General features: G+C 70.9%; 50 protein-coding genes and 2 pseudogenes (2 of these 52 only partly in view). 22 read left to right on the forward strand and 30 right to left on the reverse strand.

Annotation, left to right across the window (positions count from 1 at the left end):
• The 3 genes from ACIPSA_RS07440 to ACIPSA_RS07450 all read right to left on the reverse strand — a co-directional run.
• On the reverse strand, positions 1-888 hold the beginning of the coding sequence (locus tag ACIPSA_RS07440; RefSeq protein WP_402629925.1) for a hypothetical protein. 1,179 nt of this gene lie to the left of the window's left edge; the window shows 888 of its 2,067 coding nt (coding positions 1-888); it begins with the start codon at positions 886-888; its stop codon lies off the left edge, out of view.
• 252 nt (positions 889-1,140) lie between these two features.
• Complete coding sequence (gene lon / locus ACIPSA_RS07445) at positions 1,141-3,579, reverse strand: endopeptidase La (RefSeq protein WP_402629928.1); 2,439 nt, start codon at positions 3,577-3,579, stop codon at positions 1,141-1,143.
• A gap of 535 nt (positions 3,580-4,114) precedes the next feature.
• Positions 4,115-4,981 (reverse strand): rhomboid-like protein, encoded by an 867-nt coding sequence (locus ACIPSA_RS07450; RefSeq protein ID WP_402629930.1) that lies wholly within the window; start codon positions 4,979-4,981, stop codon positions 4,115-4,117.
• A gap of 222 nt (positions 4,982-5,203) precedes the next feature.
• Between ACIPSA_RS07450 and ACIPSA_RS07455 the strand changes: the two genes are divergently transcribed.
• The 4 genes from ACIPSA_RS07455 (at position 5,204) to ACIPSA_RS07470 (ending at position 11,958) form a co-directional block, all read left to right on the forward strand.
• A complete protein-coding gene (locus ACIPSA_RS07455) occupies positions 5,204-5,881 on the forward strand; it encodes a spermidine synthase (protein ID WP_402629933.1) in 678 nt (225 codons plus the stop codon).
• 124 nt (positions 5,882-6,005) lie between these two features.
• Positions 6,006-6,746 carry a response regulator transcription factor gene (locus ACIPSA_RS07460; protein WP_402629936.1) on the forward strand — a complete coding sequence of 247 codons (741 nt, stop codon included), beginning with the start codon at positions 6,006-6,008 and terminating at the stop codon, positions 6,744-6,746.
• Positions 6,743-7,855 (forward strand): sensor histidine kinase, encoded by a 1,113-nt coding sequence (locus ACIPSA_RS07465; protein ID WP_402629939.1) that lies wholly within the window; start codon positions 6,743-6,745, stop codon positions 7,853-7,855. The genes ACIPSA_RS07460 and ACIPSA_RS07465 overlap by 4 nt, the downstream gene beginning before the upstream one ends.
• 281 nt (positions 7,856-8,136) lie before the next feature.
• Entirely contained in the window at positions 8,137-11,958 is a 3,822-nt protein-coding gene (locus ACIPSA_RS07470; RefSeq protein ID WP_402629942.1) for a multifunctional oxoglutarate decarboxylase/oxoglutarate dehydrogenase thiamine pyrophosphate-binding subunit/dihydrolipoyllysine-residue succinyltransferase subunit, read from the forward strand.
• 92 nt (positions 11,959-12,050) lie between these two features.
• Here the strand turns inward: ACIPSA_RS07470 and fxsT are convergent, their stop codons facing one another.
• The 8 genes from fxsT to ACIPSA_RS07510 all read right to left on the reverse strand — a co-directional run bounded on the left by fxsT (position 12,051) and on the right by ACIPSA_RS07510 (position 25,470).
• The gene (gene fxsT / locus ACIPSA_RS07475; protein ID WP_402629946.1) at positions 12,051-15,065 is read right to left on the reverse strand and encodes an FxSxx-COOH system tetratricopeptide repeat protein; all 3,015 of its coding nucleotides are present in this window, start codon (positions 15,063-15,065) and stop codon (positions 12,051-12,053) included.
• A gap of 128 nt (positions 15,066-15,193) precedes the next feature.
• On the reverse strand, positions 15,194-16,621 hold the full coding sequence (locus ACIPSA_RS07480; protein ID WP_402631672.1) for an aKG-HExxH-type peptide beta-hydroxylase: 1,428 nt from the start codon (positions 16,619-16,621) through the stop codon (positions 15,194-15,196).
• Positions 16,621-17,817 (reverse strand): FxsB family cyclophane-forming radical SAM/SPASM peptide maturase, encoded by a 1,197-nt coding sequence (locus ACIPSA_RS07485; RefSeq protein ID WP_402629949.1) that lies wholly within the window; start codon positions 17,815-17,817, stop codon positions 16,621-16,623. The genes ACIPSA_RS07480 and ACIPSA_RS07485 overlap by 1 nt, the downstream gene beginning before the upstream one ends.
• A 180-nt stretch (positions 17,818-17,997) precedes the next feature.
• On the reverse strand, positions 17,998-18,177 hold the full coding sequence (gene fxsA, locus ACIPSA_RS07490; protein ID WP_402629952.1) for an FxSxx-COOH cyclophane-containing RiPP peptide: 180 nt from the start codon (positions 18,175-18,177) through the stop codon (positions 17,998-18,000).
• Between the two features lie 45 nt (positions 18,178-18,222).
• Positions 18,223-21,588 carry an SAV_2336 N-terminal domain-related protein gene (locus tag ACIPSA_RS07495; protein ID WP_402629955.1) on the reverse strand — a complete coding sequence of 1,122 codons (3,366 nt, stop codon included), beginning with the start codon at positions 21,586-21,588 and terminating at the stop codon, positions 18,223-18,225.
• A gap of 7 nt (positions 21,589-21,595) precedes the next feature.
• Positions 21,596-22,618, reverse strand: a complete 1,023-nt coding sequence (locus ACIPSA_RS07500) for an AAA family ATPase (RefSeq protein ID WP_402629958.1) — start codon at positions 22,616-22,618, stop codon at positions 21,596-21,598.
• 111 nt (positions 22,619-22,729) lie between these two features.
• Positions 22,730-24,910 carry a trypsin-like peptidase domain-containing protein gene (locus ACIPSA_RS07505; protein WP_402629961.1) on the reverse strand — a complete coding sequence of 727 codons (2,181 nt, stop codon included), beginning with the start codon at positions 24,908-24,910 and terminating at the stop codon, positions 22,730-22,732.
• Entirely contained in the window at positions 24,907-25,470 is a 564-nt protein-coding gene (locus ACIPSA_RS07510; RefSeq protein ID WP_402629963.1) for a CU044_2847 family protein, read from the reverse strand. The genes ACIPSA_RS07505 and ACIPSA_RS07510 overlap by 4 nt, the downstream gene beginning before the upstream one ends.
• A gap of 180 nt (positions 25,471-25,650) precedes the next feature.
• On the opposite strand from ACIPSA_RS07510, the gene ACIPSA_RS07515 reads away from it, so the two are divergent.
• Positions 25,651-25,830 carry a DUF6104 family protein gene (locus ACIPSA_RS07515; protein WP_028420339.1) on the forward strand — a complete coding sequence of 60 codons (180 nt, stop codon included), beginning with the start codon at positions 25,651-25,653 and terminating at the stop codon, positions 25,828-25,830.
• 105 nt (positions 25,831-25,935) lie between these two features.
• Here the strand turns inward: ACIPSA_RS07515 and ACIPSA_RS07520 are convergent, their stop codons facing one another.
• Positions 25,936-26,793 carry a hypothetical protein gene (locus ACIPSA_RS07520; RefSeq protein WP_402629965.1) on the reverse strand — a complete coding sequence of 286 codons (858 nt, stop codon included), beginning with the start codon at positions 26,791-26,793 and terminating at the stop codon, positions 25,936-25,938.
• A 147-nt stretch (positions 26,794-26,940) separates the two neighbouring features.
• Between ACIPSA_RS07520 and ACIPSA_RS07525 the strand changes: the two genes are divergently transcribed.
• Positions 26,941-27,984, forward strand: coding sequence for a DUF4097 family beta strand repeat-containing protein (locus tag ACIPSA_RS07525; RefSeq protein WP_402629968.1), 1,044 nt, complete (start codon positions 26,941-26,943; stop codon positions 27,982-27,984).
• A gap of 1 nt (position 27,985) precedes the next feature.
• On the forward strand, positions 27,986-29,101 hold the full coding sequence (locus ACIPSA_RS07530) for a helix-turn-helix transcriptional regulator (protein WP_402629971.1): 1,116 nt from the start codon (positions 27,986-27,988) through the stop codon (positions 29,099-29,101).
• Positions 29,102-29,163: 62 nt separating this feature from the next.
• Here ACIPSA_RS07530 and ACIPSA_RS07535 read toward each other — a convergent pair whose 3' ends face one another.
• The 4 genes from ACIPSA_RS07535 to ACIPSA_RS07550 form a co-directional block, all read right to left on the reverse strand.
• Complete coding sequence (locus ACIPSA_RS07535; RefSeq protein WP_402629974.1) at positions 29,164-29,727, reverse strand: Clp protease N-terminal domain-containing protein; 564 nt, start codon at positions 29,725-29,727, stop codon at positions 29,164-29,166.
• A complete protein-coding gene (locus ACIPSA_RS07540; RefSeq protein WP_018571396.1) occupies positions 29,727-29,936 on the reverse strand; it encodes a helix-turn-helix domain-containing protein in 210 nt (69 codons plus the stop codon). Before ACIPSA_RS07540 ends, ACIPSA_RS07535 begins: the two co-directional genes overlap by 1 nt.
• 120 nt (positions 29,937-30,056) lie before the next feature.
• A complete protein-coding gene (locus ACIPSA_RS07545) occupies positions 30,057-31,022 on the reverse strand; it encodes a zinc-binding dehydrogenase (RefSeq protein ID WP_402629978.1) in 966 nt (321 codons plus the stop codon).
• A 190-nt stretch (positions 31,023-31,212) separates the two neighbouring features.
• Complete coding sequence (locus ACIPSA_RS07550) at positions 31,213-32,436, reverse strand: NADP-dependent malic enzyme (RefSeq protein WP_402629980.1); 1,224 nt, start codon at positions 32,434-32,436, stop codon at positions 31,213-31,215.
• 553 nt (positions 32,437-32,989) lie between these two features.
• Between ACIPSA_RS07550 and ACIPSA_RS07555 the strand changes: the two genes are divergently transcribed.
• The 3 genes from ACIPSA_RS07555 to ACIPSA_RS07565 are packed head-to-tail and all read left to right on the forward strand — an operon-like array spanning position 32,990 to position 35,711.
• Positions 32,990-33,952, forward strand: a complete 963-nt coding sequence (locus ACIPSA_RS07555; protein WP_402629982.1) for an ABC transporter substrate-binding protein — start codon at positions 32,990-32,992, stop codon at positions 33,950-33,952.
• A gap of 32 nt (positions 33,953-33,984) precedes the next feature.
• Positions 33,985-34,914, forward strand: coding sequence for an amino acid ABC transporter permease (locus ACIPSA_RS07560; protein WP_402629985.1), 930 nt, complete (start codon positions 33,985-33,987; stop codon positions 34,912-34,914).
• The gene (locus ACIPSA_RS07565) at positions 34,911-35,711 is read left to right on the forward strand and encodes an amino acid ABC transporter ATP-binding protein (RefSeq protein ID WP_402629988.1); all 801 of its coding nucleotides are present in this window, start codon (positions 34,911-34,913) and stop codon (positions 35,709-35,711) included. The genes ACIPSA_RS07560 and ACIPSA_RS07565 overlap by 4 nt, the downstream gene beginning before the upstream one ends.
• Positions 35,712-35,807: 96 nt before the next feature.
• Here the strand turns inward: ACIPSA_RS07565 and ACIPSA_RS07570 are convergent, their stop codons facing one another.
• Positions 35,808-36,578 carry a class I SAM-dependent methyltransferase gene (locus ACIPSA_RS07570; protein WP_402629991.1) on the reverse strand — a complete coding sequence of 257 codons (771 nt, stop codon included), beginning with the start codon at positions 36,576-36,578 and terminating at the stop codon, positions 35,808-35,810.
• A gap of 100 nt (positions 36,579-36,678) precedes the next feature.
• Between ACIPSA_RS07570 and ACIPSA_RS07575 the strand changes: the two genes are divergently transcribed.
• Positions 36,679-37,308, forward strand: coding sequence for a CGNR zinc finger domain-containing protein (locus ACIPSA_RS07575; RefSeq protein ID WP_402629994.1), 630 nt, complete (start codon positions 36,679-36,681; stop codon positions 37,306-37,308).
• On the opposite strand, the gene sodX is transcribed toward ACIPSA_RS07575, so the two are convergent.
• Complete coding sequence (gene sodX, locus ACIPSA_RS07580; protein WP_402631675.1) at positions 37,212-37,646, reverse strand: nickel-type superoxide dismutase maturation protease; 435 nt, start codon at positions 37,644-37,646, stop codon at positions 37,212-37,214. The two genes, ACIPSA_RS07575 and sodX, sit on opposite strands and share 97 nt — an antisense overlap.
• 145 nt (positions 37,647-37,791) lie before the next feature.
• Here sodX and sodN point away from each other — a divergent pair, with 145 nt between their 5' ends.
• Positions 37,792-38,187 (forward strand): superoxide dismutase, Ni, encoded by a 396-nt coding sequence (gene sodN / locus ACIPSA_RS07585; RefSeq protein WP_020136639.1) that lies wholly within the window; start codon positions 37,792-37,794, stop codon positions 38,185-38,187.
• Between the two features lie 7 nt (positions 38,188-38,194).
• Here the strand turns inward: sodN and ACIPSA_RS07590 are convergent.
• Positions 38,195-38,585 (reverse strand): annotated as a pseudogene (locus tag ACIPSA_RS07590) (tyrosine-type recombinase/integrase); the annotation flags it as partial.
• Between the two features lie 562 nt (positions 38,586-39,147).
• Here ACIPSA_RS07590 and ACIPSA_RS07595 point away from each other — a divergent pair.
• The gene (locus tag ACIPSA_RS07595) at positions 39,148-40,389 is read left to right on the forward strand and encodes a PP2C family protein-serine/threonine phosphatase (protein WP_402629997.1); all 1,242 of its coding nucleotides are present in this window, start codon (positions 39,148-39,150) and stop codon (positions 40,387-40,389) included.
• Between the two features lie 251 nt (positions 40,390-40,640).
• Here the strand turns inward: ACIPSA_RS07595 and ACIPSA_RS07600 are convergent, their stop codons facing one another.
• The 3 genes from ACIPSA_RS07600 to ACIPSA_RS07610 form a co-directional block, all read right to left on the reverse strand.
• Positions 40,641-40,802 carry a hypothetical protein gene (locus tag ACIPSA_RS07600; protein WP_402630000.1) on the reverse strand — a complete coding sequence of 54 codons (162 nt, stop codon included), beginning with the start codon at positions 40,800-40,802 and terminating at the stop codon, positions 40,641-40,643.
• 4 nt (positions 40,803-40,806) lie between these two features.
• Positions 40,807-41,412, reverse strand: a complete 606-nt coding sequence (locus tag ACIPSA_RS07605) for a DUF5994 family protein (protein WP_402630003.1) — start codon at positions 41,410-41,412, stop codon at positions 40,807-40,809.
• A gap of 191 nt (positions 41,413-41,603) precedes the next feature.
• The gene (locus ACIPSA_RS07610) at positions 41,604-41,771 is read right to left on the reverse strand and encodes a hypothetical protein (RefSeq protein ID WP_402630006.1); all 168 of its coding nucleotides are present in this window, start codon (positions 41,769-41,771) and stop codon (positions 41,604-41,606) included.
• Positions 41,772-41,952: 181 nt separating this feature from the next.
• On the opposite strand from ACIPSA_RS07610, the gene ACIPSA_RS07615 reads away from it, so the two are divergent.
• The 4 genes from ACIPSA_RS07615 to ACIPSA_RS07630 all read left to right on the forward strand — a co-directional run bounded on the left by ACIPSA_RS07615 (position 41,953) and on the right by ACIPSA_RS07630 (position 45,370).
• Positions 41,953-42,642, forward strand: a complete 690-nt coding sequence (locus ACIPSA_RS07615) for a DUF5994 family protein (protein ID WP_402630009.1) — start codon at positions 41,953-41,955, stop codon at positions 42,640-42,642.
• 10 nt (positions 42,643-42,652) lie between these two features.
• Positions 42,653-42,934, forward strand: a complete 282-nt coding sequence (locus ACIPSA_RS07620; protein WP_402630012.1) for a hypothetical protein — start codon at positions 42,653-42,655, stop codon at positions 42,932-42,934.
• Positions 42,935-43,084: 150 nt separating this feature from the next.
• Positions 43,085-43,948: a slipin family protein gene (locus ACIPSA_RS07625; protein ID WP_402630015.1), complete on the forward strand. Its 864-nt coding sequence runs from the start codon at positions 43,085-43,087 to the stop codon at positions 43,946-43,948.
• Between the two features lie 153 nt (positions 43,949-44,101).
• On the forward strand, positions 44,102-45,370 hold the full coding sequence (locus ACIPSA_RS07630) for an ATP-binding protein (protein WP_402630018.1): 1,269 nt from the start codon (positions 44,102-44,104) through the stop codon (positions 45,368-45,370).
• 38 nt (positions 45,371-45,408) lie between these two features.
• On the opposite strand, the gene ACIPSA_RS07635 is transcribed toward ACIPSA_RS07630, so the two are convergent.
• The 7 genes and pseudogenes from ACIPSA_RS07635 to ACIPSA_RS07665 all read right to left on the reverse strand — a co-directional run bounded on the left by ACIPSA_RS07635 (position 45,409) and on the right by ACIPSA_RS07665 (position 52,608).
• Positions 45,409-45,894, reverse strand: coding sequence for a DUF5994 family protein (locus ACIPSA_RS07635; RefSeq protein WP_402630021.1), 486 nt, complete (start codon positions 45,892-45,894; stop codon positions 45,409-45,411).
• A 282-nt stretch (positions 45,895-46,176) separates the two neighbouring features.
• Entirely contained in the window at positions 46,177-46,704 is a 528-nt protein-coding gene (locus tag ACIPSA_RS07640) for a hypothetical protein (protein WP_402630024.1), read from the reverse strand.
• Between the two features lie 7 nt (positions 46,705-46,711).
• Positions 46,712-47,248, reverse strand: coding sequence for a DUF5994 family protein (locus ACIPSA_RS07645; protein ID WP_402631678.1), 537 nt, complete (start codon positions 47,246-47,248; stop codon positions 46,712-46,714).
• 195 nt (positions 47,249-47,443) lie between these two features.
• Entirely contained in the window at positions 47,444-48,421 is a 978-nt protein-coding gene (locus ACIPSA_RS07650; protein WP_402630027.1) for a magnesium transporter CorA family protein, read from the reverse strand.
• 312 nt (positions 48,422-48,733) lie between these two features.
• Positions 48,734-49,332: pseudogene (locus ACIPSA_RS07655) on the reverse strand (site-specific integrase); the annotation flags it as partial.
• Positions 49,333-49,522: 190 nt separating this feature from the next.
• Positions 49,523-51,868, reverse strand: coding sequence for an FtsX-like permease family protein (locus ACIPSA_RS07660; RefSeq protein WP_402630030.1), 2,346 nt, complete (start codon positions 51,866-51,868; stop codon positions 49,523-49,525).
• Positions 51,865-52,608 (reverse strand): ABC transporter ATP-binding protein, encoded by a 744-nt coding sequence (locus tag ACIPSA_RS07665; RefSeq protein WP_402630033.1) that lies wholly within the window; start codon positions 52,606-52,608, stop codon positions 51,865-51,867. Before ACIPSA_RS07665 ends, ACIPSA_RS07660 begins: the two co-directional genes overlap by 4 nt.
• Positions 52,609-52,737: 129 nt before the next feature.
• Between ACIPSA_RS07665 and ACIPSA_RS07670 the strand changes: the two genes are divergently transcribed.
• The 3 genes from ACIPSA_RS07670 to ACIPSA_RS07680 all read left to right on the forward strand — a co-directional run bounded on the left by ACIPSA_RS07670 (position 52,738) and on the right by ACIPSA_RS07680 (position 55,163).
• Positions 52,738-53,619 (forward strand): sensor histidine kinase, encoded by an 882-nt coding sequence (locus tag ACIPSA_RS07670; RefSeq protein ID WP_402630036.1) that lies wholly within the window; start codon positions 52,738-52,740, stop codon positions 53,617-53,619.
• Between the two features lie 44 nt (positions 53,620-53,663).
• Positions 53,664-54,428 (forward strand): response regulator, encoded by a 765-nt coding sequence (locus ACIPSA_RS07675; protein ID WP_402631681.1) that lies wholly within the window; start codon positions 53,664-53,666, stop codon positions 54,426-54,428.
• 315 nt (positions 54,429-54,743) lie between these two features.
• A complete protein-coding gene (locus ACIPSA_RS07680; RefSeq protein ID WP_402630039.1) occupies positions 54,744-55,163 on the forward strand; it encodes a VOC family protein in 420 nt (139 codons plus the stop codon).
• 128 nt (positions 55,164-55,291) lie between these two features.
• Here ACIPSA_RS07680 and ACIPSA_RS07685 read toward each other — a convergent pair whose 3' ends face one another.
• On the reverse strand, positions 55,292-55,516 hold the full coding sequence (locus ACIPSA_RS07685) for a hypothetical protein (RefSeq protein ID WP_402630041.1): 225 nt from the start codon (positions 55,514-55,516) through the stop codon (positions 55,292-55,294).
• 201 nt (positions 55,517-55,717) lie between these two features.
• Here ACIPSA_RS07685 and ACIPSA_RS07690 point away from each other — a divergent pair, with 201 nt between their 5' ends.
• Positions 55,718-56,116 (forward strand): helix-turn-helix transcriptional regulator, encoded by a 399-nt coding sequence (locus ACIPSA_RS07690; protein ID WP_402630043.1) that lies wholly within the window; start codon positions 55,718-55,720, stop codon positions 56,114-56,116.
• Positions 56,117-56,285: 169 nt separating this feature from the next.
• Positions 56,286-56,574 carry the 5' portion of a VOC family protein gene (locus ACIPSA_RS07695; RefSeq protein ID WP_402630046.1) on the forward strand. The gene runs 128 nt beyond the window's last position, so the window shows 289 of its 417 coding nt (coding positions 1-289); the start codon lies at positions 56,286-56,288; its stop codon lies beyond the right edge, outside the window.

A 56,574-nucleotide genomic window follows, 5' to 3' on the forward strand; every position in this document is an offset into this window, starting at 1 on the left:
GCCGGGATACAGGACCACGCGGACGCCGGACAGTTCCAGCTCGGCCAGGTCGTCGGCCTTGGGCACGCAGACCACCGGGATGCGGGTGCGGCTCAGGTGGCGGAACGAGGCCCGCTCGCGCAGCACGATCACCGGGCGCAGATCGAGCCGCTCCAGCGTCTCGATCCACATGTTGACCTGGTACATGAAGTCCCGGGACACCGAGGCGAAGCTGAAGTACAGGGCGACCTCGGGCCGGTAGGCCGTCAGCTGCCGGTTGGCCTCGGCGAAGACGTCGTCCCGGGCCGGCATCCGGCGGACCCGGCGGTACTGCCCCAGCAGGGCCAGCACGGCGGCCACGGACAGCCCGGCCGTCAGCGCGAAGCCGGCCTCCGCCGGGTACCAGGTCCCGGCCGCCAGCGCGGCCAGCAGTCCCGCGTGGGCGGGCAGGTCGAGGTGGAGCAGCTTGCGCAGGAAACGCCGGTAGAGGACGGCCGGCGGTCGCTGCGGGACACCCAGCGCGCTCAGGTCGAGGTTGCGTGCCACCAGCGGCAGCACTCGCCGCAGCCGGATGGCGTGGTGCACGGCCGAGTACAGCATCACCAGGGCGAAGTGCGCGCTGAAGACGGCCAGCGCGGTGGCCAGCACCCAGTCCGGGGCGTCGGTCCGGCTGGCCAGCGCGAGCAGCATCACCGTCCGGATCGCGAACCGCATGGTGCGGTTGAGCTGCAGCGTCGCCAGCCGGCGGACGAAGCCGGGCGCCCGGGTGTGCAGTACCTCGTCGACGACGTAGGTCACGGCCGACGCCACGGCGAACCACCGCACCGACGGCAGCAGCGCGAAGACGGGAAGCGCCGCGAAGCCGGCACCGAGCAGGAGTACGAGCAGGAGGTCGGTTCTCCCGCGCACGCGCAGGACCCCACACAACCGACGAATGATCACGGACAAGGCGTTCCCCCCACGGGATTGCACACGGTCACACGGCCTGCCAAAAGCCGTTGGTCGCCTGTTCGACAGGGGAGGGGTCCGAAGAGTTGTACGCCTAGTCCTGGGAAAGATTTCACCTCCTGTTCAGTCAAGGGCGTTTCCCGCCGCCGGGCATGGGAAAGGCCCGGGTCTCCCTCACGGGACCCGGGCCTTCCCTTCATCCGGCCGCGTCCGTCACGCCGCGACCGGAACCTCCGGCGCCGCGCCGTTCGTGGCCGGCGACAGGGCCAGCTCCAGGACCTGGCGGACGTCCGTGACGGCGTGGACGTCGAGCTTGTCCAGCACCTCGGCCGGGACGTCGTCCAGGTCGGGCTCGTTGCGCTTCGGGATGATGACGGTGCTCACCCCGGCCCGGTGGGCGGCCAGCAGCTTCTGCTTCACGCCGCCGATCGGAAGGACCCGGCCGGTCAGCGAGACCTCGCCCGTCATCGCCACGTCCGTGCGGACCAGACGGCCGGACAGGAGCGAGGCCAGGGCCGTCGTCATCGTGATGCCGGCGCTCGGGCCGTCCTTGGGCACCGCGCCCGCCGGGAAGTGGATGTGCACGCCCCGGTCCTTCAGGTCGGCCACCGGCAGCTCCAGCTCGGCGCCGTGGCTGCGCAGGAAGCTCAGCGCGATCTGCGCCGACTCCTTCATCACGTCGCCCAGCTGACCCGTCAGGGTCAGGCCCGCCGCGCCCGTCTCCGGGTCGGCGAGGGACGCCTCCACGAACAGGACGTCACCACCGGCGCCGGTCACCGCGAGGCCCGTCGCCACGCCGGGGACCGACGTGCGGCGCTCCGCCGGGTCCTGGGCGGACTCCGGTACGTGGTGCGGCCGGCCGATCAGGTCGCGCAGGTCGCCGTCCGTGATGGTGAACGGCAGCTCCCGTCGGCCCAGTTCGTGCTCGGCCGCGACCTTGCGCAGCAGCCGGGCGATGGACCGCTCCAGGGTGCGGACGCCCGCCTCCCGCGTGTACTCGCCGGCCAGCTTGCGCAGCGCGCTCTCGTCGAGGGTCACCTCGTCCGTGCCGAGCCCCGCCCGCTCCAGCTGGCGCGGGAGCAGGTGGTCACGGGCGATGACGACCTTCTCGTCCTCGGTGTAGCCGTCGAGGCGGACCAGCTCCATACGGTCGAGCAGGGCCTCCGGGATGGCCTCCAGGACGTTGGCGGTGGCGAGGAAGACGACGTCCGACAGGTCCAGCTCCACCTCCAGGTAGTGGTCCCGGAAGGTGTGGTTCTGCGCCGGGTCCAGGACCTCCAGCAGGGCGGCGGCCGGGTCGCCCCGGTAGTCGGACCCCACCTTGTCGATCTCGTCCAGCAGGACCACCGGGTTCATCGACCCGGCCTCCTTGATGGCGCGCACGATCCGGCCGGGCAGCGCGCCGACGTACGTACGCCGGTGACCGCGGATCTCGGCCTCGTCGCGGACGCCGCCGAGGGCGACACGGACGAACTTGCGGCCCATGGCGTGCGCGACGCTCTCGCCGAGGCTCGTCTTGCCGACGCCGGGCGGGCCGACGAGGGCCAGCACGGCACCTCCGCGCCGGCCGCCGATCACACCGAGGCCGCGGTCGGTACGGCGCTTGCGCACCGCCAGGTACTCGGTGATCCGCGCCTTCACGTCCTCCAGGCCGGCGTGCTCGGCGTCCAGGACCGCCTTGGCGCCCCGGATGTCGTAGGCGCCAGTGTCATCGGTTCGCTCGTTCCAAGGCATTTCGAGGACGGTGTCGAGCCACGTCCGGATCCAGGAACCCTCGGGCGACTGGTCGCTGGACCGCTCCAGCTTGTCGACCTCCTTGAGGGCCGCCTCGCGGACCTTCTCCGGCAGGTCGGCGGCCTCGACGCGGGCGCGGTAGTCGTCGGACTCCTCGGCGGAGTCCTTGCCGTTCTCCCCGTTCAGCTCACGCAGTTCCTTGCGGACCGCCTCCAGCTGACGGCGGAGCAGGAACTCGCGCTGCTGCTTGTCGACGCCCTCCTGGACGTCCTTGGCGATGGTCTCGGCGACGTCCTGCTCGGCGAGGTGGTCGCGCAGCTGCTGGGTGGCGAGCTTGAGACGGGCCACCGGGTCCGCGGTCTCCAGCAGTTCGACCTTCTGCTCGGTCGTCAGGAAGGGCGAGTATCCGGAGTTGTCGGCGAGCGCGGAGACGTCGTCGATGGCCTGGACACGGTCGACGACCTGCCAGGCGCCGCGCTTGCGCAGCCAGGCGGTGGCAAGGGCCTTGTACTCCTTGACCAGTTCGGTGACATGGCCCGGCAGCGGGTCGGGCACCTTCTCGTCGACACGCGTGCCCTCGACCCACAGCGCCGCACCCGGTCCGGTGGTCCCGGCGCCGATCCGCACGCGGCCGCGGCCGCGGATCAGTGCGCCCGGGTCGCCGTCCGCCAGCCGGCCGACCTGCTCGACGGTGCCGAGCACACCGGTGCCCGGGTACGTCCCGTCGATGCGCGGCACCAGAAGGACCTTCGGCTTTCCGGGCTCCGTGCGGGCGGCGGCCTGGGCGGCCTCCACCGCGGCGCGTACGTCGGCGTCGTTGAGGTCCAGCGGAACCACCATCCCGGGCAGCACGACCTCGTCGTCGAGCGGCAGCACAGGCAGAGTGAGCGGTGTGAACGCCGTGGACTCAGCAGCCATGATCTCCCCTTCGGCAGTCAAGTTGAGCTATGCCGACTCAATGCATGTGAGCCCTCGATTGTTCCCAGGGGCATGTTCGCTCTGAGCGATCTCCAAATGACCCTGCCTCACCTGCGAAAACCAGGTGCCGCGCGCGGTTGTGCCCTGACCGCAACGGCGTTGACCGGGGAACGGCCGAGACCGCCGGAGGATTCCCGAGCGGGGGGTCACCGGGAATCCCCGGGCCCGAGCGCGCCGCCGAGGCGGGCATCCCGGGACGGAGATTCGCCCACGCGCGCGTGCCGAAGCGGGCAGGGCGTCCCTCCGTCTTCGAGGCCGGCAAGGCCGGCCGGCGCGGGGGCCGGCGGCGCCGACCCGCTCGGGCCTGTCCGGCGGATCTCGGGTCTGTCCGGCGGATCAGGTCGCAGGAAAGAAGCGGCGCCACATCGACCCAGGTGAGCGGGGCACGCCCTCTCTCCTGCTCGAAAAGCCGGGGCGAGGGCGTGCCGGACCCCGCGTCTGCGGCAAGGTCCGCAGGACAGGCCCTGGGCGTGCCCTAGGCGTGGGCCCGGTCGGCGCGGGCCGTCTGCCGGCGCCGGACGAGCGGCCAGGTGGCGATGCCGATGGTCAGCGCGATCAGGTGGCCCCAGTTGGTCATCGGGTCCGTGAACGCGATCAGGTCCTGCAGCACCATCCCGCCGAACAGGGCGAGCAGGGGCCAGCGCAGCCAGGGGCTGAGCAGCCCGGCCAGGGCACCCGTGCTGGCGGCGACGCCGAAGCTGATGCCGTAGTCCAGGCGGTGCAGGGAGCTTTCGGGCAGGTGTCCCACCAGGACCGCGATCCCCACCGGAACCTCGGTCGCGAGGGTGGCGAGCACATGTCCGAACAGGAAGACACCGGCGGCGCGCGCTCCGCCTATGCGCCGCTCCAGGGCGGTGAGGACGAGCAGGAAGCAGATCGCGTACGCCGACAGGAGCCCGCCCGCGATCCACAGCGCGCTCGCCACCAGGGCGAGTACCGGGGTCCGCACGAGGTGGGCCACGTCGGTGCTGGAGGCCTGGTACAGGGCGTGCATGAGCCCCGGGTCGGCGTCGGCCGCGACCCGCGAGGTGACCGCGAGCAGGGCCGCGTAGGCGAAGGTGAACGGCGTACCGGTGGGGGTGGGCAGCAGCCGCCAGGGGCGCAGGGCACGCAGCCGGGCCGGGAGGCGGCGGCTGCCCGGAAGGGGCCGGCCGGGGACCGGTACGGCCGTGCTCGGCTCGTCCGCCGGAAAGGGCGCCGCTCCCGCCGGGACGAGAGCCACGGCGCCGCGCTGGCGTGGCATCCCGTCCAGCAGGTCGGCGAGTCCGGGGGCCGGCAGGCCGGGGTCGTCGGGAAGGGGCGTGGGCGAGGCCGTCGTTCCGGCCGTCGCGGTCGGTTCCACCGTGACGTGCTCCTTCCGTTTCGCCCCCACCCTTGGCGCACCACGGGCCGCTGTCTATGACCGACGCCACGCGAGCCCCGATTCACAGGATTTTCCGAAGAAGCTCCTGGGTCACGCACGGGCCCCGGCGGAACCGGAGGCGCTCGAACGGGTGATGTGCCGAACCCGGACGCCATCCGTAATTCGCGTGGCCGTAAAGCCGTGTTCGTGCAGGATGGGCGTATGACCGCCGCGTACGAAACGCCCGTAGTCCTGGACCGTCGTGAGGGCCCGTACGGAGAGGTGGTGCTGCGCAGGCACGGCGAGTTGCTGCAGATCATCGCCAACGGGTGCTTCCTGATGGACACCTCCGACGGCCGCTCGGAGCGGCTGCTCGTCGACGCCGCGTACGACGCCCTGGACGGCCGGCCGCAACCCGACGTGCTGATCGGCGGCCTGGGGGTCGGATTCTCGCTCGTACACGCGGCGGCGGATCCCCGCTGGGGGCGGATCACCGTCGTCGAGCGCGAGCCGGCCGTGATCGGCTGGCATCGCGAGGGGCCGCTGTCCGAACTGTCCGCGACCGCCCTCGCCGACCCGCGCACGGAGATCGTGGAGGCCGACCTGGTGTCACACGTCAATGAGACATCCGCCACGTACGACGCGCTCTGCCTGGACATCGACAACGGGCCCGGCTGGACCGTCGACGAGGAGAACGACGGCCTCTACTCGGCGGCTGGACTCGCAAGCTGCGCAAGGATGTTGACACCCGGAGGGGTGCTCGCCGTGTGGTCGGCGCAGCCCTCTCCGGAATTCGAGGGAACCTTGCGGAATGCCGGGTTCCAGCAGGTGCGTACCGAAGAGATCCCCGTTGCCCGGGGCGTTCCGGACGCCGTGCACCTCGCCGTACGCCCTGGATAGCGACGGCGCCTCCGGTCCCCGTAATGTGCTGCCCTGACGCGGATCATTCAAGCGTCAATCGCAAACGATGCGCAGACCGAGGAACCACCCCACTGGTTCCGGAAAGCACACTCAGGGGCGGGCGATGGAGCAGACACACACCTCGCACAGCAGTACGGCGGCGGCAACTCCGGGCGCACAGCGCCGGGTGCTGGTGATCGAGGACGACCCGACGATCGTGGACGCCATCGCGGCCCGACTCCGTGCAGAGGGATTCCTGGTGCAAACCGCGGGCGACGGTCCGTCCGCGGTCGACACCGCCGAGGCCTGGCAGCCGGACCTGCTGATCCTCGACATCATGCTGCCCGGCTTCGACGGCCTGGAGGTCTGCCGCCGCGTGCAGGCCCAGCGCCCGGTGCCGGTGCTGATGCTCACCGCGCGCGACGACGAGACCGACATGCTGGTCGGGCTCGGCGTCGGCGCCGACGACTACATGACCAAGCCGTTCTCGATGCGCGAGCTGGCCGCGCGCGTGCACGTGCTGCTGCGCCGGGTGGAGCGGGCCGCGCTGGCCGCCGCGACCCCGCGCTCGGGCATCCTGCGGCTCGGCGAGCTGGAGATCGACCACGCGCAGCGCCGGGTGCGGGTGCGCAGCGAGGACGTCCACCTCACCCCCACCGAGTTCGACCTCCTGGTCTGCCTGGCGAACACCCCGCGCGCGGTGCTCTCCCGTGAGCAGCTCCTGGCCGAGGTGTGGGACTGGGCGGACGCCTCCGGCACCCGGACCGTCGACAGCCACATCAAGGCGCTGCGCCGGAAGATCGGCGCCGAGCGGATCCGCACGGTGCACGGCGTCGGGTACGCGCTGGAGACACCGACGCCATGAGCGAGGGACGGGAGGCCGCACGGAGGAACCCCGGGGAGGAACCCTGGGGTGGCGTACGCCCGTTCTCGATCAAGACCAAGCTGGGCGCGCTGGTGGTCATCTCGGTGCTGATCACCACGGGCCTGTCGATGATCGCGGTGCACACCAAGACGGAGCTCCGCTTCATCACGGTCTTCTCGATGATCGCCACACTCCTGATAACGCAGTTCGTGGCACATTCGCTCACCGCGCCCCTGGACGAGATGAACGCGGTGGCCCGGTCCATATCGCACGGCGACTACACGCGCCGGGTGCGCGAGAACCGCCGGGACGAGCTGGGCGACCTGGCACAGACGATCAACGTCATGGCCGACGAGCTGGAGGCGCAGGACCGCCAGCGCAAGGAGCTGGTGGCGAACGTCTCGCACGAGCTGCGCACGCCCATCGCGGCTCTGCGGGCCGTCCTGGAGAACGTCGTGGACGGCATCGTCGAGCCGGACACCGAGACCATGCGTACGGCGCTCAGGCAGACGGAACGGCTCGGGCGGCTGGTGGAGACGCTTCTCGACCTGTCGAGGCTGGACAACGGCGTCGTGCCGCTGCGGAAGCGGCGTTTCGAGGTGTGGCCGTACCTCTCCGGCGTGCTCAAGGAGGCCAACATGGTCGCCTCCGCGCGCGGGGGCATGACGTCGGGCTCCGGGAACCACACACGGACGGACGTCCATCTGCACCTCGACGTCTCCCCGCCGGAGCTGACCGCACACGCGGACCCGGAGCGGATACACCAGGTCGTGGCCAACCTGATCGACAACGCGGTCAAGCACAGTCCGCCGCACGGCCGGGTCACGGTGAAGGCGCGGCGCGGACCACAGCCGGAGTCGCTGGAGCTGGAGGTCCTGGACGAGGGCCCCGGCATCCCGAAGTCGGAGTGGCGCAAGGTCTTCGAACGCTTCAACCGGGGAGCCGTCAGCCGCCCGCACGGTCCGGGCAGCGACGGCGGTACGGGTCTGGGGCTGGCGATCGCCCGCTGGGCGGTGGATCTGCACGGCGGCCGGATCGGAGTGGCCGAATCCGAGCGGGGTTGCCGGATTCTCGTCACCCTTCCGGGAGAGCGATCCATGCCAAGTTGACGTAAAGTTCGAACTGGAGCCACAAGATCCACGAGCGTCCTCACTGACGGACACGTGTGATCAGGGACGGCCCGCGCCTGTGCTGCGCCGAGGCCTCGGCCGACGCATACCTTCCGCAGGCGAACCACGTTTGTTTCCCGCCATATCAACCCCCGAAACACGCTTTCTGATGTGACTTACGCGACGAAGAACCGGCCCGACCTGACCTTCACCCTCAGAGAGGCGTAGCCTTTATTTCCGCTGTCCATCACCTTGTGAAGCGGAAGAGGGCGGTTGCCGCCGTGTCGCCACAGTCCCCCAGTAACTCGAGCATCTCCACCGACGACCAAGCCGGGAAGAACCCCGCTGCCGCGTTCGGTCCCAACGAGTGGCTCGTCGACGAGATCTATCAGCAGTACCTCCAGGACCCGAATTCGGTAGACCGAGCCTGGTGGGACTTCTTCGCCGACTACAAGCCGGGCGCCGCTGCCGCCCAGGCTCCGTCGGGTACTGCGGCCGCGGGGGCCGCAGCAACCGCCACGACGGCCGCTCCGGCCCAGCCCGCGGCTCCGGCCGCCCCGGCCGCGCCCGCCGCCCCGGCTCCGGCGGCCCCCAAGCCCGCCGCGGCCGCTCCGGCCGCCGCGCCCGCCGCTCCGGCCGCCGCGCCCGCCGCTCCGGCTCCGGCTCCGGCCGCGCCCAAGCCCGCCGCCGCTCCGGCCCCGGCCGCGAAGGCCGCTCCGGCCACCGCGGCGCCCGAGGGCCCCGAGTACGTGACGCTGCGCGGCCCCTCCGCCGCGGTCGCCAAGAACATGAACGCCTCCCTGGAGCTGCCGACCGCCACCTCGGTCCGCGCGGTCCCGGTGAAGCTGCTGTTCGACAACCGCATCGTCATCAACAACCACCTGAAGCGGGCGCGCGGCGGGAAGATCTCCTTCACGCACCTCATCGGCTTCGCGATGGTCCAGGCCATCAAGGCCATGCCCTCGATGAACTGGCACTACGCGGAGAAGGACGGGAAGCCCACCCTCGTCAAGCCGCCGCACGTCAACTTCGGCCTGGCCATCGACCTGGTGAAGCCCAACGGCGACCGCCAGCTCGTCGTCGCCGGCATCAAGAAGGCCGAGACGCTGAACTTCTTCGAGTTCTGGCAGGCCTACGAGGACATCGTCCGCCGCGCCCGTGACGGCAAGCTGACGATGGACGACTTCACCGGTGTCACGGTCTCCCTGACCAACCCCGGCGGCCTCGGCACCGTCCACTCCGTGCCGCGTCTGATGCCCGGCCAGTCGGTGATCATGGGCGTCGGCTCCATGGACTACCCGGCGGAGTTCCAGGGCACCTCCCAGGACACCCTGAACAAGCTCGGCATCTCAAAGGTCATGACGCTCACGTCGACCTACGACCACCGGGTCATCCAGGGCGCCGCCTCCGGCGAGTTCCTGCGTATCGTCGCGAACTTCCTCCTCGGCGAGCAGGGCTTCTACGACGGCATCTTCGAGTCGCTGCGCATCCCCTACGAGCCGGTCCGCTGGCTCAAGGACATCGACGCCTCGCACGACGACGACGTCACCAAGGCCGCGCGCGTCTTCGAGCTGATCCACTCCTACCGGGTCCGCGGCCACGTCATGGCCGACACCGACCCGCTGGAGTACCGCCAGCGCAAGCACCCCGACCTGGACATCACCGAGCACGGGCTCACCCTGTGGGACCTGGAGCGCGAGTTCGCGGTCGGCGGCTTCGCGGGCAAGTCCCTGATGAAGCTGCGCGACATCCTCGGTGTGCTGCGCGACTCGTACTGCCGCACCATCGGCATCGAGTTCATGCACATCCAGGACCCCAAGCAGCGCAAGTGGATCCAGGACCGTGTGGAGCGCCCGCACACCAAGCCGGAGCGCGAGGAGCAGCTGCGCATCCTGCGCCGGCTGAACGCGGCGGAGGCCTTCGAGACCTTCCTGCAGACGAAGTACGTCGGCCAGAAGCGCTTCTCGCTGGAGGGCGGCGAGTCCGTCATCCCGCTGCTGGACGCGGTCCTGGACAGCGCGGCCGAGTCGCGCCTCGACGAGGTCGTCGTCGGCATGGCCCACCGAGGCCGCCTGAACGTTCTCGCCAACATCGTCGGCAAGTCGTACGCGCAGATCTTCCGCGAGTTCGAGGGCAACCTCGACCCGAAGTCGATGCACGGCTCCGGCGACGTGAAGTACCACCTGGGCGCCCAGGGCACCTTCACCGGCCTGGACGGCGAGCAGATCACGGTCTCGCTGGCCGCCAACCCGTCCCACCTGGAGACCGTCGACCCGGTCATCGAGGGCATCGCCCGCGCCAAGCAGGACATCATCAACAAGGGCGGCACGGACTTCACCGTCCTGCCGGTGGCCCTGCACGGCGACGCGGCCTTCGCGGGCCAGGGCGTGGTGGCCGAGACCCTGAACATGTCGCAGCTGCGCGGCTACCGCACCGGCGGCACGGTCCACATCGTCATCAACAACCAGGTCGGCTTCACCGCGGCCCCCGAGTCGTCGCGTTCCTCGATGTACGCCACGGACGTGGCCCGCATGATCGAGGCCCCGATCTTCCACGTCAACGGCGACGACCCCGAGGCGGTCGTCCGCGTCGCCCGTCTGGCCTTCGAGTTCCGCCAGGCGTTCAACAAGGACGTGGTGATCGACCTCATCTGCTACCGCCGCCGCGGTCACAACGAGTCGGACAACCCGGCCTTCACCCAGCCGCTGATGTACGACCTGATCGACAAGAAGCGCTCGGTGCGCAAGCTCTACACCGAGTCCCTCATCGGTCGCGGCGACATCACCCTGGAAGAGGCCGAGCAGGCGCTGCAGGACTACCAGGGACAGCTGGAGAAGGTCTTCACGGAGGTCCGCGAGGCCACGTCCCAGCCGGTCTCCGTGGAGGCGCAGGCGCCGCAGGACGGCTTCCCGATCGCGGTGCCGACGGCGATCTCCTCGGAGGTCGTCAAGCGCATCGCCGAGTCCCAGGTCAACATCCCCGACCACTTCACCGTCCACCCGCGTCTGCTGCCGCAGCTGCAGCGCCGGACGGCCATGGTCGAGGACGGCACGATCGACTGGGGCATGGGCGAGACGCTCGCGATCGGCTCCCTCCTCCTGGAGGGCACCCCGGTCCGCCTCTCCGGCCAGGACTCCCAGCGCGGCACCTTCGGCCAGCGCCACGCGGTCCTCATCGACCGCGAGACGGGCGCGGACTACACGCCGCTCCTCTACCTGTCAGAGGACCAGGCCCGCTACAACGTCTACAACTCGCTGCTGTCCGAGTACGCGGTCATGGGCTTCGAGTACGGCTACTCGCTGACCCGCCCGGACGCGCTGGTGATGTGGGAGGCGCAGTTCGGCGACTTCGTCAACGGCGCCCAGACGGTCGTCGACGAGTACATCTCGGCCGCCGAGCAGAAGTGGGGCCAGACGTCCGGCGTCACCCTGCTCCTCCCGCACGGCTACGAGGGCCAGGGCCCGGACCACTCCTCGGCCCGTGTCGAGCGCTTCCTCCAGCTGTGCGCCCAGAACAACATGACGGTGGCCATGCCCACGCTCCCGTCGAACTACTTCCACCTCCTGCGGTGGCAGGTGCACAACCCGCACCACAAGCCGCTGGTCGTCTTCACCCCGAAGTCGATGCTGCGCCTCAAGGCGGCGGCCTCGAAGGCGGAGGAGTTCACGAGCGGCGAGTTCCGCCCGGTCATCGGCGACGCGTCGGTCGACCCGGCCGCGGTCAAGAAGGTCGTCTTCTGCGCGGGCAAGGTCTACTACGACCTGGACGCCGAGCGGCAGAAGCGCGGCGACACGGAGACGGCGATCATCCGCGTCGAGCGTCTGTACCCGCTGCCGGGTGCCGAGCTCCAGGCGGAGGTCAACAAGTACCCGAACGCCGAGAAGTACCTGTGGGTCCAGGAGGAGCCGGCGAACCAGGGTGCCTGGCCGTTCATCGCGCTCAACCTGATCGACCACCTGGACCTGGCGGTCGGCCCGGACGTCCCGCACAGCGAGCGCCTGCGCCGCATCTCCCGCCCGCACGGCTCGTCCCCGGCGGTCGGTTCCGCGAAGCGGCACCAGGCCGAGCAGGAGCAGCTGGTGCGTGAGGTGTTCGAGGCGTAGGCCTCGCCTCGCGACACGGCAGAACACGACAGCCGAAGGGGCCCGGTACCGGAAGAGTCTTCCGGTACCGGGCCCCTTCGTGTGGGTACCGCTCAGCTCGCCTGCGGTTCGAAGTCCCAGTACGGCCGGTTTCGGGAGCGGGCCGAGATGGTGTGGACGTGCTGGGGGCCCAGGGTCTCGGCGAGGTCGGAGAGGGCCTCCTGCTCGACCTTCTCCGCCTGCTGACGATCCCTGACGCCCCGCAGGTCGGCCGCGTGGGCGACCCGGGCGGACAGGGTCAGCGGATGGGTGCGCCCGAGGGTCTCGGTGGCGCGGGCGATCGTGCTCCTGCTCAGTTCGGCCGCGGACTCCGTCTCCCCGACGAGGTTGCGCAGAGCGGAGGCGTTGACGGCACATCCGAGCGTGTAGGGGTGGTGCTCACCCACCGCCTCGGTCATGTCGGCCAGTGCCTGCTCGATCAGCACGTGGGCGTACTCCCGCTCGCCGACACTGCGCAGGACCAGGGCCTGGTTCGCCCGTGCGCCGATGATGAACGGGTGCCCCTCCGGGAGCAGTTGCTCGTACCGGGCCAGGATGGACTCGCTGGTCTCGCGGGCCAGGTCGATGTCGCCGTGCTCGCGGTTGAAGCAGCTGTGACTCACCGCGGCCGACAGGGTACGGAGGTTGGTGTCGCCCAGCCTGCGCTCGAACCCCTCCAGCACGCGCGTCAGCAGCGCCGCCGCGGAAACGCGGTCCCCGGTCCGCAGTTGACAGAGCGCCAGGTTGTGCTCGGCACGCAGTGCGTCCGGGTTTCCCTTGCCCCCGACCAGCCGGTACTCGCGTACGTTCTTGGCCTGAATGGACTCGGCTTCGGCGTAGCGGCCCAGCAGCCTGAGGTCGATGGAGTAGGAGACCTCGGAGAAGAGCGTCATCAGATGGCGGCCCGTCAGCAGGAGGCGGCGCGACTCCAGCGTCTCCTGGTCGGTCCTGCGGGCGTCCTCGTACCTGCCGAGCAACCGCTGCACGAAGCCCAGGTTGTTCAACGCGCTGAGGGTCCGGGAGTCCTGTTCGCCCAGGACCTCCCGGTAGGTCGGGTAGAGCCACTCGTACAGCTCCAGGGCCTCGTCGTAACGGGCGAGACTCCACAGGTCGGCCCCTAGCCCGTTGGCCGCCCGGAGGTGGTCCAGGTCCCGGTCGCCGCGCTCCCGGCGCAGGTGCTCCATGGCCGCCCGGTCGAGCGCCTCGGTCTCCGCGAACCGGTCGGCCGACCGCAGCAGGTTGGCGTAGTGGTGGGTGGCCTCCCAGACCCGCGGATGAGACTCGCCCAGCAGTTCGCGCCATGCGTTCAGGGTCCGCCGGCCGAGTTTCCAGCCCGAGGTGTACTCGCCCGCCCACCACATGTAGCGCAGGCAGTTGAGGACGAGGTTCTGTACCTTGCGGTCCTTGCTGTTGAGGACGTCCGCGTATTTCAGGTGCGGCACGATCTCCGCGTACGCGTCCCAGTTGCGGGTGTCGGTGGGGCGCCCGGGGTCGGCCTCGGCCAGTGCCCGCCGCACCACGTCGATGAACTCCCGCCGGTCCTGCTCCGGCATGTCCTTGCCGACGATCTGGTGGACCATCCGGTGCAGGTACACCGACTCGCCGGCGGACGGGGCGTCGTCCGAGGTGGTCTCGTGGGACTCCAGGCGGACCACGGAGTACTGGCGGAGCTGGTTGATCGCCTTGTTCCACAGCAGCGGGTCGTCGAGCAGTCCGGCCAGTTGCTCGGGCAGGTCGTCGCGGGGAGTGTCCTTCAGGAGGCGTACGGGGATGAAGCCGGGCGCAAAAAAGGTGCACAGGCGCAGCAGGTCCACGGACTCCGGGACCGTCTCGCGCAGCTTGTTCAGCAGTATCGACCACGCGGTCTGGAAGGCCAGCGGGAAGTCGGCGGACACCTTCACGACGTCCTGGTCGACGCCGTCCTCCAGCAGGGCGATGTAGTCCTCGACGGACAGGTCGGAGTCGTTCAGCCAGCCCGCCGTCTGGTCGAGGAGCAGCGGCAGGTCCTCCAGGGCCACGGCGAGCTGGTCGGCCTCCGCCTCCGACAGCCGGGGGGCGCGGCGCCTGATGAAGGCCACTGATTCGTCGCGGTCGTAGACCCGTACTTCGAGCAGCCTGCTGTTGTGCTCGCCCCACTCGGGGTTGCGGGAGGTGATGATCACATGTCCGGGGCCGGTGGGGACCAGGTCCCAGATCTGGTCCGGCTCGTCGGCGCCGTCCAGGATCAGCAGCCAGCGGGAGAAGGGGGTGCCCCGGCGCAGGGAGTCCCGGACGGCGCGCAGCCGCTCGCCGTACTCGTCACCGGTGGACAGTCCCAGTTTCGGGGCTAGTTCGGCCAGCAGGCGGCGATAGGTCACCCGCTTCTCGGCGTTGACCCACCAGACCACGTCGTACTCGGACCCGAAGCGGTACACGTACTCGGCGGCGAGCTGGGTCTTGCCCACTCCGGACATGCCGTGCAGGGTGAGGACCCCGGCGCCGGAGTCGCTGCCCTGGAGCATGTGGTAGGCCTCGTTCAGCAGCGGCTCGCGGCCGGTGAACCGGGTGTTGCGGCGCGGTACGCCACCCCACACCTCCGGCATGGCGGCGGGAAAGCGCGGTCCGCGGCCGCCGTCGACGGCCGGCTGGACCTGTCGGCCGTCGACCGGCAGATCCAGCCGGTCGAGGAGCCGCCGCTCGGCCTCGTCGGCGCCCATGTTCGTCAGGTCGACCGGTGCCAGAACGGCGATGGCCGAGGGGACGGACGTGTTGGTGACCGATACGGCGGCGAACCGTGAGGGGTCCGGCGCCACGACCTCGCGCAGCGCCGCGTTCCACTCCTCGTGGGTGCGGGGACCGAGCTGGAAGTACCGCTCGCTGACCAGGATGAGGATCCGGCCCTCGGCGAGCGAGAGGCCGCGCAGGAGGTCCACCAGGGTCTCCTCCGCCGGGGAGTCCCAGCGGACGTAGGCGACCCGCACACCGCGCCGTTCCAGCCTGTCCCCGATCCACGCCGCCCAGGCCCGGTTGAACCCGGCGAAGCTGATCGTGACGGTCTGCCTCGCGGCCCCCTTCTGGGTCGACCTGACCGGCGTACGAGCTTCAGACATGCGACGGCCTCCACGCGTAGTCATAAAATCCTAGAACCTAGGAGCGGGCTCTGGGGAGTCCGGCGACTTGGAGAACGCGCACCTCGGCTCGACGATCTTTGCGCAGCCGAGGGTGCGAAGTCGGCATTTCAGCGATTCACGGCGGGCGGCGGCGGGGGCTGACGCTGTTTCCACAGGGCGCGCACGGCTTTGACGTAGGCCTGCGCGCGCGCCGTGTGGCCCCGGGGCGCGGGGTGCGCGGCCATCCGCTCGTGCGTGGCCGCCATCTCGTCGACGAAACGCCGCCCCACCGTGGTGAGATCGGGCGAGCCGACGAGCGCCGGCAGGGCCGCCCCGACCTGGGCGTGGTAGCGCGCGTACTGCGCCCAGGCAGCCTCCGCGCGAGCCGGGCCCGCGGCGAGCGCCCGGCGCTGGAAGAAGTCCGCGAGCGCCAGATGCGAGTACGCCCCCTGCAACAGGCCGTCGTACGGCCGCGGATCGGGGCGCCAGGGGGCGAAGTAGCGGGCCTCCGGGTCCGCGTGGTGCAGTTCCACCATCTCGCTCAGCGCGGCCAGCTTCGTGTGCTGCACCTCGTGCACGAGCGTCGCGGCGAAGGCGACCGGCGTGGCCGGGGGGCTGCTCAGCAACGCCCCGAACGCCTCGCGCCGGGTTGCGCTGCAGCTGCCGCGGCCACCCGCGCCCGGCGGCATGTCCAGCGGCACCACACAGCGCACGATCGCGAGCGCCTCGGCGAGCCGCAGCTCACCGCCGGTCCGCAGCTCGGCGGCCGTGCCGGACCAGATCTGCAGCCACCGCTTGCGTTCCGCGTCGTCCGGTCCGGCCGGACCGCTCAGCGCGTACTGGTCGGGTTCGCGGGGCGGCACCCGGTAGGGGTCGAGATCGTCCAAGGGCATGGGCTCGGCACCGGCCGCCAGTCCGGGCAGCGCGTATGCCGAGGTCCAGGCGAGCGAGCCGGACCACGCGCCGGTGCCGCTCTCCAGGTGCACCGTGACATCGGGCGCGTCCGCCTGGCGGAAGGTCATGTGCCCACGTTCGTGGGTGACGTGGACCGGCACGTCCGCTCGCGCGGCCGTGCGCAGGACGCCGAGCGAGGGAAGGGCGAGGATCCCGTCGCGGGCGGTCAGTTCGGTGGCGAACGGGATTCCGGTACGCGCGGCGGCGACGGCCGAGATCGCGCCCAAGTACGCCAGGTCGCACCGGAGTTCACGCCGCTGCTCCCGTGTGGGGGGCCCGGTGCGTGGGTTGAGCCCGGTCAGACACCGACGGGCCCAGGGTCCCGTCAGCGGATACCTGAGCCACACCCGCGCCGGTGAGTCCGGCCCGCCGTCCGCGGCGGCGCGGTCGGCCGCCGTCAGCAGGGCCCAGTCCTCCCGCAGCCGCGTCCCGGCCGCCGTCGGGCAGACTGCCGGATCCGCCGCCTCGGCGGCGTCGAGGACGGCGCGCAGCAGGAGCAGCCGCCGGGTGTCCTGGTCCCGGACGAGCAGGGCGAGCGTGTCGGCGTCGCCCTCCGTGCGTCCGAGTTCGGCGAGGGCCCGGTCCGGGACCGCCGGAAGTATCACGGGGTGCCCCCTTCGAGAGAGGCCGGGACGGCCGCCGGGCCGGTGCCCCGGGCATCGGCGGCGAGCCGTCCGGCCACATGCCGGATGAAACGCTCCAGGTCGGCGCAGTACACGGAGGGGTTCCGGAAACCGTGTCCGGCCCGGTACCGGTGGGCGTAGTGACCGCCTCCGCACACGTGCAGGAGCGGGCAGGCCCGGCACCGGTCCGCCAGGGCCGCCGCGCCCGCCTGCCGGGCGGCCACCCCCGGGTGCCGCAGCGCCTCGTCGAAATCGTGCCGGAAGACGTCCAGGCCGGTCCGTGCGGCACCCTCGTACGCCGATTTCAGCGAGTCGACCTGCTCGATGGAGCCGTCCGTCTCCACCACGAGCGCGTCGAAGGGGGTGAGGCCCAGGGACTCGGCGGCCGCCGGCAGCCCCAGCAGCAGGGCGAGGCACTCCTCGAAGAGCCGTACCCGGGTCTCCCGCCGCCCCGCCGACCACCAGCGGTCGAAGACGGCGCAGAGCCAGTCCCCGTGGCGGACGCCCTCCCAGTGCGGCGGAGGGGCCGACCAGTTCCCGTGCGGCAGCAGCAGATCCAGTGCGGGCGGGCGGAGTCCGAGGAGCGAGTCGTAGGTCTCCACCGGGTCCAGCGTGGGGTCGACGACCGTCAGGATCCCGGCGTACGACTCCGGGAAGCGGTCGGCGACCAGGCGCGCCCCCCGCGCGGCCGCGGGCCAGGACGACCGCCCGGCGTGGTCGACGCGCCGCGCGTTGTGCTCGGGCCGGCCGCCGTCGAGGCTGATGCCGATCCGGATGCCGTGCCGGGCCAGCACCGTCAGGCGCTCCTCGGTCAGCAGGGTGGCGTTGGTCTGGAGGGTGGCCTGGACCGTGCAGCCGGCCGGGACGCACGCACGTACGGTGTCGGTGAAGCGGGCGAGTGTGCCGGCGCCCGCCAGCAGGGGTTCACCACCGTGCAGGACGAGGGACACGGTTGTGAGGCCGTGGGCACGGACGTGCCGGGCGATCCGGTCGGCGGTGCGCTCCAGGACGGCGGCCGGCGTGGCGGCGGGGCGGGTGCGCCATGTGTGGTCGGGTCCTTCGTAGAGGTAGCAGTAGCGGCACGCCAGGTTGCAGCGGCCGTGCATCTTCACGATGAACTGGCGGAACGGGTGGCCGGTCGTATGTGCCCGAGGGGGAGCAGCCTCTCCAGACACTCTCCCGCACCCCCCATGCCGTACGCCCCGCGCAGCTGCGATACGAGCGCGTCACGGCCCTTCCGCCCGTATGGAGCCGCATTCCCGGGCGGAGAACGGACGTAAACCCAACGCGACCGAAGTTGTCTTTTTCTGCCTCAATTTGAGTGCGAACGTAGGAGGTGCACCGTGACATGTGGCTCACATCGCGTTCTGGAAACCCCACAGCATCTCGCTCGGGCGCTCCGCCCGCTCACGCAGCCCCTCCAACACCTCCAGCAGCACCGGATGCTGAAGATTCATCAGCCCGTCCAGGTCCAGGCCCAGCAGGTCCGGCAGCGGTTCCCCCGTCACCGGCGTGGACTCGTCCCGTGCGCTCATACCCCGTTCCTCCATACCCCGTTCCTCTCCCTCGGCCGGTCGCGCTCACTCCAGTTCCGCCAAGCGCTCCGCGGTGTCGTCGGCGGTCGGCTCGCCCGTCCCCAGAGTGCCGTCGGGCAGCCTCGCCCACTCCGCGCGGGCCGCCCGGTAGGCCTCGCGGGCGGCCCGCGGACGGGCCGCCGTCTCGTAGGACATACCCCGCCAGTGGTGCGCCTGAGCGCCCAGCACGACCGCCTCTCGGCGCCTGCCGTCCGTCTCCGCGAATTCCTCCGCGTCCCGGGCGGATTCCGCGGCGAACCGGAAGGCGTCGACCGCCTCGTCCAGACGTGCGGGACGGCCCAGGCTCCGGTAGGCCTCGTACTGGGCCTGTCCCAGCTCCAGCCAGCAGTGGGCGGCCAGAAGCGAGTCGCTCGCCTCCGCCGCCGCGAGCCCGAAGAGGTGCTCGGCCTCCCGGAGGTCGACGCGGTCTCCCCGCAGCTGGTACCTGAGAATCAGCGCCCGGCCCAGCAACAGCAGCCGGTACCCCGTCCCGGCGTTCCCCGTGGGCGTCTCCCGGCGGCAGTCCCGCAGCACCCGGATCGCCTGCGACAGTGGTGCCCAGGCACGGTCACCGCTCTCCGAGACCGCCCGGCGCAGGAGCGCCTCACCCCATTCGGCGAGGACCTGGGGGTATGCGGGCGCGTCCCTGGCCATCTCCCGGGCGGCCGTCGCGAACGAGGCCGCGGCTTCCTGGAGTTCGCGCGGGTCCCCCGTGTCGGCGTGCCGGGCGACCCTGATGCGTCCGGCCCGTACGTGCAGTTCGGCCCGCCGGCTGCGTTTCCCGGTGGCCGCCAGCGCCTCGTCGACCCGGTCCTGGGCCTCGTCCAGGCCACCGCCCGCCTTCAGCAGGGCGTCGATCAGGTCGAGACGCACACGGACCCCGTCCAGCGCCTCCGGGTCCGTCTCCAGCGCGTCACGCAGCGAGCGGGACGCCTGCTCCGCGTAGCCGCGGGCCTGTTCGGGATCGGTCGTCGCGTCCGACAGGCGCAGCAGGATCCGGCCGTGGGCCAGGGGAAGTTCGGGCGGGCGGTGCCGGCGGTCCGGCCAGGCGTCGGCGAACGCCTCCAGCATGCCGACCGCGCCCTGGAGCAGAGCGCTGTCGCCGCCCAGCCGCCACTGTGCCTCCAGCGCGCCCACCCGCTCCAGCGTGAGGCGCAGCGCCTCCTTCTGGTCCAGGTCGGGGGCGGCACAGGCCACCGCGTACTCGCGGTCGGCGCGGCGCAGCAGGTCCAGCGCACCGTGCTGGTCGCCGCGGCGCCTGCGGTCGGTGGCGGCGGCGCTCAACACCCTGGCCAGTACGGCCCGTTCCTTCAGGGCGTGCGGGTGCGCCACCGCCCGCTCCGCCGCGGTCTCGGCCGCGCGCAGCAGCTCCGCTCCGCCCTGCACCTCCCACAGCCGCAGCGTGCAGCGCGCGTACTCCGCCCACAGCTCCGGGTCCGCGCCCGGGGGGCGCTCGTGCTCCGTGGCACCGCGCAACAGCTGTACGGCGTCGATCAGGTCCTGCACCATGCCCTCGCCGTCGAACCGCGCGAGCAGCGTGCGCGCCCGGGTGACCGCCTGGTGCGTCCGCCGCTCACCGGGAGGCACGGCGCCGCCGCGGCCGCCGTACACGCGGAACTGCTCGGGCAGCGGCATGAAGCGCTCCAGCACCCGGGCCGCGACCTCCGCGAAGGGCTGCGGGACCAGGGTCGCATCCCCGTTGTCCCCGTTCCTGGCCGGATAGCCGGCCCCCGGCGGCGTGTACGGCCGCCCGGAGTCCCCGTCGCCGAGCTGGGCGAGGGCCAGGGCCGGAAAGTTGGGGCCGCCCTTGCCGAAGCGCTGCTCGATGTACTCGGAGCAGTGCTTGAGCACCAGCAGGGCCTCGTCCCGGCCGAGCCTCGACAGCAGCGCCTCCTGCACCTCCGGCTCCATCTCGTACCACTGCGTGCCGGCCGCCCCGTGTTCCTCCCGGGCGCGTGAGACCAGGCCGCCGAGCAGCACCTCGGCGAGTTCGGACGGCCCGGAGTCGGGCAGCATGGTGCGCTGCACCAACTGCATCACCGGCAGACAGAGGGGCGCGGCCGCGAGGTACACGGCAAGTCGCCCGGCCGCCGGGGACGCGGTCGAGTGGAACCTGCTGACCCGTTCGACCGGTGTCGCCCTGCGCCCGGGACGGGACGCCGGCGCGGGCGGCTGATCCGCGCGCACCCAGCCCACCGCGCCCGCCACCGGCCCGGCGCCGACCCCGGACAGCAGCCTCGCCCACGCGCCGAGGGCCACCGGCTCGGGGGGCAGCACCGGCACCGGGAGGGCTCCCCGCTGCTCGACCGGCGGAGCACCGGCCGGGATGCGCACCCGCAGTGCGGTGGCACCGCCCAGGGTGTCGCCCCGGCTCAGCTCGCCGTAGGTCACGGGCAGCCGGGTGCGGCTCCACAGTCGTTGCGGCAGCGGCTGCAGTACGGCGGTCGGGGCCTGCCGGGACAGGTGGTGGAGCAGGCGGTGCGCCCGGCCGCTGCGCCACAGCGGACCGGCGCAGTCGCTGACCAGCAGGGTGATACGGCGCCCCGTGGGGTCGCTGAGCCGGTCGGCGGTGTGCAGCGGGGCCGCGTGCATGTCCGGGCTGCGGCCGACCAGCGCCTCGCCGTCGGGTCCGGTGTGCAGATGACTGATCTGGATGTCCCCGAAGGCGCCCAACTGGCCGAATACCTGCCCCAGTTCGGCGAACATCCGGTCCCACACCCGCATCGAGGGCGAGGCCTCCAGGACCAGCTGCAGCCGGGCGTCGCCCCGGGTCACCGCGCGGTGAACGGGAAGGATCAGCCCGCCTGCTCGCGCGCTGAGTTCGGCCGTCCCCGTCTCGTCGAGCTCGGTGCGCAGGGGCGGCGCGGCACTGCGGTATGCCTGCAACGGGCGCAGTGCGCGCTGGAGTTCGAGTGGCGCGGGCAGCGCGGGGGCGGCGGGCACGCCGATCGGCAGCCCGGTGACCCGGCCCGCCCCCCGGGTGCGGCCGGCGCCGTGCTGCGGCAGCGGGTACAGGGGCGCACGCTGGTCGGCTCCCCCACGGACCGGCTCCGGTCGCGACCGGGCCGCGCGGGTGTCGTCGCCCGTCGACGGTGTGTCCCCGCGCTTGTCCCGCGGGGGTTCGGCGGGCATCGGAAGGGGTCGATCGCCGGATCCCCGGGCGGGCCGGTCCGGCTCCGCCGCGTTCGTGGGCCGCGCCCACCGGGCCAGCCAGAGGGCGTCGCTCAGCCCCTCGGGGTCCGGGTCGAGTTCGATCTCCCGTAACCTGCGGACGAGTTCGGCGATGGGATCGCCGTCGGGTGCGCCGGGGCCGCCGCCCGTGGGGTCCGGGTCGGGCGGTACGGGACCGTGTCGCGCCGCTGCGTCGGGCATCAGCGCCTCACCTCGGACGGTCGAGTCGCTGGATGAGCAGTTCGGCGAGTCGGTCGCGGCTGGGCGGAGCCGCCGCGTCGGTGAGGTAGATCGCGTTCAGCAGCTGGTCGGCGGCGAGGAGTTCGCTGCGGGAGCGCTCCAGGAAGCGGGTGATCAGGTCGTCGCCCGCGCGGGCCGCCTCGTCGCCGAGGTGGGCGCGTACGAAGGTGGCGAGCCGGTTGTGGTCGATCCGGCCCAGCTCCAGGTGGATGCAGCGGCGCATCAGAGGGGCGGGGAAGTCCCGCTCCCCGTTGCTGGTGAGGACGACGAACGGGAAGGCGTGGCAGCGCACCCGGCCGTCGCGGACCCGCACCTTGGTGCCGTCCGCGGTGAGCACCTCGGCCTCGCCGTCCGGCAGCCGGTCGGCGATGCGCTGGAGCTCGGGTATCTCGAACTCGCCTTCCTCCAGGACGTTCAGCAGGTCGTTGGGCAGGTCGATGTCGCTCTTGTCGAGTTCGTCGATCAGCAGCACGCGCGGTGTGCCGGAGGGCAGCAGGGCGGTGCCGAGCGGTCCGAGGCGGATGTAGCTGCCGATGGCCTCGACGGCTCCGGGGCTGCCGGCCGCCGCGCCGTAGCCTCCTTGCGCGGCGATCTGGACGTCCTGGAGCCGGGCGATGGCGTCGTAGTGGTACAGGCCGTCCTGGAGCGTGGAGCGGCTGACGATGGACCAGCGCAGCACGTCGCCCAGGCCCAGCTCGTACGCCACCGAATGGGCCAGGGTGCTCTTGCCCGCGCCGGGGCTGCCGGTGACGAGCAGGGGACGGCGCAGATAGAGCGCCGCGTTGATCATCTCCAGTTCCTCGGCGCCGGGCCGGTGGAGTTCCGCCAGGTGCCGGTGCGCGCCCAGCCTGCGGTCGCGGGAGCCGTCGCCGTCGCCCGCCGCGTCCCGGCCGGCGAAGTCCCGCCAGGGCGGCGGCGGGGGCAGCCGGCTCATTCCGTCGTGCGGTTCCCCGGCGCCTCGGTAGATGAGCCACTCACTGGATTCGGTCATGGTCCGGTCCTCGTCGTCCCTCGTCCACCACGGCAGCCGTCGAACGTGCATCAAGGTATCGAGCCACGGGAAAGCTGGTAAGAGCCCGAGGGGCGCACGGTGCCCGTTGCATCAGGGGGCCTCCAGCAGATCTCCGGTTCCGGGCAGGGGCTGCTGCGGATTGTCGTACAACAGAGCTATTCCGTCGGCCCAGTAGGCCTCCGGGAGCCCCGCGCGCAACTTCACCCGCAGGCCGTGCACCACGTCGGGGAGGAACGCGGCGCCGTCCCCGTCGTCGACGACCTGCTTGGCTCCCCGGTGGAACTCCCCGCAGACAGCGTCCGGCTGGCCGCGCCAGCGGCGCCACAGGACCACTCCGTAGCCCGCGTGCACGATCCGGCCCAGCGCGGCCGCGTCGTCCTCGTAGCGCCGGTCGCCGTACCGGCACAGCACGGGGACCGTACGGGGCGGGAGACGGCGCAGCTCCGCGGCGGTCGGGACCGGCTCGCGCACCCCGTCGTCGCAGTCCAGCACCTCGGCCTGCGCGTCGCGGACGTGCAGCCGGTGCCAGCGGTCCCGGCGCTCCGGATCCGGCTCGCCTTCGGACGCGTCCCACTCCGTGTCGAACGTGACCGGCTCGCCGTCGCCGGGCAGTTGGGCGCGGTCGGAGCAGCGCACGACGACGGGCCGCTCGGCGCCCAGCGGGGGGCCGTCCGACCGCAGCCGCCACTCGTCCACGGCCAGGCCGAGCAGCAGGTACGGAAGGGCCGCGTGCAGGGCCACGGGCCGCCCGGGTCCGTCGCAGCGGCGGAAGGCCTCGGCGAGGGGAGCGGTGACCTGTGCCGGAAGCTCCGCCAGCGGGGTGCGCTCACCCTCGTGGAGCCGCGTCACGTCGCCGTCGGGGGCGGCCACGGAGACCGACCAGTCGCAACGCCCGGGCTCCCAGCCTCTCGGCAGCACTTCGAGCAGCACGGTCGGTCCGGGCCCGGCGTCGCGCGGCCGCTCCCGGACCGGCTCCCGCGGTGTCGCCCCGGGCAGGGCGGGCGCGACCGGCGGCAGGAGCCCGGGGCCGGGCGGCACCGGACCGGCCGGGACGGCGTGCCGACGGCGGCGCTGTCCCAGCCACTTGGCGCGCCTCCGGGCCAGCCCGTGGCGATAGCCGCTGTCGAGACCCGTCGACGCCTGCCTCACCCACTCCCACAGGGCCTGTTCGGCATCCAGCAGGCTGGGCGTCGCCGGACGTTCGGCCTCCATGACCTGCATCGCGTAGTCGAGTACGAGCTTCAGCGCCCCGTCCTGCCGGGCGTTCTCGTAGAGCACACCCAGACCGTCGCGCCAGCCGCGGGGAGCCGGTACCAGGGTGGGGAGCTGGAAGTTCGACAGGGAGTCGAGGATGTCGAGCAGGCTGCGGGTGGTCTCCGGGGGCGGCAGGTCGGAGAGCCGGCCGAGCAACTCGCCGCGCTCGTCGGGGCCGAGCGTCCGGCCGGGGCGCGCGCCGAGTTCTCCCTGCAGGTCGGCCCAGGTGGGGCGCCGCGAGTCCGAGGGCTGCTGCCGGTCACGGTGGTAGCGGTCGTGGGCGTGGAAGACCGCCTGGTAGACGTCGTCGTGCTCGGTCCGCACGGCTTCCGGCGGGACCCGCAACGTCCGCAGGCGCTCGATCCCGATGGAGGTGCCGCCCGTCCCGTGGTCCGCACGCGACTTCAGTACGCCGATGACCTCGCCGCGCACCGGGTCGATCACCGGACCGCCCGAGACACCGGGCGGCATGTCGTTCTGCCCCAGCCGCATCTGCACCCCCGCCGACCAGCCGCCGATGGTTCCCTGCACGGAGAGGAACCCGTCCAGGATCTGCAGCTGCCCTCCGGTCACGGTCCAGCCCGCGTAGAACACCCTGCCCTCGCCGTAGTGCGCGGCGGGCCGCTCGGAGACGTACACACAGTCGTGGTCCACGGGTTCACGGAGCCGGACGAGGGCGAGGTCCGGGGCGGGCCAGCCGCCGGGCACGAAGCGGTCGACGTGCTCCGGGAGCGTGGCCGCCACCTGTCCGGGGACGGCGGACGGGCCCTGGCCCGGGCCGGTCTCATAGACCACCGACACTTCGCCGCCCTCCCTTCCGTCCACCACGTGTGCGCAGGTCAGAACCCAGTTCGGGGCGATGAAGAAGCCACTGCCGAGGAAGGTGCCGGGTTCGTCCAGGGCATACCCGACACTTGTGCGATGAATGCGCACGGTCGCCGCCATGACGAGTTCACGCAGAGCATGGTGGGCGGCATGGAAGTCGCTCGGTGCGCCCCCGTCGTGCCGGTCCGTCATGCCCCGCCCCCGCCGGCGGTGCCCTGGGCGCCCCCGTGCTCCGGGGCGCCGGTGGACGCGCCCGCACCAGGTGCGCCACCGTTGCCGGGGGACGTTCCGTCGCCGGGCGCGCCAGGTGCGCCGGGGACGGTTCGGGGGGAGGCGGCGGCCGGCTCACCGTGGCCCGCGCGGGAGGCCGGGTCCGGGGCGGAGCCCGGGCTCGCCGGGTCCGGTGGGCCGCCGCCGTTCCAGGTCAGGGTCACCGTGATACCGGCCTTGGCCTCGCCGTCCGCGAGCAGCCCGACGATCTTGCCGGCCTTCGCGGTCAGCTCGATCCCGAACTCGACGCTCACCTCGTCCGGCCGCACCGCGCGCAGCGGACCGGCCAGCGACCGTGCGACTCCGGTGACGAGCGAGTGCAGACTCTCGACGCTCGCCTCCACCCGGTCGGTGAACCCGGTGTCCGAGTACGACAGCTCCCCCGACGGCACGGCCAGCTCCTCGGCCCCCGATATCCGGGCCCAGACAGGCGTGCCGTCCGGCAGCTCGATCCGCGTCACCCGGGTCGTTTCCTGCCCCATGTCGCTCCCCCGTTCCCCGTGGCACCGCCGCCCGCGGGCGTGGTGCTCCCTGCGCCTATCCTTTTCCTGTCCCTGTCGTGGCTTCCCGGACGGGAAGACGACGTCTCCTCCTCCCACAAGGAGAGGGTTCTTCCCGCACGGGAGCGGCCCTACCCCTGTACCGACCACGGAGCACCAGCCATGTACTTCACCGACCGAGGCATCGAGGAACTGGAGAAGCGGCGCGGCGAGGAAGAGATCACCTTCGAGTGGCTCGCCGAGCAGCTCCGCACGTTCGTCGACCTGAACCCCGACTTCGAGGTCCCGGTGGAGCGACTCGCGACGTGGCTGGCCCGCCTGGACGACGAGGACGACGAGTAGGGACCCGACGGAGGCCTCCGCGGGAGGCCGTGGTCGGTCGCGTTCGCGTGGTCGGTCACGTTCGCGCGGTCAGTCACGTTCGCGCGGTCAGTCACGTTCGCGCGGTCAGTCGCGTGGGCGCACCAGCTCGTACGCCAGCCCGAGCGCCCCGTGCGCCAGCAGCAGCGCCCCCGTGGCGACCCATCCGCCGCTGCGCCGCCGTACGCCCCACACCATGACCGGCAGGCCCACCACCACCTGGGCCAGGGCCAGCGCGCGGGCCTGCGGATCGCCCGACCAGGGCAGCCACGACGCGAACCGCCCTCTCTCCACCGTGTCGATCTCGGCGCGCACCGCCTCCCGCCAGCCCGCGACGGCTCCCACCCCCTCGACCCGCCGCGCATCGGCCTGGGCGCGGGCGACCTCATGGAGCCGGTCGGCCGGTTCGCCGGGGGTGAGTCCAACGGGCAGGGACACTCCCGCGCGCGTGAGGACGGCGAGCAGGGCGCGCAGCCGGGCGCGTCCGTCCGCCGCAGGGTCCGTTTCGGTCAGCCGGTCGAGGGACTGCATGTCCAGTACGGGATCGAGCCCCAGCCGGGCGGCGAAGGTGCGCATCGCCTCCTGCTCGCCCGCCGGGGTGCCGCCGGCCAGCCAGACGTAGCCCACGGGACGGCGGAAGCCGGAGGCGAGGGTGTACCCGGCACGGTCGGCGTCCCACCACAGCGCGAGCACGGGCCAGGAGGAGCCGACGGCCAGCGCCACGGCCCAGCCGGTCACGACGCGGTCGACCGGCTCACCCGCGTCGAGCCACGGCGTGCCCTCGGGTACGAGCACGCTCCAGTCGCCGCCCGCCCCGGTGAGCATCATGCGCTCGCGCAGCAGGTCGGCGGCTGGGGCGACGGTGTCGGGGTCCGCCCGGCAGAGCAGCAGGGCACCGGGGGCGGGAGCGCCCCGTGAACCGGTCCGAAACCCATCCGTCGACATGGTCACACGCTAGGCAATTCGACCGCTTCGCGCCCGATGTGAGGCATTGACGATCACACGAACGAGTGCCTTGACTTTCCATGGCCGCGATATATCGTGTTTTACGGAAGACGCGATATGGCGCGTCGCATCGAGGAGGTCAGCACCATGTCTCAGTGGTCCGTCGCCCAGCCCACCAAGCTCACCTTCGACGCCCCCGTGAGCGAGCTGCACGTACGCATCGTCAACGGAACGGTCAACGTCATGGGCACGGACGATGGTTCCGCCCGCCTGGAGGTCTCGGACATGGAGGGCCCACCCCTGGTGGTCACCCAGGAAGGCGGCACACTCACGGTGGCGTACGAGGACCTGCCCTGGAAGGGCTTCCTCAAGTGGCTCGACCGCAAGGGCTGGCGGCGCAGCGCGGTGGTCTCCCTCGCGGTTCCCGCGCAGACGCGCGTGGAGGTCGGAGTGGTCGGCGCCGGCGCCGTCGTCTCGGGGATCCGCGGCAGCTCGGAGGTCAAGGGCGTCACGGGCGACACGACACTGGTCGCCCTGTCCGGCCCGGTGCGCGCGACCACGGTGTCCGGGAACCTGGAGGCCCAGGCGGTCACCGGCGATCTGCGGTTCAACTCCGTCTCCGGCGACCTGACCGTCGTCGAAGGCTCGGGTTCCTCCGTGCGCGCCGACACGGTCAGCGGCTCCATGATCATCGACCTCGACCCCGACGGCCCGACCAGCGTCGGGCTGACCAGTGTCTCCGGTGAGATAGCGATCCGCCTGCCGCATCCGGCGGACGCCGAGGTCGAGGCGAACACGGCGAGCGGCACGATCTCCAACGCCTTCGAGGGCCTGCGGGTTCACGGCCAGTGGGGCGCCCACAAGATCACCGGCCGCCTCGGCGCGGGCACCGGCAAGCTCAGGGCCACGACGGTCTCCGGCTCGATCGCCCTGCTGCGCCGCCCTCCACGGGAGGACCAGGACGAGCCTTGGGACGCCGAACCACCGTTCGAGAAGGCTGAGTTCGACTCCGGCACCGGCACGAACAGCAAGGGCGACGGCGCCGCGGACGATACCCGTGATCGCGCGTCCGCGGCCACGGCGGCCGAAGCACAGGGCGACTTGGGGGACAATTCCGCTTCCGGCCCGGACGACGACGCGACCGTCGACGGCGCCCGGGCCGACGGCACGACCGACAAGAAGGTGCTCTGACATGCCTCCCGTCTTCGCCCACGGACGCCTCCGCCTCTACCTGCTCAAGCTGCTCGACGAGGCCCCGCGTCACGGCTACGAGGTGATCCGCCTTCTCGAGGAGCGCTTCCAGGGGCTGTACGCGCCGTCGGCGGGCACCGTCTACCCCCGCCTGGCCAAGCTGGAGGCGGAGGGCCTGGTCACGCACACCACCGAGGGCGGACGCAAGGTGTACGCCATCACGGACGCCGGACGCGCCGAACTGGCCGACCGCAGCGGCGAACTGGCCGACCTGGAGCTGGAGATCCGCGAGTCGGTCGCGGAACTGGCCGCCGAGATACGAGCCGACGTGCGCGGGGCGGCGGGCGACCTGCGCCGCGAGGTGCGGGCGGCCACCACCGAGGCCCGGCGCGGCACCAGGGCGGGCGCCGGGGAGCACGGACCCTACGGGGACCACACGGACTACGGCGACCTGGGTGACAAGGAGGCCTGGCGGGCAGCCAAGGAGGAGATGCGCCGCGTCAAGCAGGAGTGGAAGGAGCAGGCCCGGCGCGCCAAGGACGAGAGCCGCCGCGCCCGCGAGGAGGCCCAGCGGGCCCGCCACCAGGCCCAGGAGGCACAGTCCCGGGCGCGGGCCCAGGCACAGGAGGAGGTGCAGCGCATCGCCCGGCGGGTCCAGGAGCATGTGCAGGACCACTTCGCGCGGGGCGACTGGCCTACGGGGGTGCGTGAGGGCCTCTCCGAACTCGCCAAGGAATTCGGCGAGTTCGGAAAGGACTTCGGAAAGGACCACGGGAAGGACTTCGGCTTCGGACGGCCCGGGACCGAAGCCGAGCCCGGAACCGGAGCCACGGCCGGAACCGGCACCGCGGCCGGAACCGGCAAGTCCGCGCCGCAGCCGGAGTACTCGCAGACACCCGCAGGCTTCCCGGCCGACTACGAGCCGGCCTGGGCCCACGAGGAGGCCGGCGACGACCCGGCCCGCGACCTGGACCGCCTCCTCGACCGCTTCCGGGACGACATCCGCGACGCGGCCCGCGACCACGGCGTCACGGCCGACCAGCTCCGCGACGCCCGGCGCCACCTGTCGACGGCGGCGGCGCACATCGGAGCGATACTGCGCGGGCCGAAGGTCTGACCCACCCTCGGGTGGTGCGCCCGACGCCGGGCCGGGCGCACCACCGGAGGAGGTAGCGGCCGTCAGCCCGCCTTGGCCTCTCCCCCGCCGTACAGCACGCGCGTCAGCGACTCGTGCGTCACACCGTGGTCGGCGAGTACCTCGGCGGGCACCCCGGGCGCGGCGGCCAGGGCGAGGAGGATGTGTTCGTCGCCGACGTGACGATCGCGGTGGGCGACGGCGATGCGCAGGGCTCGTTCCAGGACGCCCTTCGCGCCCCGGCTGAAGGTGCGACGGCCGGACCACCAGCCCTTGTCCTTGCGGTCACCGGACATCGCCCCGACGCCGTGTGTCTCCTCGACCCGGAAGACGATCTCCGAGACGTCGATCCCCAGACCGGCGAGGGCGTCGGTGTCGGCCCGGGACAGCCCGCCCCGCCGCCGCGCCTCGTCCAGCGCCTCTCGTACGGACTCCTTGCGCTCCGCGAGTCCGAGGGCGGCCAGCGCGAAGGAACCGCGGCTCGCCTCGCGGTCGAGCAGGGCGAGCAGCATGTGCTCGGTGCCGACGGACTGCGACCCCGCGCGTTCACAGTGCCCGACCGCGCCGCGTACGACGTCACGGGCATCCTTCGTGAACCGTTCGAACATCACTGCCTCCCGTACTTCTTGTGCACGGCCTGCCTGCTGACGCCGAGTTCGGCGGCGATCTCCTGCCACGACCAGCCCTGGTTGCGCGCGCTGCGCACCTGCACCGCCTCCAGCTGCTCCAGCAGCCTGCGCAGTGCGGCGACGGCCCGGAGTCCGACCCGCGGATCGCGGTCACCGGCCCGCTCGGCGAGATCCGTTGCTTCGGTCATGATGTCAACTTAAGTTGACGGGGCGACCCTTGTCAACCCTGATTGACAAACGCCGACGGCCGGCCCGGAAACCGGGCCGGCCGTCGTACGGAGGCGACAGTCAGCGGACTGCGACGACGATCAACTGCTGGTGAGGACGATCTTGCCGAACTGGTCGCCGGACTCCAGCCGTTCGAAGCCCTCGCGGGCGCGGTCGAGCGGAAGGACCTCGTCGATGACGGGACGTACGCCGGTGGCGGCACAGAAGGAGAGCAGGTCCTCCAGCTCCTCCTTGGTACCCATCGTGGAGCCGACGACCTTCAGTTCCAGGAAGAAGATGCGGGTCAGCTCGGCGTGCGAGGGGCGGTCGCCGCTCGTGGCGCCGGAGATGACGATGGTGCCGCCCGGCCGCAGCGACTTCACCGAGTGGGACCAGGTGGCGGCGCCGACCGTCTCGATGACGGCGTCCACACGCTGGGGCAGCCGCGCCCCCGACTCGACCGCCTCCACGGCACCGAGCTCCAGGGCGCGCTTGCGCTTCGCCTCGTCACGGCTGGTGGCGAAGACGCGCAGCCCCGCCGCCTTGCCGAGCACGATCGCGGCCGTGGCGACACCGCCGCCGGCACCCTGGACGAGCACCGAGTCCCCGGGCCGTACACCCGCGTTGGTGAAGAGCATCCGGTACGCCGTCAGCCAGGCCGTGGGCAGGCAGGCGGCCTCCTCGAAGGAGAGCTCCTTCGGCTTCGGCAGGATGTTCCAGGTCGGCACGGCGACCTGCTCGGCGAAGGTGCCCTGGTAGCGCTCGGTCAGGATCGAGCGGGGCTCGTTCGGTCCGACACCGTGGCCGGTCTGGCCGATGACGGAGTGCAGGACGACCTCGTTGCCGTCCTCGTCGACGCCGGCGGCGTCACAGCCGAGGATCATGGGCAGCCGGTCCTCCGGGAGGCCGACCCCCCGGAGCGACCAGAGGTCGTGGTGGTTGAGGGAGGCGGCCCTGACGTCGACGGTGCTCCAGCCGGGGCGGGCCTCGGGGGCCGGGCGCTCCCCCAACTCAAGGCCGGAGAGCGGCTGGTCGCGGTCGATTCGGGCGGCGTAGACAGCGAACATGGGCTTGACGATAGGTTCCCGATCAGGCGGACGGAACCACAGACCCCTGTGACACATGCCCTCTTGCACAACGGCGCGGGGGTCCGGGGCGGCAGCCCCCAGGGCAACAGCACCCTCGAAATCACCCGGACGGGCGGGCGGGTGCGCAAAAAAAATGGCCCCGCCCGAACGGGCGGGGCCATTCCAGGCGTCACCGGCGGGCAACGCCCTCCGCCCGTGCGGCAGCCGCGACCGCGGCCGTCACCGCGGGAGCGACCCGCTCATCGAACGGCGACGGGATGACATAGTCGGCGGCAAGATCGTCGCCGACGACCGCGGCCAGCGCCTCCGCCGCCGCGATCTTCATCCCCTCGGTGATCCGGGAGGCCCGCACCTGGAGCGCGCCCGCGAAGATCCCGGGGAACGCCAGCACGTTGTTGATCTGGTTCGGGAAGTCCGACCGCCCGGTGGCGACCACCGCCGCGTACTTGTGCGCGACGTCGGGGTGCACCTCGGGGTTCGGGTTGGCCATCGCGAACACGAAGGCACCCTCCGCCATGGAGGCGACCGCGGCCTCGGGGACCGTACCGCCGGAGACGCCGATGAAGACGTCGGCGCCCGCCAGCGCGTCCTCCAGCGAGCCGGTGATGCCCGCCTTGTTGGTGAACCCGGCGAGCTCACGCTTGACGGACGTCAGGTCCTCCCGGTCGGCCGACACGACACCCTTGCGGTCGGCCACGGCGACATCCCCGATACCGGCCTCGACCAGCATCTTCGCGATGGCGACACCGGCCGCGCCGGCGCCCGAGATCACCGCCCGCAGGTCACCGATCGTGCGCCCGCTCAGCCGCGCCGCGTTGCGCAGCGCCGCCAGCGTCACGACCGCCGTACCGTGCTGGTCGTCGTGGAAGACCGGAATGTCCAGCCGCTCCTGGAGCTTGCGCTCGATCTCGAAGCACCGCGGTGCCGAGATGTCCTCCAGGTTCACCCCGCCGAAGGACGGGGCCAGCCGGACGACGGTCTCCACGATCTCGTCGACGCCGGTGCAGTCGAGCGCGATCGGAACGGCGTCCACGCCGCCGAACTGCTTGAAGAGGATCGCCTTCCCTTCCATCACCGGAAGGGAGGCCTCGGGGCCGATGTCCCCGAGCCCGAGGACGGCCGTACCGTCGGTCACGACCGCGACCACGGACGACTTCCACGTGTAATCGTTGACCAGCTCCGGCTGCTCCGCGATCGCGGTGCACACGCGCGCGACGCCGGGCGTGTACGCGAGGGACAGGTCGTCCTTGTCGCGCAGCGGCACGGTGGCCTGCACAGCCATCTTGCCGCCGCGGTGCAGCGCGAATGCCGGATCGAAGGAATCGAGGGGCTCGGCCCCGCCGTCCTGGTCCGCACTGCTGTCGCTGCGAGGATTGACGATCTCCGCTGCCACTTCGTTTTACCCCTTAAATATTCATGGTTTGAGGGTTGACCACTCCTGGTGAAGAGTGGGCGGGACCGCATACGACCCGATTGCCTGATACGTACGGGCCGTACACGACGGGCGCGCCGCACACGCGCCCTGAGCCCCGGATGAGGGGTGTAAAGAACCTTCCTACCCCACGGACGGGCCGACGACGAGTCCATTAGGTGCAACGTCACATCACAGGACCAGAAGGTCACGTCCTGATGACAACAAGGCGACGTCGAGGCGAGATGGAGCGACCCGTGCACGACGGCGAACGTCCGGCAAGCACCGACCAGATGGTGAGATGCACCGGAAAAATTTCGGCCGGGACCAGGGATTTCCGCAGACGGTCCGGCTTGGTGCGCCGACCTGACGCGGTTCGGGGGTCGCCCGTTATCCGATTTTGACATATGGAGCCCACTGAATCGCGCGGACCGAATGGCAAGATGCCGTAAACCCACGAGGTCGCGACACCCGAAGGTGTGTGTTCTCGTCGACCTAACGGCACATCTCCACCCCTTTCGCCGGAGGAATCACCATGACCGCAAGCTCCACCCGTCGTACGACCGCCCGCACCCGGATTGCAGCGGTCGGTGCGATCGCGGTCGCAGGCGCCCTGATCCTCACGGGCTGCGGTGACCAGACGGACAAGGGCAACGACGGCGGCTCCACCACCTCGTCGACGGCCTCCGCGCCGCTCGCCGACAAGCTCCCCGCGGACATCAAGAAGGCCGGTGTCATCAAGGTGGGCTCCGACATCGCCTACCCGCCGGTCGAGTACATGGAGGGCGGCAAGGCCGTCGGCATCGACCCGGACATCGCGGACGCCCTGGGCAAGCAGCTGGGCGTGAAGTTCGAGTTCCAGAACGGCAAGTTCGACAACCTGATCGTGGGCCTGCAGGCCAAGCGGTTCCAGGTGCTCATGTCGGCGATGAACGACACCAAGGACCGCCAGAACGGTATCGACTCCGACACCGGCAAGAAGGTCGGCAGCGGCGTCGACTTCGTCGACTACTTCACCGCCGGCACCTCGATCCTGGTCCAGAAGGGCAACCCGAAGGGCATCAAGTCGCTCGACGACCTCTGCGGCAAGGTCGTGGCCCTGCAGAAGGGCACCACGTCCGAGGGCATCGCCAAGGCGCAGAGCAAGAAGTGCACCAAGGACGGCAAGAAGGCCATCGACCTGCAGACCTTCGACACCGACCCCGAGGCGCTGCTCCGTCTGAAGCAGGGCGCGTCCGTCGCCGACCTGAACGACTTCCCGGTGGCGGCCTACAACGCCAAGACCTCCGGCGGCGGCAAGGACTTCGAGGTCGTCGGTGACCAGATCGAGGCGGGTCCCTACGGCATCGCGGTCGGCAAGGAGAACACCCAGCTGCGGGACGCCCTCCAGGCCGCCATGGAAGCGATCATCAAGAACGGCGACTACACCAAGATCCTGCAGAAGTGGAACGTCACGCAGGGCGCCGTCACCGAGTCGAAGACCAACGGCGGCTCCTGAACAGCCTCGGGCAACACTGAAGGGCTGTCACTGTGACTGACACCGTCGACAAGGTTCCGGCGCCGTCGCTGCCGCCGGAGCAGATCAAGGCCATTCCGGTACGGCACTACGGCCGCTGGGTGTCCGGCGTGGTGGTCATCGCCCTCGTGGTGATGATCGGGGTCGCGTTCTCCAACGCGAACATCAACTACAGCATCATCCCGGACTACGTCTTCGATCCGGGCATCGTCTCCGGCGCCTGGACCACGCTGTACATCTCCGTGCTGGCCATGGTGCTCGGCGTCGCCCTCGGCGTGGTCCTCGCCGTGATGCGGCTGTCGTCGAACCCGGTCACCAGCACCGTGGCCTGGTTCTACATCTGGTTCTTCCGCGGCACCCCGGTCCTGGTCCAGCTGCTGCTCTGGTACAACATCTCGCTCGTCTTCCCCATCCTGAACCTGGGGTTCTACAAGGACGAGATGAACCAGGTCATGACGCCGGTCCTCACGGCCCTGCTGGGACTCGGCCTGAACGAGGCCGCGTACATGTCGGAGATCGTCCGCGCCGGTATCCAGTCGGTCGACGAGGGGCAGACGGAGGCGTCGCACGCGCTGGGCATGACCCAGGGCCAGACGCTGCGCCGGGTGATCCTCCCGCAGGCCATGCGGGTCATCATCCCGCCGACCGGCAACGAGTTCATCAACATGCTGAAGACCTCGTCGCTGGCCTACGCGGTCCAGCTGCCGGAGATCATCAAGAAGGCCACGGACATCTCCAGCACCTCGCTGGCGGTCGTCGAGATGTACTTCGTAGCCTGTATCTGGTACCTGTTCCTGACCACGATCTTCAGCATCGTCCAGTACTACATCGAACGCCATTACGCCCGCGGTTCGACGCGCAACCTGCCGCCGACCCCGCTCCAGCGTCTGAAGAAGAACCTCCGAATGTTCGGTTCGTTCCGCCGCCCGGAGGTGGCCCGATGACCGGTCTCATCAAGGACAGCACGCCGCCGAGCAGCGGCGCGCCGATGGTCAAGGCCGAGGGCGTGCACAAGTCCTTCGGACATGCGCACATCCTCAAGGGCATCGACCTCGTGGTGAACCCGCGCGAGGTGTTCTGCCTGATCGGCCCGTCCGGTTCCGGCAAGTCCACCTTCCTGCGCTGCATCAACCACCTGGAGAAGATCAGCGCCGGCCGGCTGTACGTCGACGGCGACCTGGTCGGCTACCGGCAGAAGGGCGACAAGCTCTACGAGCTGAAGGAGAGGGAGGTCGCGGCGCAGCGGCGGGACATCGGCATGGTGTTCCAGCGCTTCAACCTCTTCCCGCACATGACGGCGCTGGAGAACGTCATGGAGGCGCCGGTCCAGGTCAAGCGCGAGTCCAAGGCGGTCGCCCGGGAGCGCGCGGAGCGCCTGCTCGACCGGGTGGGTCTCGGCGACCGCAAGGGTCACTACCCGTCGCAGCTCTCCGGCGGTCAGCAGCAGCGCGTGGCCATCGCCCGCGCGCTGGCGATGCAGCCGAAGCTGATGCTCTTCGACGAGCCGACCTCGGCTCTCGACCCGGAGCTCGTCGGCGAGGTCCTCGACGTGATGCGGGACCTGGCCGAGGACGGTATGACGATGATCGTCGTCACGCACGAGATGGGCTTCGCGCGTGAGGTCGGTGACTCGCTGGTGTTCATGGACGACGGCGTGGTGGTCGAGTCCGGCCACCCGCGCGACGTCCTGACGAACCCGCAGCACGACCGGACGAAGTCCTTCCTGTCGAAGGTGCTGTAGACACGCGTCCACGGCGCCGCAGAGCGGCGCTGAGGGGCGGTACGAGATCCTCGTACCGCCCCTTCCGCATGAACGGGTGTTTCGTCGCCCGCGGGCCTACTTGAGCGCGAGGAGCAGCGTGTCCGACGGCGAGCACCACACCGGCCGGGCCTCCGCGAAGCCCTTCTCGCGGAGCATGCGCGCGTGCGCGGCGGCCGAGGGCATGTCGCCGTCGGCGTGTTCGCCGTAGATCTCGAAGCGGCGGGCGGTCGGCCCGGCGAGGACCGGGTCCTTGGCGGCCAGCTGCCACCACTCGGCCCAGTCGAGGGCGCCGTCCCGCTTGGCCTGATCCATGTGGGCGTGGCGCCGGGCGCGCTCGGCCGCGTTGATCCGGGGAGTGGTCTCGTCGATCATGTGGTCCGCGTTCATGAAGACACCGCCGTCGCGGACAAGTCCCGCGACCTGACCGTAGAGGGCCGCGAGGGGTTCGCTGTGCAGCCAGTGCAGGGCCGTGGCACTCAGTACGGCGTCGTACGAGTCGTACGGCAGCTTCGCGGGCCAGTCCGGGTCCGTGAGGTCGGCGGTCACGAGGGCGACCCGCTCGTCGCCCGCGAAGGTGCCCTCGGCGATGGCGAGGAGGGCCGGGTCGAGGTCGACGCCGGTGCTGGTGGCCCGCGGGAACCTCCGGAGCAGGCGGGCCGTGATGCTGCCGGTGCCGCAGGCCAGGTCGAGCACGCGGGGTGCGGGGCCGACCAGGGCCTCGACCATGTCGAGCATGATCCGGAACCGCTCCTCGCGGTCCGGCATGTACCACTCCTGCTGACGGTCCCAGCTCTCCTGCCAGGCCGCCCAGTCGGCACCGGTCGTCGCCGTGTGCGCGTCCGTCATCGAACCCCTCCGCCCGTAGGTCCCGTAATACCCTGTTAGCACGACCGGCTGTTACCCCGACCGCACCCACGACCATAGAGCGCCTCTGTAAGGACTACAAGTGGAACTGGCCTATTACTCGGACTACGCCGTACGTCTGGTCAACAGCGAGGAACCGGTCCGCGGCAAGGACTCCCTGACCTCGGTCGAGGCCGTCCGCAATCTGTTCGGCGTCAACCAGTCGGCGGCCCGTCGCGCCACCGAAGCCGACGTCACGCGCTTCCGCTCCGTACGGGCCCGGCTGCGCGCGGTCTTCGAGGCCGCCGACAAGGGCGACGAGACGCTCGCGGTGGACCTGCTGAACTCGCTCCTGCTGGAGTTCCCGGTGAGCCCGCAGATCTCCGGGCACGACTTCCGGGACGACGACGGCCGCCCGCTGTGGCACATGCACCTGGCCGACCACCCGTCGAACGCAACCGCCGGGTACGCGGCGATCGCGGCGATGGGCCTCGCGTTCCACCTGACGGAGTACGGCGTGGACCGCCTGGGCCTCTGCCAGGCGAGCCCCTGCCGCAACGCCTACCTGGACACGTCGACGAACCGCTCCCGGCGCTACTGCTCGGACCGCTGCGCGACACGCGCCAACGTGGCCGCCTACCGCGCCCGCAAGCGCCTGGAGGCCGACCGGTCGGAGAGGACGGGCCTCGCGGCCGACAGCGCCCAGCGCACCAGCACGAGCGGGGAGCGCTGATCGGCCCGGCGCGGCCGGAACCGGAACCGCACCCGGCCGAGGATCAGGTCCTCCGGCACGGTCCCGTAGTCGGTGCTGTCCCCTCCGGCGTACGCGTTGTCCCCGAGGACCCACCAGCCGCCCTCGCGCCGTTCCGCGGCCCGCTTGACGACGAGCAGGTCCTGCTGGAACGGATGGCGCAGGACGACGACGTCACCGGGCCTGACCCTGGCCCCGTACTGCACCACGAGCAGGTCCCCGTGCTGGAGCGTGGGCACCATGGACGGCCCGGTCACCTCGGCCAGCCCGAAAGGCGGGACGGCCCTCCCACGCTCGGTCTCCTGCGACAGCTCCGGCATCCCCGGCACCTCCCCGGTCCGTTCCTCCACCAGTCCCAGTTTCACCCCGGACTTTTGTCCTAAGCCCTAGGGGGCACTCGCGAAATCCCGCTTCCCAGGGAGTAATGTCCCACCTGAGAAGACGATCACGAGGAAGGAATGCTCCATGCTTTCCCGCCTGTTTGCCCCCAAGGTCAAGGTCAGCGCGCACTGCGACCTGCCCTGCGGTGTGTACGACCCGGCCCAGGCCCGCATCGAGGCGGAGTCGGTGAAGGCCGTCCAGGAGAAGATGGCCGCCAACGACGACCCGCACTTCCAGGCGCGTGCCACGGTCATCAAGGAGCAGCGCGCCGAGCTCGCGAAGCACCACGTCTCGGTGCTCTGGAGCGACTACTTCAAGCCCCCGCACTTCGAGAAGTACCCGGAGCTGCACCAGCTGGTCAACGACACCCTGAAGGCCCTCTCGGCCGCCAAGGCGTCCACCGACCCGGCGACCGGCCAGAAGGCTCTGGACTACATCGCCCAGATCGACAAGATCTTCTGGGAGACCAAGAAGGCCTGATCTCCGATCAGACCCTCTGACCTGCAACGCCCTTGCACGCAGCGTCTCCCTGCCCGCACCCGGCCCGCAGACCGCCGAACACGGCGTCCCTGACGGTCCGGGTGCGGTCTTGTTCGCCCGGCCACAGGTGGGCGTAGATCCGCAGCGTGATGACGGCGGATACGTGGCCGAGAACGAGCTGAACCTGCTTGACGCTCGCCCCGCCGGCAATGAGGGCCGAGGCGAAGAAGTGGCCCAGGTCGTGGGTCACCATGTGCGGCAGCTCGACGGGCTTGCGACCCTCGCGCCCGGCTGCCTCTCTCCGACGCTTGGAGCGTCCTGCGGGCGCAGTTCCACTCCGTCCGCCAGCGACGGTAGTTGAGGGGCTCGCCTTCCTCCATCGTGAACAGCCACTCCTTCACACGCCCGCGTACGCCGCTCAGCTGCTCGGCGACGATGCCGGGCAGATCGTAACGAGGCGTCTGCCACTGATAGAGCGACTGACGGGCGGCCAGATCCCTGCCGCTGTTGTAGGCGCTTCCGGCGAGGCGGCCCCGGTCAGTGACGGCGGCGTCGTGTGCGGCGGACAGTTCGGTCACGTCGGCAGCTCCAGGGGGTGGGCGGCAGGGGAGGTCGCAAGGAGGGCCGTGCGCTGGAGCCGTTCGGACAGCTCCCGAAGTGCGCTGCCGCTCCGTGGGGGATTTGGTGCACAACGGGGTTGAAAGCCATCTGTCCTGATCACGTGCGACATGCCACGTTTGGCGTAATGGGCACTTTGGGTTGATCGGCCGCGTCACTCTGGAAGGGTTGATCACGGTCGTGTCAGGAGCCCTGTGTACGGATCACGTGAGGGGGCCGAGCGGATCGGCCATGTCCGCCGGACGGCCCCGAGCGTGTCGGGGCGGGCACTGCATCCGCGGCACGAGGTCAGCAGGAACATGGTGACCGAGACTTTGAGGACACCGGTGCAAGGGCGCGGCCATGGCACAAGGTGAGCGGCGGCCGGACAACGGCATGACGGACCGTTCGGAAGGGTTCGGTGAGCGGCTGCTGGGGGTGCTGCTGGACCGGGCACACGAGATGCCGCCGCAGCTGATCGCCCCGCTGATCGCGGAAGAGGTGGCCAGGGTCGGTGGCCGCGACGTCTCGATCCTGCTGCAGGACTACGGCCAGCTGGTGCTGGTGCCGCTGCCGGGTCGGCGGCTGATGGTCGGCGAGCCCGAGCCGATCGGTGACTCTCCCGCCGGCACCGCCTTCCTGCAGGCGACCACTGTCGAGGTGCCGCAGCCCGCCGGCGTCCGGATGTACCTACCGCTGCTGGACGGCAGCGACCAGGTAGGAGTGATGGGCCTCACCCTGGACACCGTCGATGACGACGACCGGCGGCTACTGCGCAGGCTCGCCGGTCTGGTCGCCGACATGCTGGTCACCAAGCACAGCTACACCGACCAGTTCTTCCTCGCCCGGCGCCGCGAACCGATGAGCGTGGCCGCGGAGATCCAGTGGTCCCTGCTGCCGCCGCTGGCGATGTCCGTCCCGCAGGCAGCAGTGGCCGGAATCCTGGAGCCCGCCTACAGCGTCGCAGGCGACAGCTTCGACTACGCCCTCAACGAGGACATCCTGCACCTGGCCATCGTCGATGCGATGGGCCACGGCCTGGACGCCGCCACGATGGCGACCGTCGCCGTCGGGGCCTACCGGCACGCCAGACGTTCCGACATCGGCCTGTCCGAGATCTACGCGTTCATGGACCGGGCCATCGCGGAGCAGTTCGGGCCCGACCACTTCGTCACCGCGCAGATGATGCGTCTGAACATCGCAACGGGCCACCTGCAGTGGGTCAACGCGGGCCACCCCGCACCGCTGTTGATCCGCAACCACCAAGTCGTACGGCAACTGGCAGGCCCGACCACCCTGCCGGTCGGCTTCGGCGGTGAAGAGCCCCAGATCAGCGAGCAGATGCTCGAACGCGGCGACCGGGTGCTGTGCTTCACCGACGGCCTGATCGAGGAACACGAAGCCGGTGAAGAGCAGTTCGGCGAGGAGCAACTCATCCACTGGGTCAACCGCATCGAACACACAGAGAAGGGAGTACGCGCGGTGGTGCGCGCACTCTCCCACGCTCTGAAGCTGCAACGGGGCGGCCGCACCAGCGACGACGCGACCCTCTTCCTGATCGAATGGCGCGGGGGCGCCGCCGACCACCTCGCCCTCCTGGAGTGAGGCGACCGCCGAACCGCCATAAATGGCGGCTCGGTTCAGGAGACCGGCCGGGTAACGCTGCACGGGCCGGATTCCCGGCTCTTCCTGCGCTTTCGTACACGATCGTGCTCTCGTGCACAGAGGCGAACGGCCGGTTCAGCAGCCTGCGTTCCAGGCGCAGGGCCGACTGGTCACCTCATGGCAGGCAGTGGTTGGTGCGGGAGCCCCTTCCGCTCAGCCGTTGCGCAGGCTGAGCCGGTTGTGCAGGAAGTTCACTTCCCGGTTCGGTGCCACGGCCGGAGCCGCCACAGCCGGGTATGGCCGGAGGGCAAGGTCGCCATGCGATCGTCGTGGCGCGTCGTGAACAGCTGAACCACGAGCACGCCCACGACGATCATCGCCAGAAGCAGGATCACTGTCGCGAAGGTCTCCATGCCTTCACATTCCTTCTGCCGGCGTCGGCAAGTGGTCAATGACCGCTCCGACGGGGGTACGTGAGGTCGGGTGGCGGGCGTCATGCCCGCTTTCGGATTCCCAGACCGCCTCCCGCATCGAGTCCGAGTCGGCCTCGTCCTCTGCCATGGTCCGGAAGCTTTCCGCCTCATGCATCAGGCCGCTCGCCGTGAGGTTCCGTGACGGGTCGGCGGCCGTGACCATGAGCCGGGCTGCAGTGGCCGGGGCCGTCTCCGGCGGAATCACCAGCAGCTCCCAGCGGCCGAAGGTGTAGGACAGCAGCGACAGCTCGTGCGGGTCTTGCCCGGCGTTGGACCAGCCGACGCGCACCATGTGACCGTGCGCGGGCACTTTTCCTGGAATGACCGGCCAGAACGTGCGGCTCACCGCTACCCGGGTGATCCGCCCCCACAGCGCGTCGAGACATTCGACTAGCGCCGGGAGCTGCTCCGTCAGGTTGCGCGAACGGGGCCACCAGGCACCATCGATCAGGGCCGGAGGGGCGCCGGCCGGCGCCAGCGTGAGTCGGAGCGGTGCCGAAGAAAGGGCCCGGTCTTCGACTGCGGGCGTGAACGGAATGGTCGTGGTCATGACGCGGACCCAACCCCGGGCCGGTCACGGCCGGCCCGGTTGTCGTGGATCGCCGAGGACGACGTCGGCTTGGAAGCCGGTGTACGAAATGCTCTCGGTAATCACCACGGTACTCCTCGCCGAACCCCGACGGACCGATGCGGAGCGACGGGCTGAACGGAACACGAGGCCCTGGTCGTCCGCCGCCGCAGTCAGCGGAGGAGGCGCCTATGGGAGCGCCGGGACAGTCGCACGGCGGCGAGGGCCATGTCGGCCACGAGGAGCACGGTGCCGATGATCAGCAGATGGCCGGGGCCCTCCGCTGTCGCGCCGATGAGTCCAAGCACGACGGCCCCGAGGACGATCAGAACGGTGCTCACCGATCGCGTCACACAGCCAAGGAGTGCTGGGCCAGGGCATGCGAGCCGTCGGGCGTGAGACCGGTCCGGCAACCGGCGTACGACACGCCCCGGCACCCGCAGCGCGCCCCCGCCGGTATCGACAGCCGCTTCACCGAATGCGGCGTCGCCTCCACAACCGCCCCGGCGTGTGCGGAGTACCGTGGACAACACCGAGGGCATTTCGCACACCGGCTTCCACGCCGGGTCGTTCTCGGCGAGAGATGAAACCCGGGTCGCCGCGAAGGCGGCCCGGAGACGGGTCCGCATCATGTCGGCGACCTTGCACCAACCCCTGCCACACCAAGAGCCCGTCGCAGCCCCGGCCGCGCGTCTCGCGCTGAAGACCGACGGCACGTCCCGTGGACTCCTGGACGGTGCCTGGTGGCCCCGCTCCCGGGATCTGCTGAGCGAGCTGCCCGCACTGACCGAAGTGCTGGATCCCTTGTGGGGCCGCATCACCCGCATCGCCGTCAACCCGAAGTGCTGGCCGGTCATCCCGCACGAGATTCCCGTGGGCGGTCATGTCGTCAAGGTCGGCTGGTTCACCCCGGAGATCGACCCGCACAAGCTGCTGCTGCTCTCCTACGGCACCGGCCGGTGGGATCTGCTGGTCATCCCACCCGAGACCGGGGCGGAGTCGGCGGCCCGCCTGATGGCGGCCGCGTCCGACTACGACGGTCCGCCGCTGACCGCAAGCGCTCTCATCGCCGCGGACAAGACCCGGCACGTCGTCTCCGCCGCCGACCGGCCACTCGAACCGGACGAGGCAGGGAAGTACGAGGGCGGCCCCTCCTCTGCGGCCGTTTTGGCACAGACCGGTCGCGTCAGTCGCCTGATCATCGGCATGTGAGACAGCCGCCATGAACACCTTCCTGACGACCGGCGCCTTCCTGGCCCTCATCGCAGCGGCGGCATTCGTGATCCATCGGCTCGACATCGAGCACGCGGAAAGGATCGCCGTGCACCGGTACAGTCGCGCCCTGCCCGGCGGCCCGCGCCGCGGCACCGACGCGGCACAACCCCCCGCGGGACCACCACTGTCCAAGTCGCCGACCGTCGGCGAACGACGTGACCACCGCGACGGGGGCCGCGGCCGCTTCCCACCGCGCCGCCGCCGCGACCGCACCACTCACCACGGGTGACGAGGCGATGTCCCCGGCCCCACGCACCGACCGTCGGCGCGGCCCGTACCGACGGGTCTCGGCCCTGACTCACGAACCGACACAGGCACATGCAGGGGTCTCGACCGGCGGGTCCCCGCCCCACGTGGTCCTCGTCCCGAGGAGCAGCGCATGCAAGCCCTGATCATTCCCATCGTCGTGATCGGCATCCTGGCCGTCCTGACCCTCGCCTTCTCCGTGAGGGTCGTCAAGCAGTACGAGAAGGGAGTCCTGTTCCGCTTCGGCCGACTCGTCGGAACACGCTCCCCGGGGCTGCGGTTCATCATCCCGTTCGTCGACGTCCTGCACCGGGTGTCGCTGCGGGTCGTCACCATGCCGATCCAGTCCCAGGGCATCATCACCCGGGACAACGTGAGCGTGGACGTGTCGGCGGTCGCCTACTTCCGGGTCGTCGACGCCGTGAAGTCGGTCGTCGCCGTCGAGAACGTCAACGCGGCGATCAACCAGATCGCCCAGACCACCCTGCGGAAGGTCGTCGGCCGGCACACGCTCGACGAGACGCTGTCGGAGACGGACCGCATCAACCTGGACATCCGCCAGATCCTCGACGTCACCACCGTCGACTGGGGCGTGCAGGTCACGCTGGTCGAGCTCAAGGACATCCAGCTGCCCGACACCATGAAGCGCGCCATGGCCCGCCAGGCCGAGGCCGAGCGGGAGAAGCGAGCGAAGATCATCAACGCGGAGGGCGAATCGCTGGCCGCAGCCGCGCTCGGCGACGCCTCGGACACCATGATGGCCCACCCGCTGGCGCTTCAACTGCGCAATCTGCAGAGCTTGGTGGAGATCGGTGTCGACCAGAACACCACCGTCGTCTTCCCCGCTCCCCTCATGAGCACCATCGGCGAGCTCGGCTCCTTCCTCGCCCGGGAAACCGCGGCCGCTGCACCCGCCGCGGCGGCGTCCCTGGCCGGCACCGGCCGCACCGACAAGTCCCTCAGCCCGGCCGGCAACGCGCCCGGCACCGCAGCCTGACCCGACTACGGCCCGCATCATCACCGCGTACCGCGGTGGTGGTGCGGGCGAGCGATCCGTGCCGCCAGGGCGGACTCGTGGCCGACGCCTGTCGCGCGCGTCCTGGGTGCATCGGCTGATGATGGAAATACGGCCGAACACGCGGAGCTGATCATGACGGGTTGGCGGGTCAGGGACTACACCCAGGACGATCTCGAAGCGCTGATCCGAGTCGACATGGAGAGCGGCACGACCGAGGAGCCGCCGCTCTTCCCGCTCTCGGACGCCGTGACCGCTCTCCAGGCCCGCCACCCGGCTGTGGTGGCCACGGCCGACAACGTGCTGATCGGCGCCGCGGTGAGCAGGGTGGAGGGCGAACGGGCATGGATCCTGCGCATCTGCATGGCGCCCGGCTGGCGGCAGCGCGGGCTGGGCAGTGCCCTGATCACCGCCCTTGAGCAACGGCTCTTCGCCGTCGGCGTCCGGGCAGTGCACGCCGTCCTGCCCGAGGGCGAGACCGGTGCCACCGCCCTGCGCAACTGCGACTTCGGCGCCCGCCCCGGGCTGGTCTTCTTCGAAAAGCGCGGGCCGGTGACTCCGCAGTCGGCCGGCACGCTGTCCTCGCTCGGAGCGGAGCTGCCGCCGGGGGGACTGTGGCAGAAGGTCGCGGGCATGCAACGGGAGAAGCAGCTCATCGAGCGGCGCCTGGTCCTGCCGCTGGCCCATCCCGAACTGGCCGCCCAGCACGGAGTGGAACTGCCACGGGCGGTGATGCTGTTCGGCCCGCCCGGGACCGGCAAGAGCACGTTCGCGCACGCGATCGCCAGCCGCCTGGGGTGGCCCTTCCTCGAACTGTTCCCCGCCCGTCTGGCCGCCGAGTACGGCCTGGCGACCGGGCTGAACCGGCGCTTCGACGAGATCGCCCGGCTCGACCACGTCCTCGTCTTCATCGACGAGGTCGAGGAGATCGCCGGCGAACGCGGCGGCGCGGACGCGACCGCTGTCGGCGTCGTCAACGAACTGCTCAAGGCGATCGTCCGGTTCCGGAGCCAGGACGGACGGCTGCTCGTCTGCGCCACGAACAACGTGACCACGCTCGACTCCGCGTTCCTGCGACACGGCCGCTTCGACTACGTGCTGCCGATCGGCCCTCCCGACCACACCGCCAGGACCGCGCTGTGGGAGAGCTACCTGGCCCGAGCGGGCGCGCGGGCCGACAGCGCGGTACTCGCGTCCGCCAGCGAGGGATTCACCCCCGCCGACATCGCCCACGCGGCGCGAACCGTCTCCCAGGCCCAGTTCGAGCGCACCTTCGACACCGGAACCCGGAACGCCCCCACCACGGACGACTACCTGGACACGATCAGCGGCACCAAGCCCACGGTCAGCGCCGCCATGGCCCAGGAATTCGCCCAGCAGACGGAGAAGTTCGCCCGCATCTAGCGTCCAGGCCGACAGGGAGTCGATCTGCGACGGACGTGTCAGGCCGGCGTAGCCGGCGTGTCGCTGCCCGTATCGATCAGGATCTGTTTGGCCTCGGTGACGTTGTCGGCCCGTACGGCCCTGGCCATCGCGGCGCGTGCCGCGTCGGGCGACGTGTCCGGAGGGACCAGCATCAGGGAGAAATGGTCCCGGTCGCCCCGGGTGATGAGGACGGTGTCGTCACCGACCGGGAAGGAATCGATGTGGACGACTCGGTCGTCGACCATCACCCGGGTCGGCAGTTCGTCCCAGGCGCTGCCGTCCAGACCGACCCGGGTGACAGGTCCGAGGTGCTCGGTCAACGCGGAGATCAGCGAGGGGAGCTCGGCACCGATGTCCCGGGACCGCGGCCACCATGCGCCGTCCAGGATTCCCTCGCGTGCGTGTTTCGTCTCCAGCCTCAGCAGGGCCGTCCCGGGTTTCACCGATCGGTGGACGGCGTCCGGCAGGAGCCTGGGGAGGTCGGGGGTGTCGGAGTCGCCCATGGTGTCCGCCCGTCCGTAGAGAGCAGTGCGACCGCAGAGCGTGCGACCGCGATACGCCCCTGCTACCTCACCGTACTCCGCACGACGCTCGCGCGAGCGCTTCGCCGCAGGGCGCGGTTACGGAAACAGGCAACGGCTCCGGCGTATACCCGCCGGAGCCGCCCTTCCGGGTCATTGCACGTGAGCGTGCGCCGACCCGCTTTCCACATTACGCCAAAGGGATTAATCAGACACGAACAATCCTTGCGAAGGTTCACTTCGGCCCGAAGACGACGCGGCGGCTCAGCCACGCCCTTCCTCTTCTGTCTCCATCTGCCGGATCCCCAGGTGCGTCAGCGTGATCATCGCGGGCGTGTTGCCCCTCCCCCAGTCCACGACGACCCACCCTTCGCCCGCCAGGTACATGCAGGCAGCGGCCATGTCCTGCTCAGGGATACCGAGGTCGGTGCGGAGCTTCGCCCCATCGACGCCCAGGAGGCGATTGCCTTCGGCGGCTTGGTACAGAGCCTGCATGATCCTCTCGCGGTACGTCTTCCGGTCTCGCAATATCGCCATGACGTGCCTTCCTCTATCGCCCGCGGTCGGGCCGAAGTCGATGTCATCCACGGTCGCTGTCGCGGTGGGGCGCGTCGGAACGGTCGCGTCCACCGCCGACCGACGCCGCCTCCGGGTCCGACGCCCGATCCCCGGCAGAACATCGCTGTAGTGGAAGGCAGCGATCCGTTCGTCGTGCTGACCGTTGAGCCGGTGGATCAGAACGACTCCGACGGCGATCAGAAGGAGCAGCACGGCCACGGCGATGACAGTCATGGTTCTCTCACCTCCGCCGACCGCCGGGCGAAGGCCCTGCCGAGCCGATGGGCCGGGGCAGGGACGACGGCCGATCTGCTCCGCCGTCGGTGTCCCACGCTTCTTCCCTGATTCGGGCATCGATCCTGTCTGCTGCTTCCTCCCCGGCCGGGGCATCGATGCCGTCGCCGGCCATCAGCTGCGCGGCGGCATCCGCACCGCCTTCCGGCGGAATCACCAGCACGTCCCGGCGGCCATCTGTGGAGAAAAAGGTCAGTCTGTGCGGATCCTGCTCCTCGGTGGTCCAGCCCACATGCACCGTGCGCCCGGCGACGGACACCCAACTCGGGATGACGGGCCAGTAGGCCGGGTTCACCGTGATACGCGTGATGCGACCCCAGAGGTCGCCCAGTGCGGCCGTCAAGGGTGGCAGCTCACGGGTGAGGGCACGGGAGCGAGGCCACCACGTGCCGTCCAGCCCGCCGGGCGCCGACGTCAGGGACAGGCGAACCGGCATCGACGGCGCGCGCCTGCTCGATGTCGTACGGTCAATGGTCACGGGCATGGCGCGGACCTGTCCCCGGGCTCGTGGGTGCGGCCCGGCGTTGCCGATCACCGGAAACGGCACCCGCAGCGGAGCCGGTACGCGAAGAACTCCCGGTCTCTTCACACTACTCCGCCCGCCGGCCCGAAAAGCCGGGGGTGACCAGGTATTTCCCTGCCTTCGGAACCTGGTCGCCGGTGCCCGACACCGGGCCGGTCAGAGCCAGTCCTTGCGCTTGAACGTCGCATACAGCAGGGCGGACAGTGCCACGATGACGGCGGCGGAGGTGATGAATCCGGACTGGCGGCCGAAACCGGGATAGGGGAGGTTCTGGCCGTAGTAGCCGGTGATCGCGGTGGGTACCGCAATGATCGCGGCCCAGCTCGTCACCTTCTTCATGATCAGGTTCATGCGATTGGCCTGGACCGAGAGGTTCGTCTCCATGACCGAGGCCACCAGGTCCCGCAGTGATTCGGTCCATTCGGTGGCACGCAGCACGTGGTCGTAGACGTCCTGGTAGTACGGGACGAGAGGGTCGGCGATCACGTGCAGGCCGGGACGCATGAGCCCGTTGACCACCTCACGCATCGGGAGCACGACGCGGCGCAACTGGACGAGCGACTTGCGCAGCGCGAAAACCCGGCGCTGTACAGCTTCGATCTCACGGCGCCCGGCCGCGAAGAGCAGACTCTCCAACTCCTCGATACTGTCGTCCAGTTGCTGGACCGCGGCGAAGTGCCCGTCCACGAGATGGTCGAGCAGGCCGTGGAGCAGGAATCCGACGCCGTGGCCGGCCAGGTCCGGGCTCTCGTCCCAGCGGGCGACGACGTTCTCGATGTCGAAACCATCGTCCTTGCGGACGGTGATCACGGCCTGGCTGGTGAGGAGTACGGCGATCTCGCTGTACGTCAGTTCCGCACCGTCCTGGCTGACGGTCACGGCATAGGCGCTGAGGAACTCGTGGGTGCGATAGCGGTCGAGTTTCGGCCGCTGCCCATGCTGTGCGGCATCCTCCAGAGCCAATTCGTGGATGCCGAACTCTTGGCCGAGCATGGTGAATTCGGCGGTCCCGGGCCGGTACAGGTCCAGCCACAGGACCGACGCCGGATCAGCGAGCAGCCCGGACACGTCACTGGCGGGAAAGTCCTCCAGGACGAGAGTGCCGTCGTGATACAGCCGGGTGCGCGTCACCATGACCCGAGGCTAGTCTCTCGCGCCTCGATCATCCCGGTTCATCCTGATTGCCAGCGCGGCAGGCTCTGGAAATCACCGGCGATCGGCGCACCCCGCAAACATGCCGGCTCCGACCCTCCGAGGGTCCGGTGTCAGCCGTGTATCACCCGGACGGGACAGCAGTCCGCGCACAGTCCGCAGGACACCCGATCAGGACCGCCGCATCCCATCGCCACCAATCGCCAAAAGACCAGGTCAGCGACCCGCAGAAAAGATCTCCGCAGGTCACCGACCCGGCCCGTTACCAGGAGACCAAGAAGGCCTGATCTCCGATCAGGGTCTCTGACCTGCAACGCCCTCACGTGCAGCGTCTCCCTGCCCGCACCCGGCCCACAGGCCGCCGAACGCGGCGCCCTGACGGTCCGGGTGCGGTCTTGTTCGCCCGGCCACAGGTGGGCGTAGATCCGCAGCGTGATGACAGCGGATACGTGGCCGAGAACGAGCTGGACCTGCTTGACGCTCGCCCCGCCGGCGATGAGGGCAGAGGCGAAGAAGCGGCCCAGGTCGTGGGTCACCATGTGCGGCAGCTCGACGGGCTTGCGAGCCTCGCGCCCGGCTGCCTCGTTCTCCGCAATTCGGAGCGCCCTGCGTGCACAGTTCCACTCCGCCTTCCAGCGGCGGTAGTTGAGAGGCTCGCCCTCCTCCATGGTGAACAGCCACTCCTTGGAGGGGCGTGCGGCGAGGTGTTCGAGGAGTGCGTCGGTGACGACCTCGCCGACCGGGACCGTACGCCGGGACTTGGCGGTCTTCGGCGGGCCGATCTTCCCGGACTGGAGGCACTGCCGCTCGACGCGGATGGTGCCGGCCTTGAAGTCGACGTCCGACACCTTGAGGCCGAGCAGCTCGCCCATGCGGGGGCCTGATCCGGCGAGCGCCGCCTGAAGTCGGGCGACCTCACCGCACCGCGCACCCCCACCGAGCAGGCGCCCGGGGCAGCGACGTCCCATCTCTGTTCGCCTCGGGCAGGTCGTGCCGGTCTCTGTTCGCCTCGGGCAGGTCGTGCCGGCGATCGCCGCACAGCCAGGACCCTTGCCGAGGACCGCCTCCCACGCGGCGCGGCCGTCACTCGGTGTGCAGGACGCGGGCGATGGTCTGCCGGGCCGCCGCACGCGCCGGCAGCACCGCCCCCAGTGCGGCGATCGCCACCCCGGCCAGCGCCGGCAACACCAGGGTCCCGGGGTGCCACACGTCCAGCATCCGTGCCGGGAAGGTGAGATGGGCGCTGTGCTCGGTCAAGGGGATCACCACACGGTAGGCCGCGACTCCCAGCGGCAGCCCCAAGATCCCGCCGACCAGACCGAGCCCGGCCATGGACGCCACCAGCATCACCGTGACCTGCCGTGGCGTCATGCCGATCGACTTCAGCATTCCCAGGTCACGTCGCCGCTCCCGGGCACCGAGCACGACCGTGTTGAACACGCCCATCGCGGCAACCACCGTCAGCATCAGGGTCAGCGCGGACGCGGAACTGATCACCGTCACCGCCCCGGCGTTGACCGAGGTCTGCTCGGCCGGGTAGAGCCCGGGATCGGCGGCTCGAACCGCCCTCATATAGGCGCTGACATCGGCTCCTGGGGTGAGCCGCACCCAGTACTGGTTGGCCTGCGCGTCCGGTGCCAGGGCGGTCATCGTCGTCCAGTCCGCGCGCAGCCAGTCCGCCGGCCCGGCCATGACCTCCCCGACCAGGGTCACGCGCTCCCGCCGACCGCCCGCCGCGCTCAGCGTGAACGAGTCACCGACGCGCAGACCGTGCTTGGCCAGGAACCTGCCGGAGGCCACCACCTCGCCGGGCTTCCGTGTCCACCGGCCCCTGGCCAGGTCGTCCTGGAGAGCGGACCGCCCCCCGCGCGCGCCCTCCATCGACACGTTGTTGCTCTGGCCGAGCATCCGCACGTCGGCGAAACCCATGGCGGACACGTCCGCCGCGTGCGGCACCGAGCGCAGCAGCGCCTGTGTCCCGTTGTCGCCGTGGTGCGGGACGGTCTGACCGAACCTGGCCTCCCCGCGCCAGACGACCACCTGCGTCCTGCCGGTGCCCTCGACCGCGACGCCGTAGGAGACCATGGTGGCCGACAGGCCGGTGGCGAAGGTCACCGTCGCCACCCCGAGCAGGACCGCGGAAACGGTGAGCAGCGCACGTCCGGGCCGCGCGAAGGGCAGGCCCAGGCCCAGCGTCACCAAGCGCGGCAGCCGCACCCCGCTCAGCCACCGCTGCACCGCCGGCCGACGTCCGCCACCGGGCGCACCGCCCGCGCTGAGCGCCCGTGCCGCGGAGAGCCGGTGCGCGCGCAGCGCCGGAACCAGCGCGGCCAGCACCACCACCGCGGGCATGCCGAGCACGGTGGTCGCGTACACCCAGGAGCCGATCGCCGGCGCGACGCCCACCGTGCCGAGGTCAGCGCCCTGGAAGACCTGGTGCAGCAGCGGCCGGGCCGCCACGGCGCCCAGGGCCGTGCCGATCGCCGCGCCCGCCGTCGCGGGGACGCAGGCCATCACCAGATAGACCGCGACGACCTGAGTGGGCGTGAATCCCACGGACTTGAGCACCCCGATGTGCCGGAAGCCGGACACAACCGCACCGCTCACCACATTGCCCACGATCAGAACGGCCACCAACAGGCCGAGGATCCCGAAGGCCATGAGGAACGGCACGAAGGTGTCGGGCTCGGCCGCGACCTGCGCCTTCAATGTCAGATACGACTGGTGGGCGACCAGCGATCCGGACGGCAGGCCGGCGCTCACCGCCGCGGTGTCCGCCGTGATCTGCCGGGCTGTCGAGGCCCGGTCGAACCGGTACAGCATCTGGTACGTCGTGGGGTGCAGGGCCGTGATCTGCCGCGGGGAGACCCATGCCTGCGCGGTCCCGCTCACGCTGGACGCGAGTCCGACGACGGTCAGCGGCGCCAGCCCGGGCAGCCGGACCCGCTTGCCGATCGGGGAGTGCGGTCCCTCGCCCATCCCGGGCGCGTCCGGAAGCGCCAGGACGAGCTGGCCGGGGCCGGTGGCCCAGTGCCCGGCGAACAGGTCCAGCCGGTCGACCGTGCCGCCGGGGTCCGCCCGGCCCACCACGGTCAGCGAGCCGGGCCCCATCCCGGGCAGCTCGGCGACCGCGCTCTGCGGCAGGTCGACCACCGCTTCCGGGAACGGTCCGGCCGAGGCCCGCACGCCCGGTCGGTGCGCGGTCCGTGCCAGCCGGGGGCCGGAGACCTTCGTCGCGTCGAACGTGGCGACGACGTGCGCGCCATGGGCCTGGCCGAAGATCCGGTCGAACGGCCCGGACGCGACGTCCAGCAGCCCGAGGGCGACCACCAGGGCCATGGAGGAGACGAGGACCACTGCCCCGATCACGGCAGTCTGCAGCCAGCGGCGGCGCACGGCCGCACGGGAGACCCGCCACACCGCGCTCATGTCGACCGCTCCAGGGTCCGCTCGCCGGTGATCCGGCCGTCCGCCATCATCACCAGACGGCCGGCGCAGCGCGTGGCCAGCGTCTGATCGTGCGTCACCAGCAGCAGGGTCTGGCCCAGTTCGTTGAGGTCGATGAGCAGGTCCATCACCTGCTCGCCCGCGTGGCTGTCCAGCGCGCCGGTGGGTTCGTCCGCGAGCAGCAGCGCGGGGCGGTTCATCAGCGCGCGGGCCACCGCCGCGCGCTGGCGTTCGCCGCCGCTGAGCGCGGCGGGGTAGACGTTCCTGCGGTCGGCGATGCCGAGTTCGTCCAGCAGCTCCAGTGCCCGGCGCCGGGCCTGACGGGTGGGCGTTCCGGTGAGTTGGGCGGCCAGGGCGACGTTGTCGATCGTGGGCAGGTCGTCGATGAGGTTGAAGAACTGGAAGATCATGCCTATCCGGCGGCGCCGGAAGAGCGCCAGCCCGGTCTCGTTCATCGTGCCCAGGTCCTCGCCGTGCACGTGCACCCGGCCGGCGCTCGGCCGGTCAAGGCCGGCGATCATGTTGAGCAGGGTGGACTTGCCGCAGCCGGACGGCCCCATCACCGCCACCGCCTCCCCGGCGCCGATCTCCAGCGACACTCCGTTCAGGGCGACGGTGTCGCCGTACTCCTTGCGCAGGCCGGTCACCCGGACGACGTCCTGCTCGCGCACGGCGGCCGTACTGGGCTGCGCAGTCGTGCCGTTGATGTCTTCGGTGGTCATGACAGGGACGGTAGGCGGCGTGGGCAGCCCCGAGCGTCAGCCCCCGGAGGTATCCCGCGGCGGCGGTCATCCTGGCGATGTACGAGGTGGACCCGGAGAGGGACGCTCGCTCCTCGGCCGGCTGGCACGATGGACGACGTGTGGAGATCGGAGACGGGCTGGCTGCTCATCGCCCTCACGACCGTGAGCCTGGCGGTGACCGGGGGCGCCACCCTGTTGCTGGCGCGCGCTCACCGCCGCTACCGCAAGATCCTGGAGGACCGGCGCTGGCTGCTGGAACGCGAGCGGGAGGCCGCCGCCCGCACGGCGGTGGCCGCCGAACGTTCCCGCATTGCCCGGGAGTTGCACGACATCGTCAGCCACAAGGTCAGCCTGATGGTCGTACAGGCGACCGCAGCCCGTGAGGTGCTCGCCACCCTGCCGGACGCGGCGGAGACCGCGCTGCAGGCCGTGGAGGGTGCCGGACGCGACGCGATGACAGAACTGCGGCACCTGCTGGGCCTGTTGGCACCGTCGCCGGACGGCGACGACGACCGGAGCGAACGCGCCGGCGAGGGCGGCCCCTCTGCACTCGCCCCCCAGCCGAGCCTGAGTCAACTGGGCGTCCTGGTCGACCGGATCGCCTTTGCCGGCCTCCCGGTCGAGGTGCGTATCTCCGGGGAACCGCGCCCGCTGCCGCCCGGCATCGACGTCACCGCCTACCGGATCGTGCAGGAGGCGCTGACCAACGCGCTCAAGTACGGCGACGGCGGCACGGCGACCGTGACGGTGCGCTATGCCGACCACGGTCTGCGGGTCGAGGTGCTCAACAGCGGACCGAGCGTGCTGTCCGCCGGCCCCGCGAGCACGGGAGCCGGCTCCGGTGGCCGCGAGCGCCGGGACGACGGAACGGGGCGCGGACTGATTGGTCTGCGCGAGCGCGTCGCCGTCTACGGAGGCCACTTCGACGCCCGGCGCCGCGTCGGCGGTGGGTACCGTGTCCGCGCACGCATCCCTCTGGAGCGCCCGTGACCCAGCCCGCCGCCGACCGCCGCATCCCCCACGCCCCGGACCGGATCCCGAACACCCAGGAGCCGGGACCGAACCCGAGCAGGGAAACCGTCGTCCCGAGAGTCCTCATCGCCGACGACGAGGAGCTCATCCGAACCGGCTTCCGCCTCATCCTCACCTCGCGCGGCATCGAGGTCATCGGCGAGGCCGCAGATGGCGTACAGGCCGTCGCAGAAGCCGAACGGCTGCGCCCGGACGTCCTCCTGATGGATATCCGGATGCCCAACCTGGACGGCCTGGAAGCCGCCAAGCGCGTCCTGCGGCTACTCCCGCACTGCCGGGTCCTCATGCTCACCACGTTCGACCTCGACCGCTACGTCTACGCGGCGCTCGCCGCCGGGGCGAGCGGCTTCCTGCTCAAGGACGTCACCGCCGCCCACCTCGCCGCAGCCGTGCGGCTCGTGAACACGGGCGACGCGCTGCTCGCCCCCTCGATCACCCGCCGTCTGGTCGAGCGCTATGCGACCACCCACGAGGCCGACCAGGTCGACCCGACGCGCCGCCCCGCCACTGCGCCGGCCGCGGCCCGCACAGTCTCGATCCACCGCGACCTGGCTGCGCTGACCCCCCGTGAACGTGAGGTGCTGGCCCTGATGGGCCGAGGCCTGTCGAACATCGAACTCGCCGACGCCCTCACCCTCAGCGAGGCCACCGTGAAGACCCACGTCGCCCGGATCTTCGCCAAGCTCACCCTCCGCGACCGCGCCCAGGCCGTCGTCCTCGCTTACGAGACGGGCCTGGTCACCCCTGGCGGCTCCGCCGCCGACTGACAGGTTGATGACAATCTCGGGGCTCCGTATCCGTCACCAGAGCGAGAGTCCGTGATCACGGAGATGACGCCGACCCGGCAGCAGTCCGCACACAGTCCGCAAGACACCCGCTCAAAACCGTCGCACCCCATCGCCGGTAATCACCAAAAGGCCAGGTCAGCGCCCCGCAGAACAGATCCCCGCAGGTCGCCGACACCCGGCTCGCAGGCCGCCGAACACGGCGTCCCTGACGGTCCGGGTACGGTCTTCTTCACCCGGCCACAGACAGCCGTGGATCCGCAGCGTGAAGACAGCGGCCGAAGGGATCCTCCTCCGATGAGCCAACCCACACACGGCACGCTGCATCACGTCGAGCTGTGGGTGCCCAGCCTCCACCGCGCACTCGCCTCGCTCGGCTGGCTGCTTCAGGCGCTGGGTTACGCCGTCCACCAGAGCTGGGACGGTGGCCGCAGTTGGCGGCTCGGGCCGACCTACCTGGTCATCGAGCAGTCCCCGGCCCTCACTGCCGAACGGCACGACCGCTGCCGCCCAGGACTGAACCACCTCGCCTTCCACGTCGAAGACGCCACCACGGTCGAGAAGCTGGCTGCCGACGCCGCTCGGCACGGCTGGAAACTGATGTTCCCCGAGCGGCATCCATACGCCGGCGGCGGACAGCACTACGCCGCCTACCTGGAGAACGACGACGGCTTCGAGGTCGAACTCGTCGCGATCAACGCACCCGAACGAAACTGAGACCAACCGGTCCACAGGGCTTGACGATTGCTCCTGCCGGTGGCTCGGCGGGCACCATGCCCGGGGAAGTCACCAGGGGTTTCCTCTCGTCCCCTCCGCCCGCCTCTTCGCCCGCCTCTTCGCCCGCCTCAGTGAAACTGCGGCATGATCAGACAGATCCCGTACGCCACCACCGCCGCGCAGCCGAGGAAGCACAGCCCCGCCTGGGCGAGGCCGAGGGCGGAGGTGCCGCCGGAGTCCTCGCGGGCGCCGTCGAAGCGGGCGAGGCCGAGGGCGAAGACGACGACCACGGCGACGGTGACGCCGATGCTCACCGCGGTGACCTGGCCGAGTGCGGACCAGTCCAAGTGCATGGCGACCCCCCGTCGCTCAGGCGGCCGTGCCGACGTCGGTCGGGGCCGTGACGATGACGACCGCCACCAGGAACGTGATGTGGTCCATGCTCCGACCGTTCCCCGCTCGCGGCAGGCCCCGGCCAATGCCGGGCGAACTGGAGGCGAAGGGTCCGTCGAAGCCGGGCACGCCGGTGTGCGGCCCTGTGCGAAGCTGAAGGGGTGAACCTTGAGGACCTGGTACGGCTGCGGCGGGCCCGCGACCGCATGGACCGCGAGTACGCCGAGGCACTCGACATCGCCGAGCTCGCGCGCACCGCGCTGATGTCCCCGGGCCACTTCCAGCGCAGCTTCCGCGAGGCGTACGGCGAGACGCCCTACAGCTATCTGATGACCCGCCGTATCGAGCGCGCCAAGACCCTGCTGCGCCGCGGCGACCTCACCGTCACGGAGGTCTGCCTCGCCGTCGGCTGTACCTCGCTCGGCTCCTTCAGCTCCCGCTTCACGGAGCTGGTCGGCGAGACGCCGAGCTCGTACCGGGCCCGGTCGCACGAGGAGAGCGCCGTGATCCCGTCCTGTGTGGCCCGCACCTTCACCCGTCCGCGTCGTCGGCCCTACTGACCCCCCGTCCAGGCCCTTGCCGCCTGCTCCGGCATCCAGACCACGACCCTCCACGCCGCCCCGCCGCGTCGCCCCGCCGCGTCGGCTCGCCACCCCCGTCGAAACGCCCCCTCCGACCGGTCCATGAGTTGAGCGGGCGCGGCCCGGGCAACCGGCCTAGCGTGAGCCCATGGACGTGAAACTCAAGCAGTGCTTCATCGCCGTCGACGACCACGACAAGGCCCTCGCCTTCTACGTCGACGTGCTCGGCCTGGAAGTCCGCAACGACGTGGGCTTCGAGGGCATGCGGTGGGTCACCGTCGGCTCACCGCTCCAGCCGGACGTGGAGATCGTGCTGGAGCCGCCCGGCGCCAACCCGGACGCTTCCCCCGCCGACCGGCAGGCGATGGCCGAGCTGCTCGCCAAGGGCATGCTGCGCGGGGTCATCTTCACCACAGCCGACTGCGACGCCCTGTTCG

Source organism: Streptomyces sp. NPDC086549 (genome assembly GCF_044746205.1).
In the GTDB taxonomy this organism is placed as follows: Bacteria; Actinomycetota; Actinomycetes; order Streptomycetales; family Streptomycetaceae; genus Streptomyces.

Coding starts and splice junctions, on each gene's coding strand:
- lon (WP_402629928.1), bottom strand. CDS start 3,579: ATGGCTGCTGAGTCCACGGCGTTCACACCGCTCACTCTGCCTGTGCTG.
- ACIPSA_RS07455 (WP_402629933.1), top strand. CDS start 5,204: ATGACCGCCGCGTACGAAACGCCCGTAGTCCTGGACCGTCGTGAGGGC.
- ACIPSA_RS07460 (WP_402629936.1), top strand. CDS start 6,006: ATGGAGCAGACACACACCTCGCACAGCAGTACGGCGGCGGCAACTCCG.
- ACIPSA_RS07465 (WP_402629939.1), top strand. CDS start 6,743: ATGAGCGAGGGACGGGAGGCCGCACGGAGGAACCCCGGGGAGGAACCC.
- fxsT (WP_402629946.1), bottom strand. CDS start 15,065: ATGTCTGAAGCTCGTACGCCGGTCAGGTCGACCCAGAAGGGGGCCGCG.
- fxsA (WP_402629952.1), bottom strand. CDS start 18,177: ATGAGCGCACGGGACGAGTCCACGCCGGTGACGGGGGAACCGCTGCCG.
- ACIPSA_RS07495 (WP_402629955.1), bottom strand. CDS start 21,588: ATGCCCGACGCAGCGGCGCGACACGGTCCCGTACCGCCCGACCCGGAC.
- ACIPSA_RS07500 (WP_402629958.1), bottom strand. CDS start 22,618: ATGACCGAATCCAGTGAGTGGCTCATCTACCGAGGCGCCGGGGAACCG.
- ACIPSA_RS07505 (WP_402629961.1), bottom strand. CDS start 24,910: ATGACGGACCGGCACGACGGGGGCGCACCGAGCGACTTCCATGCCGCC.
- ACIPSA_RS07510 (WP_402629963.1), bottom strand. CDS start 25,470: ATGGGGCAGGAAACGACCCGGGTGACGCGGATCGAGCTGCCGGACGGC.
- ACIPSA_RS07515 (WP_028420339.1), top strand. CDS start 25,651: ATGTACTTCACCGACCGAGGCATCGAGGAACTGGAGAAGCGGCGCGGC.
- ACIPSA_RS07520 (WP_402629965.1), bottom strand. CDS start 26,793: ATGTCGACGGATGGGTTTCGGACCGGTTCACGGGGCGCTCCCGCCCCC.
- ACIPSA_RS07525 (WP_402629968.1), top strand. CDS start 26,941: ATGTCTCAGTGGTCCGTCGCCCAGCCCACCAAGCTCACCTTCGACGCC.
- ACIPSA_RS07530 (WP_402629971.1), top strand. CDS start 27,986: ATGCCTCCCGTCTTCGCCCACGGACGCCTCCGCCTCTACCTGCTCAAG.
- ACIPSA_RS07535 (WP_402629974.1), bottom strand. CDS start 29,727: ATGTTCGAACGGTTCACGAAGGATGCCCGTGACGTCGTACGCGGCGCG.
- ACIPSA_RS07540 (WP_018571396.1), bottom strand. CDS start 29,936: ATGACCGAAGCAACGGATCTCGCCGAGCGGGCCGGTGACCGCGATCCG.
- ACIPSA_RS07545 (WP_402629978.1), bottom strand. CDS start 31,022: ATGTTCGCTGTCTACGCCGCCCGAATCGACCGCGACCAGCCGCTCTCC.
- ACIPSA_RS07555 (WP_402629982.1), top strand. CDS start 32,990: ATGACCGCAAGCTCCACCCGTCGTACGACCGCCCGCACCCGGATTGCA.
- ACIPSA_RS07565 (WP_402629988.1), top strand. CDS start 34,911: ATGACCGGTCTCATCAAGGACAGCACGCCGCCGAGCAGCGGCGCGCCG.
- ACIPSA_RS07570 (WP_402629991.1), bottom strand. CDS start 36,578: ATGACGGACGCGCACACGGCGACGACCGGTGCCGACTGGGCGGCCTGG.
- sodX (WP_402631675.1), bottom strand. CDS start 37,646: ATGCCGGAGCTGTCGCAGGAGACCGAGCGTGGGAGGGCCGTCCCGCCT.
- sodN (WP_020136639.1), top strand. CDS start 37,792: ATGCTTTCCCGCCTGTTTGCCCCCAAGGTCAAGGTCAGCGCGCACTGC.
- ACIPSA_RS07595 (WP_402629997.1), top strand. CDS start 39,148: ATGGCACAAGGTGAGCGGCGGCCGGACAACGGCATGACGGACCGTTCG.
- ACIPSA_RS07600 (WP_402630000.1), bottom strand. CDS start 40,802: ATGGAGACCTTCGCGACAGTGATCCTGCTTCTGGCGATGATCGTCGTG.
- ACIPSA_RS07605 (WP_402630003.1), bottom strand. CDS start 41,412: ATGACCACGACCATTCCGTTCACGCCCGCAGTCGAAGACCGGGCCCTT.
- ACIPSA_RS07620 (WP_402630012.1), top strand. CDS start 42,653: ATGAACACCTTCCTGACGACCGGCGCCTTCCTGGCCCTCATCGCAGCG.
- ACIPSA_RS07625 (WP_402630015.1), top strand. CDS start 43,085: ATGCAAGCCCTGATCATTCCCATCGTCGTGATCGGCATCCTGGCCGTC.
- ACIPSA_RS07630 (WP_402630018.1), top strand. CDS start 44,102: ATGACGGGTTGGCGGGTCAGGGACTACACCCAGGACGATCTCGAAGCG.
- ACIPSA_RS07635 (WP_402630021.1), bottom strand. CDS start 45,894: ATGGGCGACTCCGACACCCCCGACCTCCCCAGGCTCCTGCCGGACGCC.
- ACIPSA_RS07640 (WP_402630024.1), bottom strand. CDS start 46,704: ATGACTGTCATCGCCGTGGCCGTGCTGCTCCTTCTGATCGCCGTCGGA.
- ACIPSA_RS07645 (WP_402631678.1), bottom strand. CDS start 47,248: ATGCCCGTGACCATTGACCGTACGACATCGAGCAGGCGCGCGCCGTCG.
- ACIPSA_RS07650 (WP_402630027.1), bottom strand. CDS start 48,421: ATGGTGACGCGCACCCGGCTGTATCACGACGGCACTCTCGTCCTGGAG.
- ACIPSA_RS07660 (WP_402630030.1), bottom strand. CDS start 51,868: ATGAGCGCGGTGTGGCGGGTCTCCCGTGCGGCCGTGCGCCGCCGCTGG.
- ACIPSA_RS07665 (WP_402630033.1), bottom strand. CDS start 52,608: ATGACCACCGAAGACATCAACGGCACGACTGCGCAGCCCAGTACGGCC.
- ACIPSA_RS07670 (WP_402630036.1), top strand. CDS start 52,738: ATGGACGACGTGTGGAGATCGGAGACGGGCTGGCTGCTCATCGCCCTC.
- ACIPSA_RS07680 (WP_402630039.1), top strand. CDS start 54,744: ATGAGCCAACCCACACACGGCACGCTGCATCACGTCGAGCTGTGGGTG.
- ACIPSA_RS07685 (WP_402630041.1), bottom strand. CDS start 55,516: ATGCACTTGGACTGGTCCGCACTCGGCCAGGTCACCGCGGTGAGCATC.